50 protein-coding genes and 1 tRNA gene (2 of these 51 only partly in view) are annotated in these 57,671 nt (G+C 58.6%); 27 read left to right on the top strand and 24 right to left on the bottom strand.

Annotated elements, in window-relative coordinates:
• On the bottom strand, positions 1-1,375 hold the 5' portion of the coding sequence (locus ACTJKV_RS02165; protein ID WP_144621706.1) for a DUF1217 domain-containing protein. Its footprint begins 806 nt before the window's first position; the window shows 1,375 of its 2,181 coding nt (coding positions 1-1,375); it begins with the start codon at positions 1,373-1,375; its stop codon lies beyond the left edge, outside the window.
• A gap of 315 nt (positions 1,376-1,690) precedes the next feature.
• Here ACTJKV_RS02165 and flhA point away from each other — a divergent pair, with 315 nt between their 5' ends.
• From flhA to ACTJKV_RS02195, 6 genes are read left to right on the top strand one after another with little or no spacing between them, the layout of a single operon-like run.
• Positions 1,691-3,781 (top strand): flagellar biosynthesis protein FlhA, encoded by a 2,091-nt coding sequence (flhA, locus tag ACTJKV_RS02170; protein WP_062426061.1) that lies wholly within the window; start codon positions 1,691-1,693, stop codon positions 3,779-3,781.
• Positions 3,778-4,530: a flagellar biosynthetic protein FliR gene (gene fliR, locus ACTJKV_RS02175; RefSeq protein ID WP_062599331.1), complete on the top strand. Its 753-nt coding sequence runs from the start codon at positions 3,778-3,780 to the stop codon at positions 4,528-4,530. The genes flhA and fliR overlap by 4 nt, the downstream gene beginning before the upstream one ends.
• Before the next feature lie 5 nt (positions 4,531-4,535).
• Entirely contained in the window at positions 4,536-4,946 is a 411-nt protein-coding gene (locus ACTJKV_RS02180) for a hypothetical protein (protein WP_082447257.1), read from the top strand.
• A gap of 40 nt (positions 4,947-4,986) precedes the next feature.
• Positions 4,987-5,541 carry a rod-binding protein gene (locus ACTJKV_RS02185; RefSeq protein ID WP_274100881.1) on the top strand — a complete coding sequence of 185 codons (555 nt, stop codon included), beginning with the start codon at positions 4,987-4,989 and terminating at the stop codon, positions 5,539-5,541.
• Positions 5,542-5,564: 23 nt separating this feature from the next.
• Positions 5,565-5,930 (top strand): hypothetical protein, encoded by a 366-nt coding sequence (locus tag ACTJKV_RS02190; protein WP_062426057.1) that lies wholly within the window; start codon positions 5,565-5,567, stop codon positions 5,928-5,930.
• Positions 5,927-6,460, top strand: a complete 534-nt coding sequence (locus ACTJKV_RS02195; RefSeq protein ID WP_440598422.1) for a hypothetical protein — start codon at positions 5,927-5,929, stop codon at positions 6,458-6,460. Before ACTJKV_RS02190 ends, ACTJKV_RS02195 begins: the two co-directional genes overlap by 4 nt.
• A 281-nt stretch (positions 6,461-6,741) precedes the next feature.
• On the opposite strand, the gene fliP is transcribed toward ACTJKV_RS02195, so the two are convergent.
• The 10 genes from fliP to flgB form a co-directional block, all read right to left on the bottom strand.
• On the bottom strand, positions 6,742-7,479 hold the full coding sequence (fliP, locus tag ACTJKV_RS02200; RefSeq protein ID WP_062438746.1) for a flagellar type III secretion system pore protein FliP: 738 nt from the start codon (positions 7,477-7,479) through the stop codon (positions 6,742-6,744).
• A complete protein-coding gene (locus ACTJKV_RS02205) occupies positions 7,476-8,024 on the bottom strand; it encodes a flagellar basal body-associated FliL family protein (RefSeq protein ID WP_062599333.1) in 549 nt (182 codons plus the stop codon). Before ACTJKV_RS02205 ends, fliP begins: the two co-directional genes overlap by 4 nt.
• A gap of 114 nt (positions 8,025-8,138) precedes the next feature.
• Positions 8,139-8,864, bottom strand: coding sequence for a flagellar basal body L-ring protein FlgH (gene flgH, locus ACTJKV_RS02210; protein ID WP_062426053.1), 726 nt, complete (start codon positions 8,862-8,864; stop codon positions 8,139-8,141).
• Positions 8,861-9,391: a MotE family protein gene (locus ACTJKV_RS02215; protein ID WP_062426052.1), complete on the bottom strand. Its 531-nt coding sequence runs from the start codon at positions 9,389-9,391 to the stop codon at positions 8,861-8,863. The genes flgH and ACTJKV_RS02215 overlap by 4 nt, the downstream gene beginning before the upstream one ends.
• The gene (locus ACTJKV_RS02220; protein ID WP_062426051.1) at positions 9,388-10,512 is read right to left on the bottom strand and encodes a flagellar basal body P-ring protein FlgI; all 1,125 of its coding nucleotides are present in this window, start codon (positions 10,510-10,512) and stop codon (positions 9,388-9,390) included. Before ACTJKV_RS02220 ends, ACTJKV_RS02215 begins: the two co-directional genes overlap by 4 nt.
• A complete protein-coding gene (gene flgA / locus ACTJKV_RS02225; protein WP_274100879.1) occupies positions 10,509-10,997 on the bottom strand; it encodes a flagellar basal body P-ring formation chaperone FlgA in 489 nt (162 codons plus the stop codon). The genes ACTJKV_RS02220 and flgA overlap by 4 nt, the downstream gene beginning before the upstream one ends.
• A 17-nt stretch (positions 10,998-11,014) precedes the next feature.
• Positions 11,015-11,803: a flagellar basal-body rod protein FlgG gene (flgG, locus tag ACTJKV_RS02230; protein WP_062426049.1), complete on the bottom strand. Its 789-nt coding sequence runs from the start codon at positions 11,801-11,803 to the stop codon at positions 11,015-11,017.
• 18 nt (positions 11,804-11,821) lie between these two features.
• The gene (locus ACTJKV_RS02235; RefSeq protein WP_062426048.1) at positions 11,822-12,169 is read right to left on the bottom strand and encodes a flagellar hook-basal body complex protein FliE; all 348 of its coding nucleotides are present in this window, start codon (positions 12,167-12,169) and stop codon (positions 11,822-11,824) included.
• Positions 12,169-12,585, bottom strand: coding sequence for a flagellar basal body rod protein FlgC (flgC, locus tag ACTJKV_RS02240; RefSeq protein WP_062426047.1), 417 nt, complete (start codon positions 12,583-12,585; stop codon positions 12,169-12,171). The genes ACTJKV_RS02235 and flgC overlap by 1 nt, the downstream gene beginning before the upstream one ends.
• 1 nt (position 12,586) lies before the next feature.
• Positions 12,587-12,976 carry a flagellar basal body rod protein FlgB gene (flgB, locus tag ACTJKV_RS02245; protein ID WP_062426046.1) on the bottom strand — a complete coding sequence of 130 codons (390 nt, stop codon included), beginning with the start codon at positions 12,974-12,976 and terminating at the stop codon, positions 12,587-12,589.
• 196 nt (positions 12,977-13,172) lie between these two features.
• On the opposite strand from flgB, the gene ACTJKV_RS02250 reads away from it, so the two are divergent.
• Positions 13,173-14,945 carry a hypothetical protein gene (locus ACTJKV_RS02250; protein WP_274100878.1) on the top strand — a complete coding sequence of 591 codons (1,773 nt, stop codon included), beginning with the start codon at positions 13,173-13,175 and terminating at the stop codon, positions 14,943-14,945.
• A gap of 92 nt (positions 14,946-15,037) precedes the next feature.
• Complete coding sequence (folD, locus tag ACTJKV_RS02255) at positions 15,038-15,937, top strand: bifunctional methylenetetrahydrofolate dehydrogenase/methenyltetrahydrofolate cyclohydrolase FolD (protein WP_274100877.1); 900 nt, start codon at positions 15,038-15,040, stop codon at positions 15,935-15,937.
• A 5-nt stretch (positions 15,938-15,942) separates the two neighbouring features.
• Here folD and ACTJKV_RS02260 read toward each other — a convergent pair whose 3' ends face one another.
• Positions 15,943-17,091 carry a LacI family DNA-binding transcriptional regulator gene (locus ACTJKV_RS02260; RefSeq protein ID WP_440598479.1) on the bottom strand — a complete coding sequence of 383 codons (1,149 nt, stop codon included), beginning with the start codon at positions 17,089-17,091 and terminating at the stop codon, positions 15,943-15,945.
• A gap of 154 nt (positions 17,092-17,245) precedes the next feature.
• On the opposite strand from ACTJKV_RS02260, the gene ACTJKV_RS02265 reads away from it, so the two are divergent.
• The 5 genes from ACTJKV_RS02265 to ACTJKV_RS02285 all read left to right on the top strand — a co-directional run bounded on the left by ACTJKV_RS02265 (position 17,246) and on the right by ACTJKV_RS02285 (position 23,682).
• A complete protein-coding gene (locus tag ACTJKV_RS02265) occupies positions 17,246-18,607 on the top strand; it encodes an ABC transporter substrate-binding protein (protein WP_274100876.1) in 1,362 nt (453 codons plus the stop codon).
• A 96-nt stretch (positions 18,608-18,703) separates the two neighbouring features.
• The gene (locus ACTJKV_RS02270; RefSeq protein WP_274100875.1) at positions 18,704-19,717 is read left to right on the top strand and encodes a carbohydrate ABC transporter permease; all 1,014 of its coding nucleotides are present in this window, start codon (positions 18,704-18,706) and stop codon (positions 19,715-19,717) included.
• 1 nt (position 19,718) lies between these two features.
• On the top strand, positions 19,719-20,879 hold the full coding sequence (locus ACTJKV_RS02275) for a carbohydrate ABC transporter permease (protein ID WP_274100874.1): 1,161 nt from the start codon (positions 19,719-19,721) through the stop codon (positions 20,877-20,879).
• Between the two features lie 37 nt (positions 20,880-20,916).
• Positions 20,917-22,572, top strand: a complete 1,656-nt coding sequence (gene bglA / locus ACTJKV_RS02280; protein WP_274100873.1) for a beta-galactosidase BglA — start codon at positions 20,917-20,919, stop codon at positions 22,570-22,572.
• Positions 22,573-22,593: 21 nt separating this feature from the next.
• The gene (locus tag ACTJKV_RS02285) at positions 22,594-23,682 is read left to right on the top strand and encodes an ABC transporter ATP-binding protein (protein ID WP_144621702.1); all 1,089 of its coding nucleotides are present in this window, start codon (positions 22,594-22,596) and stop codon (positions 23,680-23,682) included.
• 215 nt (positions 23,683-23,897) lie between these two features.
• Here the strand turns inward: ACTJKV_RS02285 and ACTJKV_RS02290 are convergent, their stop codons facing one another.
• The 6 genes from ACTJKV_RS02290 to ACTJKV_RS02315 all read right to left on the bottom strand — a co-directional run bounded on the left by ACTJKV_RS02290 (position 23,898) and on the right by ACTJKV_RS02315 (position 32,557).
• Positions 23,898-25,259: a metallophosphoesterase gene (locus ACTJKV_RS02290; protein WP_144621701.1), complete on the bottom strand. Its 1,362-nt coding sequence runs from the start codon at positions 25,257-25,259 to the stop codon at positions 23,898-23,900.
• A gap of 294 nt (positions 25,260-25,553) precedes the next feature.
• A complete protein-coding gene (gene edd, locus ACTJKV_RS02295) occupies positions 25,554-27,371 on the bottom strand; it encodes a phosphogluconate dehydratase (RefSeq protein ID WP_274100872.1) in 1,818 nt (605 codons plus the stop codon).
• Between the two features lie 109 nt (positions 27,372-27,480).
• Positions 27,481-28,179 (bottom strand): 6-phosphogluconolactonase, encoded by a 699-nt coding sequence (pgl, locus tag ACTJKV_RS02300; RefSeq protein ID WP_274100871.1) that lies wholly within the window; start codon positions 28,177-28,179, stop codon positions 27,481-27,483.
• Positions 28,180-28,191: 12 nt separating this feature from the next.
• Positions 28,192-29,667 carry a glucose-6-phosphate dehydrogenase gene (gene zwf / locus ACTJKV_RS02305; RefSeq protein ID WP_062438714.1) on the bottom strand — a complete coding sequence of 492 codons (1,476 nt, stop codon included), beginning with the start codon at positions 29,665-29,667 and terminating at the stop codon, positions 28,192-28,194.
• Positions 29,668-29,823: 156 nt separating this feature from the next.
• A complete protein-coding gene (locus ACTJKV_RS02310) occupies positions 29,824-31,110 on the bottom strand; it encodes an NAD(P)/FAD-dependent oxidoreductase (protein WP_274100870.1) in 1,287 nt (428 codons plus the stop codon).
• A 10-nt stretch (positions 31,111-31,120) separates the two neighbouring features.
• Positions 31,121-32,557 (bottom strand): glutamine synthetase family protein, encoded by a 1,437-nt coding sequence (locus ACTJKV_RS02315; protein WP_062426035.1) that lies wholly within the window; start codon positions 32,555-32,557, stop codon positions 31,121-31,123.
• A gap of 127 nt (positions 32,558-32,684) precedes the next feature.
• Here ACTJKV_RS02315 and ACTJKV_RS02320 point away from each other — a divergent pair, with 127 nt between their 5' ends.
• Positions 32,685-33,869, top strand: a complete 1,185-nt coding sequence (locus tag ACTJKV_RS02320) for an NAD(P)/FAD-dependent oxidoreductase (RefSeq protein ID WP_274100869.1) — start codon at positions 32,685-32,687, stop codon at positions 33,867-33,869.
• 124 nt (positions 33,870-33,993) lie between these two features.
• Here the strand turns inward: ACTJKV_RS02320 and ACTJKV_RS02325 are convergent, their stop codons facing one another.
• Positions 33,994-34,494, bottom strand: coding sequence for a hypothetical protein (locus ACTJKV_RS02325; RefSeq protein ID WP_274100868.1), 501 nt, complete (start codon positions 34,492-34,494; stop codon positions 33,994-33,996).
• Here ACTJKV_RS02325 and ACTJKV_RS02330 point away from each other — a divergent pair.
• Complete coding sequence (locus ACTJKV_RS02330) at positions 34,484-35,353, top strand: LysR family transcriptional regulator (RefSeq protein WP_274100867.1); 870 nt, start codon at positions 34,484-34,486, stop codon at positions 35,351-35,353. The genes ACTJKV_RS02325 and ACTJKV_RS02330 overlap by 11 nt on opposite strands.
• On the opposite strand, the gene ACTJKV_RS02335 is transcribed toward ACTJKV_RS02330, so the two are convergent.
• Together ACTJKV_RS02335 and aceA are read right to left on the bottom strand one after the other, a co-directional pair.
• Entirely contained in the window at positions 35,350-35,595 is a 246-nt protein-coding gene (locus ACTJKV_RS02335; RefSeq protein ID WP_062426031.1) for an SMc00767 family acetate metabolism repressor, read from the bottom strand. The two genes, ACTJKV_RS02330 and ACTJKV_RS02335, sit on opposite strands and share 4 nt — an antisense overlap.
• 102 nt (positions 35,596-35,697) lie before the next feature.
• Positions 35,698-36,987 carry an isocitrate lyase gene (aceA, locus tag ACTJKV_RS02340; protein ID WP_274100866.1) on the bottom strand — a complete coding sequence of 430 codons (1,290 nt, stop codon included), beginning with the start codon at positions 36,985-36,987 and terminating at the stop codon, positions 35,698-35,700.
• 240 nt (positions 36,988-37,227) lie between these two features.
• On the opposite strand from aceA, the gene ACTJKV_RS02345 reads away from it, so the two are divergent.
• The 6 genes from ACTJKV_RS02345 (at position 37,228) to ACTJKV_RS02370 (ending at position 44,885) form a co-directional block, all read left to right on the top strand.
• Positions 37,228-38,646 carry a helix-turn-helix domain-containing protein gene (locus ACTJKV_RS02345; protein ID WP_062426189.1) on the top strand — a complete coding sequence of 473 codons (1,419 nt, stop codon included), beginning with the start codon at positions 37,228-37,230 and terminating at the stop codon, positions 38,644-38,646.
• A 186-nt stretch (positions 38,647-38,832) separates the two neighbouring features.
• The gene (locus tag ACTJKV_RS02350) at positions 38,833-39,930 is read left to right on the top strand and encodes a polyamine ABC transporter substrate-binding protein (protein WP_112358818.1); all 1,098 of its coding nucleotides are present in this window, start codon (positions 38,833-38,835) and stop codon (positions 39,928-39,930) included.
• Between the two features lie 80 nt (positions 39,931-40,010).
• A complete protein-coding gene (locus ACTJKV_RS02355; protein WP_274100864.1) occupies positions 40,011-41,168 on the top strand; it encodes an ABC transporter ATP-binding protein in 1,158 nt (385 codons plus the stop codon).
• Between the two features lie 11 nt (positions 41,169-41,179).
• Positions 41,180-42,088, top strand: coding sequence for an ABC transporter permease (locus ACTJKV_RS02360; protein WP_062426027.1), 909 nt, complete (start codon positions 41,180-41,182; stop codon positions 42,086-42,088).
• A 3-nt stretch (positions 42,089-42,091) separates the two neighbouring features.
• On the top strand, positions 42,092-42,904 hold the full coding sequence (locus ACTJKV_RS02365; RefSeq protein ID WP_274100863.1) for an ABC transporter permease: 813 nt from the start codon (positions 42,092-42,094) through the stop codon (positions 42,902-42,904).
• Between the two features lie 28 nt (positions 42,905-42,932).
• Entirely contained in the window at positions 42,933-44,885 is a 1,953-nt protein-coding gene (locus ACTJKV_RS02370; protein ID WP_274100862.1) for an acetoacetate--CoA ligase, read from the top strand.
• A 319-nt stretch (positions 44,886-45,204) separates the two neighbouring features.
• Here ACTJKV_RS02370 and ACTJKV_RS02375 read toward each other — a convergent pair whose 3' ends face one another.
• Both ACTJKV_RS02375 and ACTJKV_RS02380 read right to left on the bottom strand, forming a co-directional pair.
• Positions 45,205-46,845 (bottom strand): ABC transporter permease, encoded by a 1,641-nt coding sequence (locus ACTJKV_RS02375; RefSeq protein WP_274101074.1) that lies wholly within the window; start codon positions 46,843-46,845, stop codon positions 45,205-45,207.
• Positions 46,846-46,939: 94 nt separating this feature from the next.
• On the bottom strand, positions 46,940-50,791 hold the full coding sequence (locus ACTJKV_RS02380; protein WP_274100861.1) for an ATP-binding protein: 3,852 nt from the start codon (positions 50,789-50,791) through the stop codon (positions 46,940-46,942).
• A gap of 313 nt (positions 50,792-51,104) precedes the next feature.
• Between ACTJKV_RS02380 and ACTJKV_RS02385 the strand changes: the two genes are divergently transcribed.
• The 6 genes from ACTJKV_RS02385 (at position 51,105) to ACTJKV_RS02410 (ending at position 56,916) form a co-directional block, all read left to right on the top strand.
• Positions 51,105-51,181, top strand: a tRNA-His gene (locus tag ACTJKV_RS02385).
• Positions 51,182-51,413: 232 nt separating this feature from the next.
• Positions 51,414-52,574 (top strand): hypothetical protein, encoded by a 1,161-nt coding sequence (locus ACTJKV_RS02390; protein WP_274100860.1) that lies wholly within the window; start codon positions 51,414-51,416, stop codon positions 52,572-52,574.
• 3 nt (positions 52,575-52,577) lie between these two features.
• Positions 52,578-53,555, top strand: coding sequence for a hypothetical protein (locus ACTJKV_RS02395; RefSeq protein ID WP_274100859.1), 978 nt, complete (start codon positions 52,578-52,580; stop codon positions 53,553-53,555).
• Between the two features lie 493 nt (positions 53,556-54,048).
• A complete protein-coding gene (locus ACTJKV_RS02400; RefSeq protein WP_274100858.1) occupies positions 54,049-54,486 on the top strand; it encodes a hypothetical protein in 438 nt (145 codons plus the stop codon).
• A 158-nt stretch (positions 54,487-54,644) separates the two neighbouring features.
• Positions 54,645-56,192 (top strand): Ppx/GppA phosphatase family protein, encoded by a 1,548-nt coding sequence (locus ACTJKV_RS02405; RefSeq protein WP_337993127.1) that lies wholly within the window; start codon positions 54,645-54,647, stop codon positions 56,190-56,192.
• Between the two features lies 1 nt (position 56,193).
• Entirely contained in the window at positions 56,194-56,916 is a 723-nt protein-coding gene (locus ACTJKV_RS02410; RefSeq protein WP_062426022.1) for an RlmE family RNA methyltransferase, read from the top strand.
• A gap of 15 nt (positions 56,917-56,931) precedes the next feature.
• On the opposite strand, the gene ACTJKV_RS02415 is transcribed toward ACTJKV_RS02410, so the two are convergent.
• Positions 56,932-57,671: the 3' portion of an MDR family MFS transporter gene (locus ACTJKV_RS02415; RefSeq protein ID WP_274100856.1), read on the bottom strand. It continues 658 nt past the right edge of the window; 740 of the gene's 1,398 nt are visible here — the last part of the coding sequence; its start codon lies off the right edge, out of view — the gene reads right to left on this strand; the stop codon is at positions 56,932-56,934.

Consider the following 57,671-nt stretch of genomic DNA (forward strand, 5'->3'; position numbering starts at 1 on the left):
TCAATGGTGCTTCCGTTCCCCCATCGGCGGTGAAATTGAAGGCCTTGACGAGGTTGACATAGCGGTCGTCGTCCAGCCTGTTGACGTAGCTTTTCTTGTCGGTCACGTCGCTTGAGAGGATTTTCTTGAGTTCGGACTTGGAGACCTCATCCGGATTGATGCCGAAGGCGCGCAAAGCCACGTCCCAGACTTCGCTGACCTCGTCGTTCTTCTTGTCGTCGTCTTTCTTGTTGGAGACGAAGAAGTCGTCCAGCTTCGTCATCTTGGCGATACGGGTTTCGTAATTCGTGACCGCATCCGCGATCTTCTTGTCCGCGTCCTTCCTGAACTCAGTTGTGTACTGCTTTGCTACCGCTGACATCTGTTCGGGCGTCTGCGCGCTCGTGCCGGCAGGAAGAGTCCCGTCGCTGGAAAACTCGAAGGCGTCGAGCAGCTTGGTGTTGCCGTAGGTCTGAGCGAAGTTTTGGCTATACATCAGGCTCGCCACGCTGCTTGCAAGCATGGTGGGATTGAGGCCGAAAGCCGTTTTGACATAGGCGACGAGACGGCTATCCTTGACGAGATCCTGCGCACTCTGGACCTGGGGAACATGCTTGTCCCAGTAGCGCTGATTGGCATCCAGCAATGTGGCTGACGGATAGGTCGACATGCTGGCAACGTAATCGAGCTTCAGATCTTCCGTCTGGTCGGCGGTCTGTGCCTGACCGTTGACCGTGCCGTCCGCATTAAAATTGAAGAACCCGGTGAGCTTTTTCCAGGCAGGATTTTTCGCCTGGTTGGCAACGCTGTCGGGATCGGCGAGATCGCTTGTCAGAACCTGTTTCAGATAGGCCTTGGAGGTGAAGGTCGTATCGAGACCGGCCGAATCCAGGACATAGGTGCGAAGCCGCGTGTTGTTGACCAGATCGTCGACATTGGTGATCGCGCCGATCTTGGAGGCGAAATAGGCAGCCTCTGTCTTGATATTGGTCTCTTCGGTCTGGAAGGAGGCCTTGTAGGCATCGGTCGTGCTATCGGCCTGCGCCGTGCTCTGCGCCACCTTGGCATCGCCCTTGAAGTTGAAGGCCTGGGCCATTTGAAGGTAGCGCTTGTCGGTCAGCGTATTGGCAAAGCTCTTGCTGTCGCTGAGATCGCTGTCCAGCACCTTGCGCATGAAGGCTTTGCCATAGGTCATTTCCCCAAGGCCATAGGCCTGCATCGCATAGGAATAGAGACGGTAATCGCCGAGCAAGTCGTCGACGGTCTTCACCTTACCGATATTCGCTTCGTAATATTCGGTATCGCGCTTGACCGGAGCCTGGCTCTCGACCTTGGAGAGAGAGGCCTTCATATCTCGATTGACGGTGAGATAACTGCTGTATGTCGACAGAACCATGACGAGCCCTAGTTCGTTGAAGACCCTTCATGGTCGACGGATACGCGGTCATGGCGCAAATATTGAACTCGATCATATTACAAGATGACGGTTGACCAAAGCTAAAAATCCATTTCAGCCCATTGAAATGCGGAAATTGCGGGCCTTTTGCACCTTGTCGGGTCTCGCGCCCTCTGCTCGCCCTGTCTCCATTCTCGCGCAAGCTTGACCCATTAAGCCTCGGTCGTTGATCTGCGTCCAACGGGTCGGCAAGGCCTTTTCATGATGGAAAGGGTCCGGACGTCCTGCCGGTTCTCATGATGAGATGGAGTTAGAATGGCTACCCCGCCCAGCGTAATGCCACTTCCGAAAGTCGCCCCCAGAGGGCGCGACATTGGGTTTGCAGCGGGCATCGTTGCCATTTTGTGCATCCTGTTCCTGCCGATCCCGCCTTTTATCATCGATATGGGACTGGCATTCTCGATTGCCTTCTCCGTGCTGATCCTGATGGTGTCGCTCTGGATTCATCGTCCGCTCGACTTCTCCTCCTTCCCGACGATCCTGCTGATCTCTACCATGATCCGTCTCGCGCTCAACATTGCGACGACGCGCGTGATTCTGTCCCATGGTCACCAGGGCCACGATGCCGCCGGCGGCGTGATCGCCGGCTTCTCGAGCCTCGTCATGTCCGGCGACTTCGTCATCGGTCTGATCGTCTTCCTCATCCTCATCGTGGTGAACTTCATCGTCATCACCAAGGGTGCCACGCGTATCGCCGAAGTCGGCGCGCGCTTCACCCTGGACGCCATCCCCGGCAAGCAGATGTCGATCGATGCGGATTTGTCCGCCGGCATCATCAATGAGAAGGAAGCGCAGCTTCGCCGTCGCGAACTGGAAGAAGAAAGCTCCTTCTACGGTGCGATGGACGGTGCGTCGAAGTTCGTGCGTGGCGACGCCGTCGCCGGCCTGCTCATCACCATGATCAACATTTGCGGCGGCATCATCATCGGTGTCTTCCGTCACGGCATGCCGGTCAGCGAAGCGGCGGACGTTTTCGTCAAGCTCTCCGTCGGTGATGGTATCGTCTCGCAGGTTCCGGCGCTGATCGTTTCGCTCGCGGCCGGTCTTATCGTCACGCGCGGTGGCACGCTCGGCTCCACCGATACTGCCGTCATCAACCAGTTGAGCGGCTATCCCAAGGCGCTTTCCGTCGCTGCCGGCTTGATGTTCATTCTTGCCCTCGTTCCGGGTCTGCCCTTCATTCCCTTCATGTTCCTCAGCGGCCTCTTGGCACTGGGTGCCTGGTTCATTCCTCGCCAGCTGCAGCGCGAACAGGATGTTGCTCGTGCGGAAGAAGACCAGAAGGCAGCTGACGCCACGCAGGCCGAAAGCGAGACGGTGAAGAGCGTTCTGCGCACCACGGAAATCGAGCTCGCACTTGGCAAACAGGTCTCGCCACGCCTTCTTGGCGCGCACCAGGAGCTGGGCTTCCGGGTGGGCAAGATGCGCAAGAAGTTTGCCGCGCAATACGGTTTCGTCGTGCCTGAAATCAAAGTCACCGACGATATCGCCATTCCCGACAAATCCTACCAGATCCGCATCCACGGCACGACGGTCGCGGCCAACACGCTGCGCGTCGGGGAAGTGCTGGTCATCACCGGCAAGGGCAGACGTCCATCGGTTCCAGGTGACGATGTCAGAGAACCCGCTTTCGGCATGCCGGCAGTTTCGGTGCTGGAACATTTCGTCGAAGATCTGCGGCGCGAAGGCTTCCACCCGATCGACAACATTTCGGCACTTCTCACACATGTCAGCGAAGTCATCCGCAACAACCTGCCGATGCTTCTCTCCTACAAGGACGTCAAGGTTCTGATCGACCGGCTCGATCCGGAATACAAGAAGCTCGCCGACGAGATTTGCTCGTCGCACATGTCCTATTCCGGCCTTCAGGCAATCTTAAAGCTTCTCCTGGCAGAGCGCGTTTCCATCCGAAACCTGCACTTGATCCTCGAAGCCGTGGCGGAACTGGCCCCACATCTGCGCAAGACCGAACAGATCGTCGAGCATGTCCGTATCCGTATGGCGCAGCAGATTTGCGGCGACCTCTCCGACAACGGCGTTCTGCGCGTTCTGCGTCTCGGCACCAAGTGGGACGTCATCTTCCAGCAGGCACTGAAGCGCGATCCGAAGGGCGATGTCATCGAATTCGATATCGATCCGCGCCAGGTCGAAGAGTTCTCCAACGAGGCGACCCAAGTAATCCGTGAATACATGGATGTCGGCCTGCCATTCGTGCTTGTCACGCTGCCGGAAACGCGCGCATATGTAAGAATGATTACGGAACGACTCTTCAGCACCTTGCCGGTGCTGTCGCATGTCGAACTGGCAAAGGGTACGGAAATCAAGATCCTCGGCTCCATCTCATGATTTCTGACCCGCAAGGAACCATCATGGCGCTGTTCCTGGCTTTCTGCCGGATCGGTTCCTGCCTCATGGCGATGCCTGGCTTTTCCTCTGCCAGGCTTCCCGTCCAGATCAGGCTCTTCCTTGCGCTGACGCTTTCCATCGCTCTTTTGCCGCTGCTCTGGGATGTCATCTATCCCGTCACGCAGGGCAACACGGTAACCTTCTTCCGGGCCATGCTCTATGAGACTTTCATCGGCACGATGTTCGGCCTGATCGCCCATCTCTATCTCTTGGGAATGCAGTTTGCCGCAACCGTTATGGGTACGGCCATTTCCTTCACCGGCCCGCCCGCCCAGGACGTGCTGGAAGATACCTCCGAAAGCCAGCTTGCGGCCATGCTGACATTCGGCGTGTTGCTTGTGCTCTTCATTCTGGATTTTCACCACGTCATCTTCAAAGCGCTGGTGGAATCCTACTCGTCGATCCCGCTCGGCGGACCGATCTCGGCCCAGCGCATGCTGATCACGCTGACCGATACGCTGGTGGCCTCGATGAATGTGGCGATCCGGGTGGCAAGCCCCTTCATCCTCTTCGGCTTCCTGTTCAACGTGGCGATCGGTCTGATCAACAAGCTCGCACCGCAGATTCCGGTTTACTTCATCTCTACCCCCTATGCTCTGGCCGGCGGTCTGCTGCTGCTCTATTTCGGCATTGCCGCGGTGATTAACCAGTTCGTCAATGGCTTCTTCCTCGTTTTCTCGAACATGTGAGTGAGATGGCGGATCTTTCCAAATCCAAGAAACTCGACAGGCTGGTGAAGGTGCAGGGGCATCTGACGAAGATGGTCGAAAACGAACTTGCCATCACCACGCGTGAGCGCGCAGAGCTTGCCGAGAAGATCGAGACACTGTCCGGCTATCTGACCTCCTATGATCCGCTGCACCAGGACATGCTGAAACATTACGTCATGCGACATAGCCGTCTGATGGCCCGTGATGTCCGTCTTGAATCCATCCAGGAAGCGCAGGAAACGCAGCTTCTGAAGGAAACCAAGAAGGGCGAGAAGCTGGAAGACAAGCGCGACAGCGCCCGCGAGGACGAGGCGAGGGTGCGTGACGACAACAGCATCTATGAACTGATCGATCTGCAGATCAGCATGAAGGCCTCCAGCCTCCAGCAAGGTTAGGCGCCTATCGTCATCCGATCAAAACGGAAAGGATGACGACGTGGCGATTTCTCCTCCAAGCGATCTTGTGCTTGATGTGGTCAATGCGGCCGACCCGATGCAGGTCTCCGCGGCCCGTGAAAAGCTGCGCGCGGTGAGCGCGACGCGGGAAGCTTCGGTCCTGACTGCCAGCAATGCCGGCTTTGAGTCCGCGATCAACAGTATCGAGACACCAGCGAGCAAGGCGGGCCTCGGAAACATCCACAGGCCGGAGCATCACGAAAAGATCCCTGAAACCTACCGCAAGTTCGAGGCGAGCGTTCTCAACACGTTTATCCAGAACATGATGCCATCCGATACCGAAGAGGTTTACGGCAAGGGCTCCGCAGGCGAGTTCTGGAAAGGCATGATGTCCGAGCAGATGGCCGACGAGATGTCCAAGAAGGGCGGCATCGGCATCGCCGAGCAGGTCTATTCGCAGGCGCTGCAGCGCCAGCGCAATGCCGCACCCGTCTCTGCCGTGAGTGAAGACGACAAGAAGATTGCCATGAGCATGGTCACTGACTTCCAGCGACGCATCTTCTCCGACACCGAAACCAAAAAAACCAATAGCTGAGTCAGGCGGAGCGCTGAAGTAACATGGAAATTGTCAACAACGACTACAGAATTCAGGCTGTGCTTGGTCGTCTCGAAGCGGTCATCGACAACGAGAACGCTAGGATCGGCAAAGAACCTGACTTCGACTTCAAACTGTCGAACGCCCATAAGAGCCGTTGCCTCTACGAACTCACCATGCTGATCCGCGACGTCGAAAGCCCCAAGATCGCCGAGGTGCATCGTCAGCAGATCCTCGACATCAAGGAAAAGCTCGCCATCAATACCCGCCGCGTCGAAGCGAGCATGAAGGCCGTCAAGGCGGTCGTTGAGCTGCTGAAGGACGCGCAGAAGAATGCCGAGGACGATGGCACCTATTCGCTGCAACAGTTCGCTCGTGAGGCGCAATGATAAAGCTGATTGCCACAGGGGTCCTGGTGCTTGTCATGACCCTTGGCGGCGTCTTCGCCGCCGTCAAGTTTGGCCAGCCCCCCGCGGATGATCACAAGGTCGACGCGCCGCCGCCGCCGCAATATGTGCAGGGCGATCTCATGACGCTGCCTGTCCTTTCCAATGGCGCGGTGGCCGGCTACTTCCTGATACGCTCTACGCTTCTGGTCGACTCCGTCATCATGAAGGACGTCAAGGCACCGATGACGGCTTATATGACGGACGAGCTTTTCGGCCTGCTGGTCGGCGACAAGATCCTCGACGTCAAGGAGGTCGGCAAGTTCGATGTCGCAGGCTTCAAGACCAAGATCAAAGACGGCATCAACGCCCGTATGGAAAAGCCGCTTGTCCGCGACGTGATGATCCAGCAGATGGATTACATTACCAAGGAGATCCTGGACGCCAGGGACTCCACCCGCAAGCCGCAGAAGATCGTGATCAACACCGATCCCGAGCCGCCAAAGGCGGTAGCAGCCAGCCCATCCCATTGACGGCCATGGAGCGGTCGGGCGTGTCGCGGTTTCCCCCGCAAACGCTCCTCGTCTTCTCAACTCCGCCCGGTAACGGAAGCTCCGTTCCCGGACGAAGCTTATGGAGACCGCCTGTCCGAAAGAGCGGAATCCATCTTCCCGGGCGCGTTGGCAGAGGCCGCAATCGCGCATCAATGGTAGGGGCTGTCTGACTCTAGCTCAGCCAGCCGGGGCAGATGAAAAAGTGGGAGTGGCGGGCGTCGGCCAAGCTGCTGCGGCTGCTCGACCTCGCGCGACGTGCGTCAATAAAAGGACCGCACCAGCGAGCCGACCAGCAGGTTCCAGCCATCGATCAGCACGAAGAACAATATCTTGAATGGCAGTGAGATCGAGGTCGGGGGCAGCATCATCATACCCATGGCCATCGTGATCGTTGCCACCACCATGTCGATGACAAGGAAGGGCAGGATGACGAGAAAGCCGATTTCGAAGCCGCGGCGGATTTCAGACAGCATGAAGGCCGGCACGAGGATGCGATATTGCGGCTGCGTGCCATTCATCGTTTCCTGGCCGCGCTCGCTTGCAAGATCGACAAAGAGTGCAAGATCTTTTGGGCGCGTATTGGCAAGCATGAAGGTGCGGAAGGGTTCTGCCGCCCTCTCGATTGCCTGCGCCTCGGTAATCTGGTTCTGCATCATCGGCTGGATGCCATCGTTCCACGAGCGCTCGAAGGTTGGCGCCATCACGTAGAACGTCATGAACATCGCCATGCTCGTCAGGATCATGTTGGATGGCGTTGTGCCAAGCCCCATACCGGATCGAAGAATGGAAAAGGCGATGATGAAGCGGGGAAAGCTCGTGACCATGATCAGGATGCCAGGCGCGATCGAAAGGATCGTCAGCAATCCGAAGGTACGAATGATCCATGCCGCGGCGGAGCCGTCGACAGGCAGATTTAACAAATCTGCCGGTGACTGCTGCGCAAAAGCAAACCCTGGGATCAGGGCGAAAGCAATCAGGCAGATAAGGGTGCGAATCATTCTATCACGAAGGTTTTGAATAAAACCTTGGATACGCGCCCTTTCGTCCTGAGGTCAACGATCTCTCTCAGGTCATCCCTAAGATATTGAAAGCCACGCGGGCCTTGAATTTGCTGGAGAGGCACGGTTCTGATGTAGGCCATGAGCTCCTGATGGAGCTCCTGAACCACGGCCGGGTCCGAAGGACCATTAAATTGCAGTGCAAGTTCAAGCCTTACCCAATTTTCGGCAGGATAACCGAGATTGGTGATGATCGGATCGAGCGATACCAGGCTCGGACCTACGGGCGCGCCATGGCCATCCTTGGCCGGCTCGCCATGAGCCTCTGCTTTTGGTGCTTCGCCATGCTCTCCGGCCGCTGCAACTTCCGCTGGAGCCTCATGGGCCGGTGCGGCCGCAGCCGGCGGGGCGGGCACAAAGAGCATCTTGCCGACGAACCAGCCGCCGCCAAGACCCAGAAGACACAGCACCGCGATCGCGCCGATGGCCGGGATAGGCGAGCTCTTCTTCGGTGCCGGTCCTTCAAGTGCCAACTGGTCGGTCATAGGTCTGTTGCCTGTTTCTCAATTTGTACCCGGCTGGACGAGAAAACCTCATCCGCCATGTCGAACGCCTCGCAAGATCGTGCCGCGATTTATCAGCATCGCATTTCGAGCGTCTTAGATCGGCGAGAAGAGGTCGACGACCTGCTGCCCCACCGGTGGCTGCTGCACTTCCATGATGCGTCCGCGACCGCCGTAGGAAATGCGGGCCTCCGCGATCTTCTCGTAGGACACGGTATTCTCGGAATTGACGTCCTGCGGCCTGACGATACCTGCGACATTGAGAATGCGGATCTCGTGGTTGACGCGCACTTCCTGCGAACCGCTGATCAGCAGGTTGCCGTTTTCCAGAATGCCGGTCACAACCGCTGCGACGAGGAGCGTGAGCTTTTCCGCGCGGTTGATGGAGCCCTTGCCATTGGCTTCGCTGTCATTGTCGAAGCTTAAAGACGAGTCCGCCTTCGGCTTCCAGCCAAGGATTTCCGCATCTGCCTTCCAGCCGGTCTTTCGGTTGTTCTTGCGGCTGCGGTCAGTCTGGTTGTCGAACGACGCCTTGTCGTTAATCTGGATGTTCACCGTCAGAATGTCGCCGATATTGAGGGCGCGCGAATCCTTGAAGAGCGCCGCCTTGCTGTCGCTCCAGAGCGAATAGCCGCTTGCCGTGTGAAGCGGCTGCTTCGGATAGGATGCCAGCTGCGGTGCCTGGTTGAATTGCAGGCCGCTGCCGATCGGGCTCATTGCGGGCGCGTTGCCGATTTCCTTGAGGGTCTGGTTTTCCGTGACGCTCTGGCACCCCGTGAGGATGCTCGCGGCTGAAAGGGCGAGAATGAGCGCTTTGTTCATGACGGATCTCTTGATGTGGTTTTATCGGTCGCGCTGGCCATGATCGAAGCGACGGTCGCCGCTTTCTTCGCGTTCATTTCGCTGAGGATCAGCCCGGATTGGCGCGGTGGCAGTTTCATTATGATGGCCGCAGCCATTCCCGGGTCGAGTTCCTGAAGCTGGGGAGCAGCCGCATCCGCCTTCATCGTCTTGTAGACTTCGACGAGGTTGGTTTCTGCCTGCTTGAGGAAGTCGTTACGGCGTTGCAGCCAGTCTTCATACTCGGCCTTGCGGGCTTCCAGAATGGCAACACGTTCGTTGATGTCTTCCTGAAGCTTCTCGAGATCCTGCTTCTGCATCAGATAGCGCTGGTCGCGCGCCTGATCGACGATGTTGGTGCAGTATTGCTGGATTTCCTGTCCGCTGGTCTCGCCGGTGGTGACGCGCACCTGCTCCTGCGCACGCGCCGAAGGAAGCGAACCAGCGACCACGAAGAGTGCCAGAAGAACGCGTTGAGGCGTAAAGATCTTGGAGATGGCGATCGTCATTGTAGTACCAATTCTGCCTGGAGCGCACCTGCGGACTTGATGCCTTGGAGGATGGCGATGATGCCGTCCGGTTTGACGCCGATATTGTTGAGACCCGCCACCAGCGACCGGAGGCTTGGACCTTCGAGGATAGCAACCGGGCCACCGCTCTTCATGGCCTGGATGTCGGTCTGCTCCTGCACCGCGGTTTGTCCGCGTGAGAAGGGCGCTGGCTGCACGACCTGCGGCATTTCGGTGACCTGTACCGTCAGCGTGCCGTAACTGACGGCAACCCTCGATACTCGGACATCTGCACCGATGATGATCGTGCCGGTCCGTTCGTTGATGACGACCTTCGCCGGCGTATCGGTTTCCACCGCAAGGTTCTCGATGCTCGCCATCAGGCGGGTAAGATCGGCTGTGCGGGGCTTCTGGATGTAGACGACCTGAGAATCGCGCGCCTCGGCGATCGGCTCGTTGTAGGAGGTGCGGGCGTAGTTGTTGATCGTATCGGCAATGCGAATGGCGGTGGAGAAGTCCGGGTTTCTCAGTTGCAGGACGAGATTGACGGAATCCTTGAACTGCGAGGGAAGCTCGCGCTCGATGATCGCGCCGCCTGGGACGCGGCCGGCCGTCGTTACACCTTCCGTCACCTGTGCCGCCTGACCGCCAGCGTTGAAGCCGGAGACGATGACGGAGCCTTGAGCAACAGCGTAGATCTGGCCGTCTGCGCCGGACATCGAGGTCATGATCAGCGTTCCGCCGCGAAGCGAAGAGGCGTCGCCAAGCGAGCTGATATTGACGTCCAGCCTGCTGCCGGGGCTTGCGAAAGGCGGCAGGTTGGCAGTCACCATGACGGCCGCGACATTCTTGGAGGAGGTCTGGTTGCCCTGCATCGAGATGCCGAGGTTTTGCAGCATCGCCCGCATCGACTGCTCGGTAAAGGGCGAGGCACGCATATTGTCGCCGGACCCCTGCAGGCCGACGACAAGACCATAGCCGATCAACTGGTTTTCACGCCCTGACTGGAGTGACGCAATATCTTTCACGCGCGCCATCGTCTGGGCGAAGCCTTCCGGGGCGGCTGCGAAAAAAGCCATTGCCGCAACAGCCGCGGCGAAAAAACGCTGACGAAAACTCATTTTTGGAAAACCTCCACGGTCCCGTCGAGCTTCGCCGTTCCGCTCACCGTCACGCCGGTGTCCTTGTTGCGCACGCGAACGATATCGCCGGCCATGCCGTCTTCAATGGCAACGCCGGAGGCCGAAAGGTTCATGCCGTTATTGTTGTAGGTGATGCGCACTGCAGCGCCGCGTTCCACCGCATAAGGGTCGCGCAGGTCGCCGCTCGGAATGGTCCGCCCGGCAACCAGTGTCCTTTTGGAGACCTTGCCCACCACTTCCTCGATCGACTGCGAGTAGCCGGGAGCGATGTTGGGGTTGGTGACGGGAACTTCCGTCACCCGGCCTTGGGTGATGATCTCGCCCGAAAGAATCGTGACCGTGGGGACGACAGCGAACTTCTGCTGCGACATGGCACCGTGCGGAGCGCACATCGCAAAAGCGAGTGCCAACGCGAACGTCACCTTGTAACCTTGAACAGGCATGATTTTCGGGCGGAACTTCATGTTACCCTACCTTCCACTTATTTTAGGTTCTGACTGACGATCTGAGCCATCTGGTCGGCGGTGGTGATGACCTTGGAGTTCATCTCATACGCACGCTGGGCGGAAATCATGTCGGTGATTTCCTTGACCGAATCGACGTTGGACCCTTCCAGATAGCTCTGCTTCAGATAGCCGAAGCCAACCGACTGAGGCGTTCCGTCGACAGCCGCACCCGAGGCATCCGTCTGGGCGAAGAGGTTATCACCGAGCGGACGCAGACCGGCTTCGTTGGCGAAGTTGCTCATCGTCAGCTGACCGACTTCGGTCATCTGGTTCGACTGGCCGATACGCACCGAAACGATGCCGTCGTCGGTGATCTTGGTTTCGGTCGAGTCGGTCGGGATGGTGATGGCCGGCAGAACCGGGTAACCATCCGTCGTCACCAGACGGCCGGTCGAATCCATGTTGAACGCGCCTGCGCGGGTGTAGAGCGGCGCGCCGTCCGGACCTTGCACGCGGAACCAGCCCTTGCCGACGATGGCAAGATCGAGCGTGTTGCCCGTCTGGGACACAGGTCCCTGGATGTGCAGCTTGCGCACGGCAGACGTCTGCACGCCGAGACCGATATTGGCGCCTTCCGGCACCATGGCCTGGTTGGCGCGGTTCATCACGCCCTGTGCACGCTCGGTCTGGTAGAGCAAGTCAGTAAATTCGGCACGGCCACGCTTGAAGCCGGTGGTGTTGATGTTCGCGATGTTGTTCGCGATGACCTCAAGGTTTGTCTGCTGGGCATCCATGCCCGTTGCTGCGATTGCTAGAGCTCTCATTTCTTAGGTCCTCACGGGTCAAATCTGCATTTTAACGACATCGAGATAGGCCGAAACGAGCCTGTCTCTGAGCGCAACAGCGGTCCTCAGGGTCTGGTCGGCCTGCATGACGGCATCGACCACTTCGCGGGTATTGGCCTTGCCCTGCATGCCGGCAAAGGACATGGCTTCGCTGTTCTTGAGCGAATCGACGGCATCCTGCGCAACGCCGCCAAGAACGCTGGCAAATGTCGGGCCAACCGTCGCGGTTGTGGCCGTGGTGACGGCGGCACCCGCAAGCGAGGTCAGGCCACTGGCAATGCCCTTGATGCTGTCTGTCGCGGAGTTGTTGGTCAGCGATTTGATGTTGCTGATAGATTCGATCATCACTGAGCCTTCAATAGGTCGATGGTTGAGGAAATCAGATCACGCGTCTGCTTGATGACCTGGAGATTGGCTTCGTAACTGCGGTTGGCTTCGCGAAGGTCGGCCATCTCGATCAGCATGTTGACGTTTGGCAGCTTCACCACGCCTTTTTCATCGGCCGCCGGGCTGTCCGGGTCGTATTCCTCGATGAAGTTGGAGCGGTCGTAGCCAAGCTTCTTCACCTCGACGAGGTTGGTCCCCGACGCGCGATCCAGCTCATTGGCAAATGTAATCGTCTTGCGGCGATAGGGGTCGGCCCCTGGTCCGTCGCCTGTCGTGCGGGAGTTGGCGATGTTTTCCGAAACGATGCGCAGGCGCGTTGCCTGTGCTTCCATTCCGCTGCCGGCGATCTTCAGCGAGGTTGATAATGAGTCCATCTTACTTGCCCACCGCGGTCATCATCATGGAGTGGAAGGTGCGAACGAGCTGCGTGTTCAGCTCGAACTGACGCTTGATTTCGCCCGTCTTCGCCATTTCCGTTGAAAGCGAAACGGTGTTGCCGGATGCCTGAACACCGATTTCATTGTTCAGTGGAGCGTCCCTCAGGCCGATCTTGCCAGCGCCGGTCACGCTCATTTCCATATGCGCCGGGTTCGTGCGCGCCATCTGCATGCCAGCCGTCTTCAGTTCGGTTTCGAACGGAACGACTTCCTTGGCGCGATACTGCGGCGTGCTCGCATTGGCGATGTTCGTGGCGACAACTTCCTGACGGATTGAAAGCCACTCGGCCTGCCGGGAGGCCAGCGCAAACAGCTGAATGGGCTGCATGACAATTCTCCGTGTTTAATCTGCCTCCGGTCTAGACCCACAATCTTGCGCGGGACTTACCCGTGGGTCGGGCACTCATTTGGTGGGCGTCACTTCCACAATTCGCCGTGGCATTAACCATTTGTTTGCCATGGCGCTTTAGATTTCATTGATATTTCCGCCAGACGGACGGCTCTTACATCCCTGCGGGTTCGCAATGGCTCTTCATACGCAAACACATGTCGGTTCGGTTACGGAGCAGGCTGCGACAGGCAGATGGCGGCGTGTCGTCGTGCCCGCGGCTCTCGTTCTGATGTTCGCGACAGCGGGTGCTATCCTGCCGTCCGCATTCCTTCCATCGCCGTCTGCAGGATATGTCTCGCACGCCGTCGTCAGAGTTTCAGCCCCAGGCGGGAGCCCAGTCGATACCGGCCGGGTGGCTGCGTCCATGCAGCAGAGCCTGCTGTCCCCGGTGGCCCTCACGCTTGCCATTTCAGAGCTGAAGCTCAAGCCTGGCGATGTTACGGGCATTGTTGAAGAGGGACGCCTCGCCATGCTGGCGAACCTGCTTTCAGGCGACGTGCAGCCAGCAACCCCCGTCAACGCCATCGAAGACGCGCTTCGTCAGTCCGTCAAGATCACCTCGGCATCGAAGACGGACATCGATGTCGGTGTTACCGCCGCAACGCCTAAGGCCGCAGAGCGGATCGTCGATTATCTCGCTCGCCAGGTCGTCAAAGGCGTGGGCGGCGATCATGCCGAACCCGCCTTGCAAGCGGTGGAAAAAGCACGCACCGCGCTCGACGCGGCGGAGGGCGCCCTGACCGGATTTCAGATGCGCCACGGCAACGATATTGTCTCGCGTATCCAGGGCCTGCAGCAATCGCTTCACGAGGCGGACGCAACGATTGCGGCTTTGGGTGAGAAGGAGCACGACCTCGCCCAGGCTGTGACCAAAGTCTCGGCGATGAAGACGGACGATGTGCTCACGAAGGCACTGCCGCCGCTTCCCGTCTTCGAAACTCTCGCGCCCGTCAGAGACAACTACACCACTGCAAAGCTTGCGCTTGACGACGTCAATGTCGATCACGGACCGAAACACCCGCGCACCATTGCGGCCCAAGGCGCTGTCGATGCCGCAAGATCTGCCGCCATGCCGGCTCTGCGCCGTGCGCTGGACGGTGCCAAGGCGGAGTTGAAGGACGTTGCCGCCACGCTTGACGCTGAGACCCGCGCGAAAGCCGTCGTTGAAGAACAATTGCGCGCTATGGGTAATGCACCGGAAGAGCTTGCCAAGCTGGAAACGGCTCTCGAAAAAGCCCGGCGCGATTATCTTGCAGCAAGCGAAAAGGCCGGTCCCTTCGCAGCACCGACCGTGACGGCCGCGATCGCGAAGCCCGCATCACCCGCGGTGCTGCAGGAAGAGGGTATTCTGCCGCAGATGATACCTGGCGCGATGGCAGCCGCCGGCGCTCTGGTGGGAGTACTGCTCGCGCTCTTCCTCATCAGCTTCCGCCGCACGGAGACGCAGGACCGGGTCGGGGCCGCCATTCAAATGGCAATAGAGGCGGAGACGGCTTTCGAGGCAACCCCTGCAAAGGTTGAAGCGCATGATGAGCGGTTCGAGATCGAGCCGGACATCTTCCATGATCTGGTCGAGGACGATGTCGAGCCCGTCTACGCCAGCGAGCGCTACGATGTGACCGAAAACGATACGTGGGAATACGATCTCCACGATGAGCCTGCCAATGATATCCCGCTCGATGAACGTGTCCGCCAAGTCCTACTCGCCAACCGCGTCCGGTATGCGGAGACGGCGCAAAAGGAGGATGGCTTCCGTCTGCCGCCTTTGCTGGCCGCCGCTTTGGAAGGCAAGGCAGACCATGCACAGGCCGAAACGGACGAGCTACGAACGCTTCGACAGGAACTCGCTTTGCTCAAGCAAAGATTGAACGGCTTTGTCGAAGACGACATGCGGCGTCGCGGCTGATCCACTGATTTTCCCTTGCAATCTGTAGCTTCGCGCAGCATTAGGGGTTTTACCCCTCAAGGCTGGTTTGCGGGTTCTCAGGAGGCAGGCATATGGTGGTTGTGATCGACGGCAAGGCCAAGGCGGCATCCGTGACGGATGCTGTGCGAGACGCGGCTGAGCGTCTGGAGAATGAGACCGGCAAGAAGCCTGGTCTCGCTGTCGTCATCGTCGGCGATGATCCTGCAAGCCATGCCTATGTGAACTCCAAGAGCAAGATGGCCAAGCAATGCGGTTTCAACTCGGTCCAGCATACGCTGCCGGAAGAAACGACACAGCAGGAGCTCGCAGTCCTGGTCGCAACGCTGAATGCGGACGCATCGATCCACGGCATTCTCGTTCAGTTACCGCTTCCAAAACACCTCGATTCCGACCCGATTATCCAGTCGATTCTGCCGGAAAAGGATGTCGATGGTCTGAGCGTCTTGAATGCCGGAAAGCTCGCTGTCGGCGATCTGAAGACAGGCCTGCTCTCCTGCACCCCGGCCGGTGCCATGCTTCTGGTTCGCAGCATCCATGGGGATGATCTGTCCGGCCTGAACGCCGTGGTAATCGGTCGTTCCAACCTGTTCGGCAAGCCGATGGGTCAATTGCTGCTCAACGCCAACGCAACGGTGACGATGGCGCATTCGCGCACCAAGGATCTGGCCTCCGTCTGCAAGTCCGCCGACATTCTGGTTGCCGCCGTCGGGCGCGCGCAAATGGTGAAGGCCGATTGGGTCAAGCCCGGCGCTACCGTCATCGATGTCGGCATCAACCGCATTCCGGCACCCGAGAAGGGCGAGGGCAAGTCCAGGCTCGTCGGCGATGTGGCGTTCGAAGAGGCAAGTGCGGTCGCTGCGGCCATCACGCCTGTCCCGGGCGGCGTTGGCCCGATGACGATTGCCATGCTGATGGCCAACACGGTGATCGCTGCGCACCGCGCGCTCGGCAAAGACGCGCCGACGTTCTAATCCAGTTACCGAGGGGCGGGCCCGGTGGAGGCGCGCACCACCAGTTCCGCTTTCCAAAGCTCGTGAAACGGCTCATTTTGCCCGGTCTTGATCTGGGCAATCAGCCGTTCGGCAACGCGCATGCCTGCTGCCCGAAGCGAAGACCGTGTCGTGGTCAGCGGCACGGAAAAGTTCACCGGTTTCAAGAGTGGCAGCACGTCGTCATGGGCGATGAGGGAAATATCCCGCCCGGGACGCAGGCCCCGCTGGTTGAGCGATCGGATGGCGCCGAGCGCAAGTGCGGTGGAGGCACAGAGAACGGCGGTCGGCTGTTGCTGCTGGTCGAGCAGCCGTTCCATCATCAAGAACCCGGCCTCGTCGGTCATCACGCTGTGGCTGACCTTGTCAGGATCGAGTGAATGGCCCTGAGCGGCCAATGCCGCTTCCACACCGCGGTAGCGACGGAAGGTAAAGTCATAACCCTCCGGCCCATTGATCAGCGCGATGTTTTCATGGCCGAGTTGGAGCAGCAGCGATGCGGCGTCATGAAAGGCGCCCTCATTGTCGACATCGAGAAAGGGGTAATCCGGCTCGATCCCCCAGGAGCGGCCATGCACCATGAAGGGGATCGACAGGCTCTTCATCATCGCGATGCGACGATCGTTCTTTTTCATATAGGCGAGATAGATGCCGTCCACCGTGCCATTGGCGGCGAGATCCTGCAACGCTTCGTCCTCGTCACGCGGATCGGTCGGCATGATAACCAAGTGAAATCCGTTTCTCGCCGAGACCTCCCCAAGCCCGTTGAGGAACTCCCCGAAGTGAACGTCGGATTGATGTTCTGCACCCGTGGGCATCACGAGACCGATGGAGCCGACCTTGCCGGTCGCCAGCCGCTGCGCTGCCGCGTTGGGTCGATAACCGTTCTGGCGCGCCGCCTCGATGATCTTGCGGCGCGTCTCGGCATTGACTTCGGGATAGCCGTTCAAGGCGCGGCTGATCGTCGTCTGAGAGATGCCAAGCAACTGCGATAGTTGTTTCAGATTCATGCCCAGCCTCCCTCTGCTGCTCAAGCCTGCGGACTCTGGAAAGGGACGGCTCCTCCACCGTCTCCAAACCGCTTTGAAGGCTAGCAAGTGTTGGAGCGCTAGACAATTCAAAAAACTCTGCTGCAGCGCAAATACAGTCTCCCGCACAGCAAAAGAGGACCAAATTTGGGATGATCATCAACCCTCTTGACTCCGAGCAATTCTCAATGAGATGAATAGGCAGCCAAAGCGCTTTGAAAAGACGCGCCGAAGCCGATTAATGTGATGGGAGGTAGATCACATGAAAAAAATATTTTTAACGACCGTTGCCGTAGCCACGCTTCTGTCGGGCGCATCCTTTGCCGCCGAACTCAAATTCAAGCCGGGTGAAGACAGCAAGTTCAACTGGAAGAGCTACGAAGCCTTCAAGGCCGCCAATTCCAGCCTAAAGGGCGAAACGCTGACGATCTTCGGACCGTGGCGCGGCGAAGACGAAGCGCTGTTCCAGTCCGTGCTGGCCTATTTCGCCGATGCGACCGGCGTCAATGTCCGTTACTCGTCTTCGGAGAATTACGAACAGCAGATCGTTATCGATACGCAGGCTGGCTCGCCGCCAAACGTCGCGATCCTGCCGCAGCCTGGCCTTCTCGCTGACCTCGCCGCCAAGGGACTTCTCACTCCGCTCGGTGACGAGACGGCAAATTGGGTGAAGGAAAATTACGGCGCAGGCCAGTCCTGGGTCGATCTTGGCATGTACAAGAACAAGGACGGCAACAAGGCCTATTTCGCCTTCCCGTTCAAGGCCGACGTCAAGTCGCTGGTCTGGTACGTTCCTGAGAACTTCGAGGAAGCCGGTTACAAGGTGCCGGAAACCATGGAAGATCTCGTCAAGCTCAGCGACCAGATCGTTGCCGATGGCGGCACGCCATGGTGCATCGGTCTCGGCTCTGGTGGCGCGACCGGCTGGCCGGCAACCGATTGGGTGGAAGACTTCATGCTGCGCACGCAGCCGCTCGATGTCTACCAGAAGTGGACGACGAACGAGGTGAAGTTCAACGATCCGCGCGTCGTCGCCGCCATCGAGGAATTCGGCAAGTTTGCCAAGAACGACAAGTATGTTTCGGGCGGTGTTGCCGCTGTTGCCTCTACCGACTTCCGTGACAGCCCGAAGGGTCTCTTCGACATTCCACCGAAGTGCTACCTGCACCGTCAGGCTTCCTTCATTCCATCCTTCTTCCCCGAGGGAACGAAGGTCGGAACGGATGTCGACTTCTTCTACATGCCGACCTTCGCTTCCAAGGCAGATCTTGGCAAGCCGGTTCTGGGTGCTGGAACGCTCTTCACCATCACCAAGGATTCCAAGGCTGCGCGCGCGCTCGTCGAATTCCTGAAGACGCCGATCGCCCACGAAGTGTGGATGGCGCAGTCCGGCTTCCTGACACCGTTCAAGGGCGTCAACAAGGACGCCTATGCCAATGATCAGGTGAAGCGTCAGGGCGAGATTCTGACGACGGCCACCACCTTCGGCTTCGACGGTTCCGACCTCATGCCCGGCAAGATCGGCGCTGGCGCGTTCTGGACCGGCATGGTCGATTATGTCGGCGGCCAATCTGCCGAGCAGGTCGCCAACGATATCCAGAAGGCCTGGGACGGCTTGAAGTAATCCTCAGATCCAGCCCGGCAGTCATCGCTGCCGGGCTGTCATCGATAGAACGGCGCGGGAAACGCGCCGAATATAAGTAAGATCGGGGAGGGAATGATGATCACGCAAATCGTATCCGCGCTGGGTGTCGTTATTGTCGGCGTCTTTGCCTGCGCCGCCTATTACTGGCTGTCGGACAAGGCGTTGCAGCTTATTTTTCCGGTGCGGGACGGCGATGTCATTCATGCGTCGCGAAATCTCAACCGGCGCGCCGCCATTCGTCCCTGGCTCTTCGTCGGACCGGCCCTGCTGCTGCTTGCCGTCTATCTTGTCTACCCGGTCGTTGCGACCTTTATCCTGTCTTTCTACGATCGGACAGGAGCCAATTATGTCGGTTTCTCCAATTACGTCTGGGCCTTCTACGACGCCGGTTTCCGCCAGTCGATCTTCAACAACATTCTCTGGCTTGCCGTCGTCCCCGCCGCTTGCACCTTTCTGGGCCTCGTCATCGCGGTCATGACCGACCGCATCTGGTGGGGCAATATCGCCAAGTCCATCGTCTTCATGCCGATGGCGATCTCCTTCGTCGGCGCCTCCGTCATCTGGAAATTCATCTATGAGTATCGCGGTGAGGGCCAGACGCAGATCGGCCTTCTCAATGCGCTGGTGGAGTTCTTCGGCGGCAATCCGCAGGTGTGGATTTCCATGCCCTTCTGGAACAACTTCTTCCTGATGGTCATCCTGATCTGGATCCAGACCGGCTTTGCCATGGTCATTCTGTCGGCAGCGCTTCGCGGCATTCCGGAAGAAACCATCGAGGCGGCGGTCATCGATGGCGCCAATGGCTGGCAGATTTTCTGGAAGATCATGGTGCCACAGATCTGGGGAACCATCGCGGTCGTCTGGACCACCATCACCATTCTCGTCCTCAAGGTCTTCGATATCGTCCTGACCATGACCAATGGCCAGTGGAACACCATGGTTCTCGCCAACCTCATGTTCGACTGGATGTTCCGTGGCGGTGGCGATAGCGGGCGAAGTGCGGTCATTGCGCTCGTCATCATGGCGGCCGTCACACCGATCATGATCTGGAACATCCGCCAGGCGAACCGCGAGATGGAGGGCCGTTGATATGAACATCGCAACCCGTCTGCGCCGTATCGGCCTGCCCCGCCTCATCGTTCACGCCAGCGTCCTCTTCATCGTTCTGCTCTGGCTTCTGCCGACGCTCGGCATTCTCGTCAGCTCGCTGCGAGACAAGGACCAGATCGTCGTTTCCGGCTGGTGGACGGCCTTCTCCAGCTCCAACCAGACGCAGGCGCTGCGCCTTGGCGATCCATCGACCCAGACCCAGCAGGGCGATCGCTTCGTCATTGCCGGCAACGTCTTCGGTGAAGGCAAAAGCGGCCATGTTTCGGCCTACGGCGTGCGCGTTCAGGAACCGGCCGCCTTCAAGGCCGGGACGCCCGCCGATCTCGGTGATGGCGAAACGCTTCAGCTCAACGAGGACGGTAGCTATCAATATAGCAAGAATGCCAGCTTCGAAGGATCGCGCGCAAAACGCGTCTATGTCGTGGTTTCCACGCCACCGATCTTTACGCTCGACAATTACCGCACCGTTCTCCTCTCCGAAGGCATCGGCCAGTCCTTCGTCAATTCGCTGACGGTCGCCATTCCTGCAACGATCATCCCGATCCTGATTGCCGCTTTTGCTGCCTACGCGCTTTCATGGATGCGCTTCAGCGGTCGATCCTTGATGATTGCACTGGTCGTCGGTTTGATCGTCGTTCCGTTGCAGATGTCTCTCATTCCGTTGCTGCAACTCTACAATTCCATCGGCAACATATTCGGCATACCGTCCAAGACCTATGCCGGGATCTGGCTGGCGCACACCGCTTTCGGTCTGCCGCTCGCCATCTATCTGTTGCGCAACTATATCTCCGGTCTGCCGAAGGAAATCATTGAGAGCGCCCGTGTGGATGGCGCCAGCGATTTCGAGATTTTCGTCAAGATCGTGCTGCCGCTCTCCTTCCCGGCGCTTGCCTCCTTCGCCATCTTCCAGTTCCTCTGGACGTGGAACGACCTTCTCGTCGCCATGGTCTTCCTCGGCACGCAGAAGGATGAGCTGGTGCTGACCGGCGCATTGAACGCGCTGCTCGGTTCGCGCGGCGGCAACTGGGAAATTCTCACCGCGTCGGCCTTCGTCACCATTATCGTGCCGCTCTGCGTCTTCTTCGCGCTCCAACGCTACCTTGTGCGCGGCCTCTTGGCCGGCTCCGTCAAGGGAGGCTGATCGAACCATGAATGCTTTCAATCAACAGGACACTACCATGACCGCGACCGTTTCTTCTGCCCTTACTCCGGACAAGGATTGGTGGCGCGGTGCTGTGATCTATCAGATCTATCCGCGCTCCTATCAGGACTCCAACGGCGATGGCATCGGCGATCTGAAGGGCATCACCTCCAGGCTTGAGCACATCGCCAATCTCGGCGCGGATGCGATCTGGATTTCGCCGTTCTTCACCTCGCCCATGAGGGACTTCGGCTATGACGTGTCGAACTATGTCGATGTCGATCCGATGTTCGGAACGCTCGCCGATTTCGACGGTCTGATTACAGAGGCCCATCGCCTGGGCATCCGGGTGATGATCGATCTGGTTCTGTCGCACACCTCCGACCAGCATCCCTGGTTCGTTGAAAGCCGCTCCAGTCGCAGCAACCCGCGCGCCGACTGGTATGTGTGGAGCGATGGCAAGCCGGATGGCACGCCGCCCAACAACTGGCTCTCGATCTTCGGCGGCTCCGGTTGGCAGTGGGACCCGACCCGCATGCAATATTACATGCACAACTTCCTGACTTCCCAGCCGGATCTCAACCTGCATAATCCGGAAGTGCAGGAAGAGCTGCTGAACATCACCCGCTTCTGGCTGAAGCGCGGCGTCGATGGCTTCCGTCTCGATACGATCAACTTCTACTTCCACGACAAGGAATTGCGCGACAACCCGGCACTTGCGCCGGAACGCCGCAACGCCTCCACCGCGCCTGCGGTGAACCCCTACAACTTCCAGGAACATATCTACGACAAGAACCGTCCGGAAAACCTGGAATTCCTCAAGCGCTTCCGCGCCGTACTGGATGAGTTTCCGGACATTGCCGCCGTCGGCGAAGTCGGTGACAGCCAGCGCGGTCTGGAGATCGTCGGCGAATATACATCCGGCGATGACAAGATGCAGATGTGCTATGCGTTTGAATTCCTGGCACCGGATGCGCTGACCCCCGCCCGCGTTGCAGAAGTTCAGGCAGCCTTCGCTCAAGCAGCACCTGAAGGCTGGGCCTGCTGGGCTTTCTCCAACCACGACGTCGTGCGCCATGTGACCCGCTGGGGTGAGACGGTCGAGGACAAGGACGCCTTTGCCAAGGTGCTTTCGGCTCTGTTGATGACGCAGCGTGGCTCTGTCTGCATCTATGAAGGCGAGGAGCTTGGCCTGACGGAAGCCGATATCGCCTTTGAAGATCTCCAAGACCCCTACGGCATTCAGTTCTGGCCGGAATTCAAGGGTCGCGACGGCTGCCGCACGCCGATGGCTTGGGATGCCGGCCACGCGCAGGCGGGCTTTTCCACCTCGGATAAGACCTGGCTTCCCATTCCTGCCGAACATAAGAAGCGCGCGGTCAGTGCGCAGCAGGGCAATGAGGCGTCCGTTCTCGAGCACTATCGTCGCTTCCTCGCCTTCCGCAAGCAGCACCCGGCGTTCGCCAAGGGCAAGATCGAGTTCCAGGACGCGGATGCGACCGTCTTGAGCTACACCCGCACACTTGGCAACGAAACCGTGCTTTGCCTCTTCAACCTTTCGGCCGTGCCAGCAACGGCAAAGGTGCCGGATGGCGAGTGGAACGAGCTGGAAGGCCATGGCTTTTCGGCCGAACGGAATGGCACAACCGTAGAACTTCCGGCATGGGGCGCGTTTTTCGCCCGCCACGCGTAACACCATAGGGAGGAGCACCGCATGACTGGCCTTATTCTCAAGGGCATCCGTAAATCCTACGGTGAGGTGAAGGTCCTGCACGGGATCGACCTCGATATCAAGCAGGGCGAGTTCATCGTCTTCGTCGGCCCGTCCGGCTGCGGCAAGTCGACGCTGTTGCGTATGATCGCCGGTCTGGAAGAGATCACCGGCGGTGAAATGTATATCGACGGCCAGTTGGTCAACGAAATCCCGCCATCACGGCGCGGCATCGCCATGGTCTTCCAGTCCTATGCGCTCTACCCGCATATGACGGTCTACGACAACATGGCCTTCGGCATGAAGATCGCCAAGGAAAGCAAGCAGGAGATCGACCGCCGCGTTCGCGCTGCTGCCGAAATCCTGCAGCTCACGCAATATCTGGAGCGCCTGCCGAAGGCGCTCTCCGGCGGTCAGCGCCAGCGCGTCGCGATTGGCCGCGCCATCTGCCGCAACCCCAAGGTCTTCCTCTTCGACGAGCCGCTCTCAAACCTCGACGCGGCCTTGCGTGTCGCGACCCGCATCGAGATCGCCAAGCTCAGCGAGAAGATGGCCGATACCACCATGATCTACGTGACGCACGATCAGGTGGAAGCCATGACGCTAGCAGACCGGATCGTGGTATTGAATGGCGGCCGCGTCGAGCAGGTGGGAGAACCGCTGGAGCTTTACGAGAACCCCGCCAACCTTTTCGTCGCCCGCTTCATCGGCTCCCCGGCCATGAACATCATTGCCGGCACAGTGAAGGCGACCGGCGAAACTACCACGCTCGATCTCGCGGCCGGCAAGACACTCGTCGTGCATATTCCGACGCCATCGGGCGAAGAAGGCAAGGCAGCATCCTTTGGCGTGCGTCCGGAAGACTTGTTCATCGCCGACGGCGACGATTATCTGTTCGAGGGCAAGGTGTCGATCGTTGAAGCGCTGGGTGAAGTGACGCTGCTCTATCTTGAGGCACCCGCGGGTGAGGAGCCGGTCATCGTCAAGATCCCAGGCATTGCACCGGTGAAGAAGGGTCAGACGCTGCGCTTCTCCGCGCCACCGGAAAAGCTTCATCTTTTCGATGCGCTGGGAAAAACCTACCGCCGCTAACTCAGCTGGCGTGGTTGCAGCTCACGCCGTCAGGACATAAAAAAAGTGAGAGCAAATCAGTTGCCGCGAGGCCGCTTGAATTGCGCTCACTCTCTACGTGTGTCTTAGAGCGTTCTTTGGACGCACAAAAAACGCTCTGTCTTCTTTGATAGACGCATCGTGCTTTCCGAAAATCGATCCGACTTTCGGGCCGATGCTGTAAAGCTCGCCGGCGATCAGCTGAGCCCCGTAAGAACGGTCTGTTTCAACTTCACATCGGGCACTTCGCTGAAGGTCAGATCGTCACGGCCGAAATAGGATTTCTGATTGGTGGCCGACCAGTCGTTACAGACGAGCTTGTAACGGTCTTTCGCCGCAGGATTGTCCGGCATCGCATAGAGATAGTCGCCGGTGCGTTTGGCCAGTGGAATATCGCCATCCTGATTGCAGCGGCTCAAAATCTGCTTCAGCACCTCACCATCGACCTCGGTGACCATCAACTTGCCCTCGAAGCGCAGGCATGCGTTGAAATCGTAGCGGCGGATTTCCCCCTTCGGCAACCCAGCACCAAAAGAGGTATGGCCGATAAAGCCGACATCCGCACCGGCCTTTGCGGCAATAAGCTCGGCCACCTGACGACCCGCCTCATCGACCGTCATGGCACTCGTCGTTTTGGCGACGGTTTCCCGTTCCTCCGGTGTCAGATGCTGAGCGAGCGTCTTTTCGATCAGCGCGCCGAGAGCAAGGGAGGGTTTCGCACTGCGATCGATCGCCACCGTTTCTATGGTTGCGGCCTGGCCGGGGCCTGGAATGCTAGCAACCGCCATCGACGTGCCCCAAGAGCCGGTATGGACATAGCGTGTGGCGCCAGCTTCATGCACGAAGTTCAGGTGGTCGTGACCACCCACCACAAGCGTTCCGTCCGGCAGCAGAGGAAGGATGTCGCGGTCCGCCACCACACCGGCATGGCTCATCACGATGTTGATCGCATCCGGCTTGACGATCTCGGGAAGATTGACCTTTGCCCAGTCCACGGGCTGGGGAATGGTCAGCGCCTCGCGCGTCGCCTTCGGATAGGTGTTGATGGCGTTGGTGGCGAGCCCGGCCACAACGACCTTTTGTCCGCCAATCTCGAATGTCTTGCTCGCCGGCGCGTAAGGAGCACCGCTCCGCTTGTCGATGATGTTGGAAAGGACGGTGACTCCCAGCCCTTCAGCGCGGCTGACGAAATGGGCAAGGTCGCTATCAATATCCGGCTCGTGGTTGCCGATATTCACGACGGTAGGTGAGAGTTTCGCGAGGTCTGCGAGGAAGCTCCACTCGATCTCGCCTTGAGACCGCATCGCGACCGTATTACCGCTTTCGAACAGATCGCCATTCAGGAGAATGATGTGTGGGCTTTTCTCTGCGGAAATGCGCGTCTCGATCGCTGCCAGAAGCTGGCCCATGCGCTCATAGGCGGAGTGCAGGTCGGAGATGATGATGGCGCGCAGGGGAGCCTGCTGGTCGGCGGCTGCCGGTAAACGCAGTAGCGGCAGCATGGCAGTTCCGGCCATGAGCTTCAGCGAATTACGGCGTGTGCGTGAGAAAATCGTCATACTTGGCCCCGTCATGTCAGACTGCGCCACCGCCCCCACGGCTGGCTGCACAGGCCCTATAGGGCGATCATCACAGCCACATGACAGCAGAGGCGCTAGCCTTCACGTCAATAGGGGAGAAATGGAGAGGGGATGTCAAGGCATGATGCTGGAGCGCCCTTCGTCCTTTTGGACGCGCGAAGGACGCTTCTTCTTTCAAGCCACGCAGGGTGCTTTTGCGAAACTCGGTCTCGAGTTTCGCGCCGCTTTTGTCGCGGCATCGCGGATGCCCCAAACGGACCGCCATTGGTCAGATCAATGGAAGACGCTGGCGCCCTGGTCTGCGGTTCCGGCATTGCGACGGAACGGCGCGAAAAGCTCGCGGCCCATGCCCCACTCATTGCCGGAGAGATCGGCCCGCGCAGGTTCGCGCTTGGACAACTCCGCTGCCGACACCAGAACCTCGAGCGTGCCTGAGACCGCATCGAGACGGATGATGTCGCCATCGCGAATGAGCGAGATCGGCCCGCAATCGGAGGCTTCCGGCGTGACGTGAATGGCGGCGGGCACCTTGCCCGAAGCGCCAGACATACGGCCATCGGTAACGAGCGCCACCTTGAAACCGCGGTCCTGCAGCACGCCGAGCGGCGGGGTGAGCCGGTGCAGTTCCGGCATGCCATTGGCCTTCGGTCCCTGGAAGCGGACGACGGCGATGAAGTCGCGGTTCAGCTTGCCATCCTTGAAGGCATCCTGCAGTTCCTGCTGGTCGTGGAAGACGATGGCAGGGGCTTCGATAATGTGACGCTCTGGCTTCACTGCGGAAATCTTGATGACCGACTTGCCGAGATTGCCGGTCAGCATCTTCAATCCGCCGGTTGGCTGGAACGGTGTTTCGATGCGGGAGAGAACCTTCGGATCGTGGCTCTCTTCGGGTGCTGCTTGACGCTGGATGGCGCCGTTTTCACCAAGCTTGGCATCGATCGTATAGGCCTCAAGTCCGTGACCGAAGACGGTGCGCACATCATCATGCACGAAGCCCTGTTTCAGGAGCTGCTTGATGAGGAAGCCCATGCCGCCGGCCGCATGGAAATGGTTCACATCCGCAAGCCCGTTCGGGTAGACGCGGGCGAGAAGCGGCACGATGTCGGAAAGGTCGGAGATATCCTGCCAGGTCAGAATGATCCCGGCGGCCCGTGCCATGGCAATCAGGTGCATGGTGTGGTTGGTGGAACCGCCTGTCGCATGCAGGCCGACCACGCCGTTGACGACGGAGCGCTCGTCGATCATCTCGCCGGCAGGGGTAAATTCGTTGCCCTGTGCTGTGATCGCCAGCGCCCGCCTCACGGCTTCCTTGGTCAGCGCATCACGCAGTGGCGTGTTCGGATTGATGAAGGAGGAGCCGGGCATATGGAAGCCCATGATCTCCATCAGCATCTGGTTGGAATTGGCGGTGCCGTAGAAAGTGCAGGTACCAGGACCGTGATAGGACTTGGACTCGGCCTCCAGCAGTTCCGCACGGCCCACCTTGCCTTCCGCATAAAGCTGGCGAATGCGCGACTTCTCGTCATTCGGAAGGCCGGTCGTCATCGGTCCCGCGGGAATGAAGACGGCTGGCAGATGGCCGAAGGTGAGTGCTGCGATCACCAGACCGGGTACGATCTTGTCGCAGACGCCGAGATAGACGGCAGCATCGAACATGTTGTGTGACAAGCCGATGCCGGCCGCCATGGCGATGGCATCGCGGGAAAACAGCGAGAGCTCCATCCCGGGCTGGCCCTGCGTGACGCCGTCGCACATGGCAGGCACTGCACCTGCCACCTGCGCAATTCCGCCTGCCTCTTTCGCCGCATCGCGAATGATCTGCGGAAAGATCTCGTAAGGCTGGTGGGCGGAAAGCATGTCGTTATAGGCAGTGATGATGCCGAGATTGGGAATTCGATCGCCGGCAAGGATGTCCTTGTCGGCGGGGGAACAGACGGCAAAGCCGTGGGCGAGGTTGCCGCAGGACAGAGTGGAGCGATGAACGCCCTTGGAGATCTGCAGCCGCAGCCGCTCGAGATAGATTTCGCGATAGGGTTTCGAACGTTCAACGATGCGGGCGGTAATGTCCTGAACGCGTGAGTCGGCAGCCATGGGCTTCATCCTGTCCTTCTGTTGAGCGTCGGCCACAGGCTTGGGAGACCGGACCGACGATCATGTTTCATTCAAATGCCGGGCACCGCCGCCGCATGAATACGGGACGTTATGGCGCCCAGTAGATATTCACCGTCGAATCCGCACGGTTCAGCACGGAGCGGATCGGCATTTCGTCCTCATCGAGATCGGACTGTGCCTTCGCGAGCGTTTCCTTCTTCGCCGCACCTTCGATGTGCAGCACCAGGAAACGGGCGTCGTGAAGCGCTGCAAGGTTGAAGGTCAGCCGTTCCTCACCGGCATTTTCCGCAGCCATGGTCAGCACGGTGCGCGGCTCATCGAGATCGAGCGCTTCCTCGAGGTTGTCGCCGCCGGGGAAGAAGGAGGCGGTATGTCCGTCGGTCCCCATGCCCAGAATGACGATGTCGAACGGGTCACAGATATCGGCGGTTCTTGCGGTTGCCAGCGTTGCCGCATCTTCAGGTGAGGCGGCAGACTGATAAAGCGGCACGAAATAGGCCGTCTTTGCTTCGTTCTGCAAAAGGTTCTCGGCGACCAGCTTGTGGTTGGAGCGGTCGTTATCCGGCGGCACGAAGCGTTCATCGACCAGCGTGATGCTGACGCGCGGCCATTCCAGCTGATGCTTGGAAAGCGTCTGGAAGAACAGTTTTGGCGTAGAGCCACCGGAGACGGCCATGCTGGCCGCCCCGCGTTCTTCGATGGCCGCTTTCAGGTGCGCAGCAACATCGCCTGCGAGCTTTTCGGCCAGTTCCGGACCGTCCTTGAAGATGTGCATGTTGGGTTCCATCCGCATCTTCCTTTAGTCGGCTTCATGCCAGGTACGACCGTCGCGCTCGATCAGCGCGATCGCGCCGCTCGGTCCCCAGGTGCCGGAGGTGTAACCCTGCACGCCCTGGCCGACGGCTTCCCAGCTTTTCAGGATCGGATCGACCCAGTTCCATGCCGCTTCCACTTCGTCGCGACGCATGAAGAGCGTCTGGTTCGAGCGGATCGTGTCCATCAACAGACGCTCATAGGCATCTGGATTGCGCACGTTGAAGGCTTGGGCAAAGCTCATATCAAGCGACACCTGACGCAGGCGCATGCCGCCTGGACCCGGATCCTTGATGAGCAGTGACTGCTTGACGCCTTCGTCCGGCTGCAGACGGATCACTAGCTTGTTGGCTTCGATCTTGCCGGCCGTATCGTCGAAGATCGAATGCGGGATCTGCTTGAAGGTGACGACGATTTCCGAAACGCGGGTTGCAAGTCGCTTGCCGGTACGGATGTAGAAAGGCACGCCTGCCCAGCGCCAGTTGCCGATTTCAGCCTTGAGGGCGACGAAGGTTTCGGTGTTGGAAACGCCGCCTTCCAGCTCTTCCAGATAACCCTTGACCGCTCCGCCTGCCGAGGCGCCAGCGCGGTATTGTCCACGCACGGTGTTCTTCTCGACATTGGCTTGCGTGATGGGTTTCAGCGAGCGCAGAACCTTCAGCTTCTCGTCACGCACCGCTTCGGCGTTCATCGAGGAGGGGGGCTCCATTGCAACAAGGCAAAGCAGCTGAAGAATATGGTTCTGCACCATATCGCGAAGCGCGCCAGCCTTGTCGTAGTAACCTGCACGACCTTCGAGCCCGACGGATTCCGCCACGGTGATCTGCACGTGGTCGATATGGGTGGAATTCCACAGCGGTTCAAAGAGCGCGTTGGCAAAGCGCAGAACCATGAGGTTCTGAACGGTTTCCTTGCCGAGATAATGGTCGATACGGAAGATCTGCTCTTCCTTGAAGACGTTACCAAGCGTGTCGTTCAGCTCCAACGCGGAGGCGAGGTCACGTCCGATCGGCTTTTCCACCACGATGCGGGTGGATTTGGTGATCAGCTTGTGATCGCGGATCTTGGAGGCGATGTCGCCGAAAATTCCAGGTGCGACGGCAAGATAGAAAGCGCGGATGCGATCCTTGCCTTCATCGAGAAGCTTCTTCAGCTTGTCCCAGCCATCGTCGGACTTGGCATCGACGGGAATGTAGAAGAGGCGCGCGCAAAACTTTGCGACTTGCTCCTCGTCATATTCGCCGGACTTCAAATGCTCCTTCAGGGCATCCTGCGCAAACTTCCGGTATTCCTCATGCGTCATGACAGAGCGGGAAGCGCCGATGATGCGGGTCGGTTCGGTCAGTTGGCCTTCCACTTGGCGGTGGTAAAGGGCGGGCAGAAGCTTGCGTTCTGCCAGATCGCCGGTGCCGCCAAAGACGACGCAATCAAAGGGGTCAACGGGAATAATTTGACTGCTCATGTCGATTCTCTCGATCTCTACACGTTAGGGGCATCCATAATCTAATCGATTTAAAAATGCCAGAGTTGATGTACGAAAATAATGAATTTTGCTGCTGGCCCGTCATGCCGGCAGGTGTCCAATCGTTGCTTTTGCACAATGCGAAGGCAGACGCGTTCAAAACCTGTCCCGTAATGCATACCACGTCAGCGCCAGAAACAGGAGTGGCGCCCGCAGCGATGTACCACCTGGAAAGGATGGAACATCGAGCGCCGCGAACTGGTCGAGTGCCTTGTCCTTATTGATCACCATGTCGGCGTAAAGCTTGCCGCAATAGTTGGACAGCATCACCCCGTGTCCGGAATAGCCGCCGATGGAAAGGACACCCGGCATGACCTCGCGCACGAAGGGCTGGCGTGTCAGCGTAATGCCAACGGACCCACCCCAGGCATGTGTCATCTCGATATTCGCAAGCGCGGGGTAGATTTCCGAAATCTGCTTGCGGATATGCTTGGAAATGTCGCGCGGCGAGTCGGCCGTATAGGCTTCCCGCCCGCCGAACAACAGGCGGTTGTCCGGCGTCTTGCGGAAGTAGCGCACCACGAAGCGTGAATCCGCCACCGCTTCCTTCTCTGGAATGATTGACGGAAACTGATCGAGCGGTGCTGTCGCCCCGATGAAGGAGCGGATCGGCATCACATGCGCTGCAGTGACGGGCTCCAGATTGCCGATATAGGCATTGGTCGCAATCAGCACTCGGGTTGCGGTGATCGTACCAGACGGCGTTTCGATCAGCGTCTTGCCGCCGGACTGGCGGATAGACTTGGCCGGTGTCATTTCGAAGATATCGGCACCCGCCGCTTTCGTAGCCTTCGCCAGTCCCACGAGAAGTTTCAGGGGGTGAATATGACCGGTGCCGGTGTCGCGCACGCCGCAATGATAATGCGACGATCCCAGCCGATCTGCGGTTTCTGCCTTCTCCATGAAGGCGATTTCCTCATAGCCGTAGCGGCCCACCATGGCCTCGACGCTATCACGATAGCTCTTTTCATAGGCACGCTTATGCGAGACGTTCAACTGCCCCGGCTGGAACTCCATGTCGATCTGGTTGTCGCGGGCAAAGTCGAGCACATAGTGCTTGGCGTTTTCCGCGAGATCGAACAGCGCCTTGGAGCGTTCGAAACCGATCTTTTCTTCAAGCTCGTCCGGCCAGGCGCGCTGGCCTGTGCCGAACTGTCCGCCATTGCGCCCCGACGCGCCATCACCGAAGCGATGGGCCTCGATCAGGGTAACGGCAATGCCGACGCGCGCCAGATTATAGGCCGCCTGAAGGCCGGTGAAGCCGCCGCCGATAATGGCGACATCGACCGTGCACGAGCCATCCATCGTCGGATACTCCGGACGCTCCGCAACAGTCTCCTGATACCATGAAACGCCCGGCGCTATCGGGCTCTGCCATGCCATATCGTTCACCTCACACGTTCAGCAGCAGGAACTCGCGCTCCCATGGGCTGATCACCTGCATGAAGGTTTCGAACTCGCCGCGTTTCAGGCCGGCATAAAGACCGACGAACTCGTTGCCGAAGATGCGTTCGAACTGCTGCTCCTGTTCCAGAAGTGCGACGGCTTCGAGCAGACCGCGTGGAAGCTCGATGGAGCCTTCATTGGCAGTCTCGTAGGTTGGCTCCGTCGGTTCGATATTGTTCATGATGCCAAGCCAGCCGCAGCCGAGCGATGCGGCAAGCGCGAGATACGGATTGGCATCCGAACTCGGCAGGCGGTTCTCCACGCGCCGTGCCTGCGGTCCGGAAATCGGTACGCGAAACGCCGTGGTGCGGTTGTCGTAACCCCAGGCATTGTTCACCGGGCAGGCCATATCCGGCGTCAGGCGACGATAGGAGTTCACGTAAGGCGCCAGCATCACCAACGCGTTCGGCACGTAGCGCTGCATGCCGCCAACGAAGGAGAAGAATTCCTTCGACGGGGTGCCATCCTTGTTGGAAAACACGTTCTGGCCGGTCTCGATATCGATGACGGACTGGTGGATGTGCATGGCCGAACCGGGCTGAGCCTGCATGGGTTTAGCCATGAAGGTGGCGTAGATGCCATGTTTCAGCGCGGCTTCGCGAATGGTCCGCTTGAAGAGAAACACCTGATCGGCAAGTTCGACCGGATCGCCATGGCGCAGGTTGATTTCCAGCTGCGCCGGACCCTCTTCATGAATGAGGGTGTCGATTTCCAGACCCTGCTTTTCCGAGAAATGATAGATATCGTCGATCAATTCGTCGAATTCGTTGATGCCGGCAATCGAATAGCTCTGACCGCCGACGATGGAGCGACCGGAACGACCCTTTGGCGGATGCAGCGGATAATCCGGGTCGTCATTCATCGCCACGAGATAGAACTCGATTTCCGGCGCCACGACCGGCTTCCAGCCCTTGTCCTGATAAAGAGACAGCACATTCTTCAAGACGTTGCGCGGCGTGTAGGAAACGGGTTTGCCTTCCTGATCCACAACATCACAGATGACCTGTGCGGTCGGATCGCTTTCCCACGGGACGACGGAGAGGGTGGAGAGATCGGGCACCAGCTTCAGGTCGCTGTCGCGCGGCTCATAGCGGAAGTTCGCAGTCTCATCCGGATAATCGCCGGAAATGGTATGACGATAAAGCGCGGAGGGCAGCGCCAGCGAGGTGTCGCCGGTGAACTTTGCCGTCGGCATCATCTTGCCGCGCGCAACGCCTGCCAGATCGGGGGTGATGCATTCAATGTCTTCGATCCCGCGTACCTTCAGCCATTGCGCCGCTTCGCGCCATGTGGAGACGCCGCGGGTAGAGGAGAGTTCAACGGGTGGTTTCTTCGCCATGGTTGCCGGTTTCTTCGGGCGGAGCATGGTTTTCTTGGGGGGCATAAATCACCGGTGTCTGTTTCGACTGGGGGCATAATAGTCAGACTTTGACAATTGGCGAGAGGGGAATGCGCATTGACAAGAAGCATGACTTCGAAAAGAGGGAGTGCAACAAGGATAAGGAAAATCCATGACGGAAAAATGTGATGTGCTGATTTTGGGCGCAGGCGCCGCAGGCATGATGTGTGCCATCCGTGCCGGTCAGCGCGGCCGCTCCGTCATCATCCTCGACCATGCCAAGGCGCCGGGAGAGAAAATCCGCATCTCCGGCGGCGGGCGCTGCAACTTTACCAACATCCACGCCGGGCCGAAGAACTATCTATCGCAAAACCCGCATTTCGCCAAATCGGCGCTCGCCCGCTACACACCGCGCGACTTTCTCGATCTGGTGGAGAAGCACAAGATCGCCTGGCACGAGAAGACACTCGGCCAGCTCTTCTGCGACGACAGCGCCAAAGACATCATTCGCATGCTGCTGACGGAGATGCAGGCTGTTGGTGCCAAGCTGCGACTACAGACTGAGATCACATCGGTCGAGGGCATGGCAACAGGTGGCTTTCGCGTAACGACCTCGCGAGGTACGATCGAGGCAAAGAGCCTCGTCGTTGCCACCGGCGGTAAGTCGATCCCCAAGATGGGCTCCACTGGCTTTGCTTACAAGCTTGCCGAGCAATTCGGGCTCCCTCTGGTCGAGCCGCGTCCCGGTCTGGTGCCGCTAACACTCGATCCGTCGCAGTTAGAGCGGCTGTCGCCTCTCTCCGGCGTCGCGGTCCCAGCCGATATCTCGCATGGGAAAACGACGTTTCGCGAAGCGCTGCTCTTCACCCACCGCGGCTTGAGTGGTCCTTCCATTTTGCAGATCTCATCCTATTGGCGGGAAGGCGATGCCATTCGCCTGAAGCTCGAGCCTGATATCGATATCACCGAGAAACTGAAGGCCGCCAAGAAAGCCAATGGTCGTCAATCCGCCCAGACGGCGCTTGGCGAGATTTTGCCGAAGCGGCTTGCGCAATATCTGGTGGAGCAATCGGGCCTCACCAGCCATCTCGCCGATCTTTCCGACAAGGCGCTGATGGCTCTGGCGGCCAGCGCGCAGGACTGGCAGATCAGGCCCTCCGGCTCGGAAGGATACCGGACCGCCGAAGTCACGCTTGGCGGCGTCGATACCGCCCACCTCGATTCCAGAACCATGCAGACAAAAGCTGTTCCTGGCCTCTATTTCATCGGCGAAGGTGTGGATGTGACGGGGTGGCTTGGCGGCTATAATTTCCAGTGGGCCTGGGCATCCGGTTACGCCGCAGGCGAGTCCGTTTAGGGCAAATCCCGTCAGCCTGTGTCCGCCGAATTTGCTTGAACGGCTTCCCCTGACGCATTCTGAGTGCAAAGCGGAAACCACTCTCGCCAGAAATGCTGCAACGCGGCGATGCTTTAACATCTTGTTAAGAGGCGCGAGTCATGCTGACCTCTATGCCAGCACAACGCGAGTTGGAACATGAGGTCTCGCTGGACGCCGGAACCCGGCATTGATCGGTCAAGTTTTTCGTTGGAAGCCGCTCATGATGATGTCCAGAAATCGCGCCCGCGCCGTCGCTATTGCCCGCACGCGTAATGACAACCTCCTCGTTACCTTTCGCCTCAGCCTGATCGCGGCTGGCGCTCTGGCCGCCCTGATCGCAATCGCGTTCTGAGCTGCGCCTGACGTCTTTAAAGGCTGAAACCATGCGGGTTAAGATGCTCGGTCCGCGAAATTCAGCGTAGAATTTTTCCTCCGCTTCGCGGCGCGCCTTTGGACCTTGAGGTTCGGGTGTCTTGATCATGCCATAGGCGAGATAGAGTCCGTGCATGGTGATCTCCGTTGATCGGTCGATCTGACTCTGCACCCAAATTTCTGCTTTATCTGCCGCCAGCATTGGCTTATGTTTTTCATTCATGAAAAACATCGGATGGGATTCCTACCAGCTTTTCCTCGACGTTGCGCGCGGCGGCGGCCTGACAGGTGCGGCGGCCACGTCTGGCCTCAGCCCGGCAACGATCGGTCGCAGAATGCTGGAACTCGAACAGCGGATCGGCAAGGTTCTCTTCGTCAGAAGCCAGACGGGCTACGCCCTGACGGCAGATGGGCGCATGCTTCTCGACAATCTTCATCTTATGGAAAACGCTGCGGGTTCGATCGAAGGCTGGCGAAAATCCAGCGCGACCTCTTCGCTGGTGCGCGTTGCGCTCGGCACATGGAATGCTCAACTGATCATGAGCAATTTCTCCGCCATTTGCAGCGAGCGAGACAGCTTTCGCATCGATCTTTTTATCGCCGAACAGAGAGCAGCGCTGACCCATCGCGAGAACGATATCGGTATCCGCGCTTTCGAGCCGGAGGAGCGCAATCTCGCTGCGATCAAGACTGGCAATGTCGCCTACGCCGCCTACAGACTGCGCAATGCGCCGCAATCTTTGGCGGATCGCTGGATTGTCGTGGACAAAGAAAATGCGATTTCCGCCTATTTGCGCTGGCCATATGAGGCGAGGGCGGAGCACATCGTCGTCACCGTGAACAGGCCTTCAGGTCTGCGCGAACTGGTTCTGTCCGGTGCCGGCACGGCAGTGCTACCATGCTTCATCGGCGATGCAGATGCGCGGCTGGTGCGAGAGGGCGCAGAGATCGATGAACTGCGTCATCCACAGTGGCTGGTCATGAACAATGAAGACCGCCACCGCCGCGATATACGGACGGTGGCGGACCGAATGGTGAGGCTCATCAAGCAGCATTCCGACCTTTATGCCGGACGCGGCGTACCGGACTAGGCCGCAGCCTTGCTCTGCGCGACGATGACCGGAATCAGCAGATCGCCCCAGTTTCCGTCGCCGCCATGGTGGCGGGCGGAGCGGACGAGTTCTACGGAGATTCCCGCCTCGACCGCATTCATGACCGCCTGGTTGAGGCGGTGCAGGTCGTTTGCCAGCATACGAATGGCAGCCTGTTGGTCCTGCGTCATGGCAGAGGACTGTTCTTCTGCCCGTTCTCTAACTCTCGAAATCGAAGCCATTGTCTTTCCTCCTCAAAGAGCATGCCGCGCAAAGCTGTTGAGCGGTTTGCGGATAACGACATGCGTTAACAAAAGTACCTGAAGCGTTTCACACTTCCGATGTTATTCTGCGGCCGGGCGGAACTGGTCGTGCTCGGTCGATTCCTTCATGGCGGTGGTGGATGAGGTGCCGCCGGAAATCGCGACGGAGACCGCGTCGAAATAGCCGGTGCCGACTTCGCGCTGGTGCTTGGTTGCGGTGTAGCCGTTGATTTCGGCTGCAAATTCCGCCTCCTGAAGCTCCGAATAGGCTGCCATCTGGCGATCCTTGTAGCCGCGTGCCAGTTCGAACATGCCGTAATTCAACTGGTGGAAACCGGCAAGTGTGATGAACTGGAACTTGTAGCCCATCGCTCCCAACTCGCGCTGGAACTTCGCAATCGTCGCGTCGTCCAGGTGCTTCTTCCAGTTGAAGGACGGCGAGCAGTTGTAGGCAAGCTTCTTGCCCGGATGAACCTTGTGAACACCTTCGGCAAACTTGCGGGCCTGCTCCAGATCCGGCTTGGATGTTTCACACCAGATCAGATCGCAGTAGGGCGCGTAGGCATTGGCGCGGGCGATGCAGGGCTCAAGCCCGTTCTTCACCTGATAGAAACCTTCGACCGTGCGGCCGGCATCGTAATCGACAAAGGGGCGGTCCCGCTCGTCGATATCGGATGTCAGAAGCTTTGCCGCTTCCGCGTCGGTTCTGGCAATGACCAGCGTCGGAACGCCCATGACGTCTGCTGCAAGGCGCGCTGCCGTGAGGTTACGGATATGCGCCGCCGTCGGGATCAGAACCTTGCCGCCGAGATGGCCGCACTTCTTTTCCGATGCCAGCTGATCCTCATAGTGAACGCCCGCCGCGCCCGCCTCGATGAAGGCCTTCATGATTTCGAAGGCGTTGAGCGGACCGCCGAAGCCGGCTTCGGCATCGGCAACGATCGGCGCGAACCATGTGTCGACCGAAAGCCCTTTGCCTTCGGCAGTTTCGATCTGGTCGGCGCGCTGAAGCGTGCGGTTGATGCGCTTGGCAAGTTCGGGTGCGGCATTCGCCGGATATAGCGACTGATCAGGATACATCGCGGATGCGGTGTTTGCGTCTGCCGCAACCTGCCAACCCGAAAGATAGATGGCCTTCAGACCGGCGCGAACCATCTGCATGGCCTGGTTGCCGGAAAGCGCACCGAGTGCATTGACGAAGCTTTCTTCGTTGATCAACTTCCAAAGGCGGTCGGCGCCCATTTCGGCCAGCGAATAGCGGATATCGACCGAGCCGCGCAGCTTCAAAACATCGTCCGCCGTGTAGGTGCGCTCGATGCCGTCGAAGCGTCCATTCGGAGCATTTGGAACAAGCTTGTAAAAATCAGTCACATCTCTCTCCCATATCTGTGTGCTGTCACTTCCCGCTGCTTTTACTTTGGATCGATAGCAGCGATCTGATGTGACTGAATTTACATTTATCGGTTTTCTATAGCTAGATGAAAAGGAAAAACAGTGACTTGAAACGGGTTATGGTGTATCGTCTTTGACAGAATGTCTTTGTAAAAATGTAAATTTTGTAAAAGAGAAGAGCGCTCATCTTTTGTGAGCTTTTGTCAAAGGGAAGGGATGATGGCGGAAACCAAGATCTTTGCAGGGCCGCGCGTGCGCCGGGTGCGAAACGGCTTGGGCCTGACGCAGACCGCCATGGCGGAAGCGCTGTCAATCTCACCTTCCTATCTCAATCTGATCGAGCGCAACCAGCGTCCCTTGACGGTGCAACTGCTGCTTAAACTTGCCTCCGTCTACAAGGTCGATCTCGACGATCTGCAAGGCGAAAGCGGCGGCACGGCCAGCCAGTTGCGGGAGATCTTCGCCGATCCGCTGCTGGCAGGTGAAATTCCCTCGCCACAGGAGCTTGTCGAAGTGGCCGAAGCCGCACCCAACGCCGCCATGGGCGTGGTCAAGCTCTACCGGGCCTATAGCGAACAGGCCAAGCGCCTTAGCGATCTTTCCGACCTTCTGGCGCGCGAGGGCCATCAGACGACCTTGTCGGCCACACGCCTGCCGATCGACGAGGTCCGGCAGATATTCGAGAGCAGACCCGCCCATTTCGCTCTTCTGGATGGCGCGGCGGAGAGTTTCCATGCGGCACTCGGAGCGAGCGACGATCTGGCATCGGCTTTGAAATCCTGGTTGCAGAAGAACCACGGCATCATCGTGCGCAGCCTGCCGGTCCATGTCATGCCGAATCTGCGCCGCCGATATGACCGGCATTCCATGCGTCTGTTTCTGTCCGAACGGCTGTCGATGCATGACCAGCTTCGGGAACTGGCGATGGAAGTGTCTTTGCTCGCGCTGACGGATGAAATCTCGCAGGAGCTGGAGGCGCTTGCGCTTTCAAATGAAGAAGCAAAGCGCATCGCTCGTTTTGAACTCGCGCGCTATGCCGCCCACGCTTTGATGATGCCCTATGCTGCCTACCTGGCTGCGGCCCAGCGGGCGCGCTACGATATCGACGTGCTGCGCGCGCGCTTCAACGTCTCTTTCGAACAGGCAGCCAATCGTCTTGTCTCATTGGCAAAGCCGGGATCGTCGGCAGTCCCCTTCTTCATGATGGAGACCGACAGTGCCGGAAACCGCTTTCGCAAGGCAGGCGCGCAGGGCTTTCCGCAAGCGAAATTCGGCGGTCTCTGTCCTAGGCTCAATATTCATGCGGCCTTTGCCCAGCCAGGGCAGATACTGGTTGAGAGTACGGAAATGCCGGACGGCGCTTCCTACATCACCATCTCACGCACGCTCGAAGGACCTCAGGCCGGTTTCGGGGAACGGGTGCGCCGTACGGCTCTGATGATCGTGACAGAAACGGCGCACGCGAAGGATATCGTCTATGGTGAAGCGCTCTCTGCTTCGGCCAGTGCAGTCGCCATCGGACCGTCTTGCCGATTGTGTGAAAGACAGGGCTGCCTGTCGCGAGCGGAGGCACCGCTGACACGTCCGCTCGGTCTCGATGAAATGGTGACGGGCCTCAGCGTCTTCGATTTTCAATAACTTGGCTCAAAGAGTCCAGCGTTGCCGGGCTTTTGTACAGGTCTTCAGCCACCTCGCCGAAATGTCATCTGCCTGAAATTTTCGCACTGCACATTTCTGCTTGCGGAGGCTGATTTTCCTTCTTAGTCTCTGCCAAAACAAAGGGGTTTGCGCAGTTTCTCGTCATGCGCCACATCAGGAGAAATCATGAGTTATCGATCGCTTCGTTTCACCCTGGCTTTTGCCACGGCCGTTCTCTCTGCCGGCGCTGCCTTTGCCCAGGAAAAGGTCGTCCACGTCTATAACTGGTCCGACTATATCGACCCTTCGATCCTTGAAGACTTTACCAAGGAGACGGGCATCAAGGTCGTCTACGACGTTTATGACGGCAACGAAGTTCTGGAAACGAAGCTCTTGGCGGGGAATTCCGGCTATGATGTCGTGGCCCCCACATCGCCCTTCCTCGCACGCCAGATCAAGGCGGGTGTTTATCAGAAGCTCGACAAGTCCAAGCTTCCGAACCTGAAGAACATGTGGCCGGAAATTACCACGCGTCTGGCGCAGTACGACCCCGGCAACGAATACGCCGTCAACTACATGTGGGGCACGACCGGCATCGGCTACAATGTCGCCAAGGTCAAGGCGGCTCTCGGTGACGTAAAGGTGGATAGCTGGGACATTCTGTTCAAACCGGAAAACGCAAAGAAGCTGCAGTCCTGCGGCATCAATATTCTCGACGCATCGGACGAGACCTTTGCAATTGCCATGAACTATTTGGGCAAGAACCCGGATAGCAAGGAGACAGCCGATCTGGAAGCTGGCGGCGATGTCTACAAGGCGATCCGTCCCTATGTGAAGACGTTCAATTCCTCCGCCTATATCGATGAGCTTGCCAATGGCGATAGCTGCATCACCATCGGCTGGTCCGGCGACGTGCTGCAGGCCAAAACCCGCGCCGAGGAAGCCAAGAACGGCGTCGAGGTCAACTACGTCATCCCGAAGGAAGGAACCTATATCTGGATGGACTCCTTCGCCATTCCAGCCGATGCCAAGAATGTCGAAGAGGCGCATGCCTTCATCAACTATATGATGAAGCCGGAAGTGGCTGCGAAGGCTTCGGACTTTGTTCAATACGCCAACGGTAATCTTGCGTCCCAGGCGCTGATGAACCCGGCGGTTGCGAAGAATCCTTCGGTTTATCCAGACGAGGCGACGATGAAGAAGCTCTTCACCATCTCGCCATACGGGCCGCGTGAACAGCGCGTTCTGAACCGTATCTGGACCCAGATAAAAACCGGCACCTGATCGGATTTGGACAAAAGGGGCAGGCGGTGACAGCCTGCCCCTTTCACGTTTGGCACTCTCGCAATCAAACAGAGCAGGTCATGGCGAAATCACTCGGCCCGGTAAAACGCAAATTCTCTCCCTGGACAGATCCATCCTCGGTCCCTTTCATCCGGTTCGAAAACGTGACCAAGCGATTTGGTGATTTCACTGCCGTCGACAATCTGACGCTGGATATTTACGAGCGCGAGTTCTTCTCCCTGCTCGGGCCATCCGGTTGCGGCAAGACCACGCTGATGCGCATGCTGGCAGGCTTTGAGGAGCCGACCTCGGGGCGTATTCTCCTACAGGGAAAAGACATTTCCGGCGTGCCTCCCTACAAGCGCCCGACCAATATGATGTTTCAGTCTTACGCGCTGTTCCCCCACATGTCGGTGGAAAAGAACATCGCCTTCGGTCTGGAGCAGGACGGCCTGCCGAAAGCCGATATTGCAAACCGCGTCGCGGAGATGCTGCGCCTCGTCAAGCTCACCGAGTTTGCCAAGCGCAAACCAAGCCAGCTTTCGGGTGGTCAGCGTCAGCGTGTGGCGCTTGCCCGTTCGCTCGCCAAGCGCCCCAAAGTACTGCTCCTCGATGAGCCGCTCGGTGCTCTCGACAAGAAGCTGCGCGAAGAAACCCAGTTCGAAATCATGGATCTGCAGCAGACGCTGGGCCTCACCTTCCTGATCGTCACCCACGACCAGGAGGAGGCGATGACCGTCTCGGACCGTATTGCGGTCATGGACAAGGGTATCGTCGTGCAGGTCGCAACGCCTGCCGAAATCTACGAGGCGCCGAACAGTCGCTACGTGGCCGACTTCATCGGCGATATCAATATTTTCGAGGCGAAGGTCGAGAGCAAGGCGCCCGCAGAAGGCAAGCCCGCTCAGGTCGTGCTGGATTGCGAGGGGCTGAAGGTGACGGTGGAGCAGGAATGTCAGGCCGCTGTCGGCAGCCAGGTGGCCTTTGCCGTTCGACCGGAGAAGGTCCGCATCTCGCTCGACGCGCCGGCCGATGAAACGGTAAATGTCGCGCATGGCGAGGTTTGGGATATCGGCTATTTGGGAGATTTCTCCATCTTCATCGTCAAGCTCGATGATGGGCGCATCATGCGTGCCGCCCAGGCCAATGTCTCGCGCCTGGTCGATCGCCCCATCACCTTCGATGACAAGGTATGGCTCACCTGGAAATCCGATTCCGGCCTGGTTCTGACGCGATAGGAGAGCGACAAATGGCGATCCCTTCTCCTGAAAGCCGCCGAAACCCACTGCAATGGCTTGTGGTGGCCGTTCCTTATTTTTGGCTGTTCCTGTTCTTCGCAGCGCCCTTCTTCATCATTGTGAAGATCTCGCTCTCCGATACCGCGATCGCCATGCCGCCCTACGTGCCGGTCTTCGAAGGCTTCAGCCGGATCGGTGAGTTCTTCTCTCAGCTCGATTTCGACAACTATATCTTCCTGACTGAAGACCCCCTTTACATCGAAGCCTATCTCTCCTCGCTGCGGATCGCCGTCATTTCAACGGTGCTGCTCCTTCTTGTCGGATATCCGATGGCGCTTGCTATGGCGCGCGCCCCGAGCCACGTCCGCCCGACGCTGGTGATGCTCGTCATCCTTCCGTTCTGGACGTCATTTCTCATCCGCGTTTACGCCTGGATCGGTATTCTGAAGCCGGAAGGGCTGTTGACCGTGCTGTTCCAGTCGCTCGGCCTTCTTGGGCCTGACGAGCAGGTGAACATTTTCCGCACCGAGACTTCGGTCTTCATAGGTATCGTCTATTCCTATCTTCCCTTCATGGTGCTGCCGCTCTATTCGGCGCTGGAAAAGCTCGACAACACATTGTTGGAAGCCGCCGCCGATCTTGGCTGCCCGCCCTGGAAAGCCTTCTGGAAAATCACCTTCCCCCTGTCGCTGCCGGGTGTCGTGGCAGGTTCGATGATCTGCTTTATTCCCATCACCGGCGAGTTCGTCATTCCCGATCTTCTCGGCGGCGCTCAGACGCTGATGATCGGCAAGACGCTGTGGACGGAGTTCTTCGGCAACCGCGACTGGCCGCTCGCCTCGGCGGTGGCCGTCATCCTGCTCCTCCTGCTGGTGGTGCCGATCGCCATCTTCCAGAACCAGCAGAAAAAGGTGGGTTGAGCCATGAAACGCGGCAAGTTCGATACCACGATCCTGACCATCTGCTTTGCCTTCCTCTATATTCCGATCCTCATTCTGGTGATCTATTCCTTCAATGCCTCCAAACTGGTGACGGTCTGGGGCGGATTTTCGCTGCACTGGTATCAGTCCATGTGGTCGAATGAGGGCCTGATGGACGCGGCATGGATTACGCTGCGCGTCGGCATGCTGAGCGCTACCATCGGCACGATTCTTGGAACGTTGGCGGCACTTTCGCTGACACGCTTTGCCCGCTTCCCGGGACGGGTCCTCTTCTCCGGCATGATCTATGCGCCGCTCGTCATGCCGGAGGTCATTACCGGCCTGTCCCTGCTGCTGCTCTTCGTTTCCATCGGGGTGGATCGCGGCTTCTGGACGGTCGTCATCGCCCACACGACCTTCACCATGTGCTATGTGGCGATCGTCGTGCAGTCCAGGCTTCTGACCTTCGATCGCAGCCTGGAGGAAGCGGCGCTCGATCTCGGCTGCCCCCCGGTCAAAACCTTCTTCCGCATCACTCTGCCCTTGATCATGCCGGCTGTCGTCGCCGGCTGGATGCTGGCTTTTACCCTGTCGCTCGACGATCTGGTCATCGCAAGTTTCACCACGGGACCGGGCGCCACCACATTGCCGATCAAGATTTACTCGCAGGTCCGTCTTGGCGTGACGCCGGAGATCAACGCCGTCTGCACGATCCTGATTGGTCTCGTCACGATCGGGGTGATCTGCGCGTCCATCACCTCCAAGCGGAGCGAACTCCAGCGCATGAGGGATGAGCACGCCGCTGCAAAAGGCTGAGTAGATTTGGGGGCAGGAGGAGGCCACCGTGACTGACACCAACCCACTTTGGACACCGTCGGCTGAGCGCATCGCGCACTCGCCCATGACGCACTTCATCGACTGGTGCGCCAACCGCTATAGCGTGAACTTTGTCGACTATGATGCCTTCCACCGCTGGTCTGTGGAGACAAGCGAAGACTTCTGGAGTGCGGTGTGGACTTATTGCGGCGTGATCGGAAAGGCAGGCGAACGCGTTCTCATCGAACGTGATGACATGCTCCACGCGCGGTTCTTCCCGGATGCGGAGCTGAACTTTGCTGAAAATCTGCTGAGCCGCAGCGGATCGGAGGATGCGATTATCTTCCATGGTGAAGACAAGGCCGAGGCGCGCTGGTCCTGGGATCGACTTCGCGAAGAGGTCTCACGCTTGCAGCAGGCCTTCGCCGAGAGGGGCATAGAAGCTGGCGACCGCATTGCCGCGATGATGCCGAACATGCCGCAGACCGTGGCGTTGATGCTGGCCGCCACATCTCTCGGTGCCGTCTGGTCCTCCTGCTCGCCTGATTTTGGCGAACAGGGCGTCTTGGATCGTTTTGGGCAGATCGGACCGAAACTCTTCATCGCCTGCGATGGCTATTGGTATAATGGCAAGCGGCAGGCGGTGGCGGACAAGGCCAAGGCGGCTGCCGAAAAACTCGGCGTTCCGCTACTGCTGGTGCCCTATGCGGGAACCACGCAGACCGACCAGGAGAATGAAGCCGGCACTCTCCACTATGATGATGTCATTCGGCCGTTCCAGGCCAAGTCGCTGACTTACGTCCGCCAGCCATTCAGCCATCCGCTCTATATACTCTTCTCCTCCGGCACCACCGGTGTTCCCAAATGCATCGTCCATTCGGCTGGCGGAACGCTGCTCCAGCACCTGAAAGAGCATCGCTTTCACTGTGAGCTGATAGAAGGCGAACGCTTCTTCTATTTCACCACCTGCGGCTGGATGATGTGGAACTGGCTGGTGACGGGCCTCGCTTCCGGCGCAACGCTCTGCCTTTACGACGGTTCGCCATTCGCGCCGGATGGCACTGTGCTCTTCGACTATGCAGAACAGGAGGGCTTTGCGGTCTTCGGCACATCGGCCAAATACATCGATGCGGTGCGCAAAGCCGGTCTGGAACCGGGCAAGACCCATGATCTTTCGGCGCTGAGGCTCGTGACCTCCACCGGATCGCCGCTATCGCCGGAAGGCTTCTCTTTTGTCTATGACGGCATCAAGAGCGACGTCCAGCTTGCGTCAATTTCGGGTGGAACCGATATTGTCTCCTGCTTTGTGCTCGGCAATCCGGTAAAGCCGGTCTGGAAAGGCGAGATCCAGGGTCCGGGCCTCGGTCTTGCGGTGGATGTCTGGGATGATGAGGGCAAGCCGGTTCGCGGCGAGAAGGGCGAGCTCGTCTGCACCGCACCCTTTCCCTGCCAGCCAATCATGTTCTGGAACGACCCAGATGGTGAAAAGTATCGTGCCGCCTATTTCGGCCGCTTCGACAATATCTGGTGCCACGGCGATTTCGCTGAATGGACGATGCATGGCGGGCTGATCATTCACGGGCGCTCGGATGCCACCCTGAACCCCGGCGGCGTGCGCATCGGCACGGCCGAGATCTACAACCAGGTGGAGACGATCGACGAGGTGCTGGAAGCGCTCTGCATCGGGCAGGACTGGGACGGCGATGTACGCGTCGTGCTGTTCGTTCGCCTGAAGGAGGGTGCAAGCCTGGATGATGCGCTGATCTCACGCATCAAGAACCGCATCAGAACAGGTGCATCGCCCCGTCACGTTCCGGCGAAGATCATTGCGGTGGCCGATATCCCCCGAACGAAGTCCGGCAAGATCGTTGAACTGGCGGTTCGCGATGTGGTCCATGGACGGCCAGTCAAGAACAAGGAAGCGCTTGCCAATCCAGAGGCGCTTTCCCTTTTCGAAGGTATCGCAGCGCTTCAGAGCTGAGTGTTGGGGTGGATAATGCGGGAAATCGCGCCCCGGATTTAACCATCGCGTGACAACCGATAGGAATTGTCGCCCGTCAAAGGTGGGATGCGGTTTTAACCTTCTCTTAAAGTGAATTGTCCAAAAATGAATCTAACGCGGGTCCATTCGATGACGGGATGGAGAGCCGGTGGCTCCAAAAAGACATGATGTATTTTCGATCCTACTCTCGTTGAAAGCACAAATTTAGTGGCAGCGTCAGCTGCCTCTTTTTTTGAGCATTAGCCCGGAAATCAAACGCGATTTTTTGGAAAGCACGATGCGGGAAATCAAGAACACTTCAAGCGTCAGCGTCCAGCGAATGTGAGACGAGGATGACTGGCACCAGCCCGGCCGCAATGATGACGAGCGCGGGGAGCGCTGCATCCTGCACACGGGAGCGCGACGCACTTTCATATACCATCGTCGACAGCGTGTTGAAATTGAATGGCCGCAGCATGATCGTGGCCGGAAGTTCCTTCAGCGACTCGATGAACACCAGCAGCGATGCTGTAATCGCGGCGGGTCGGATATTGGGCAGCAACACGCCAAGCAGCGTCTGAAGCCGGGTTCGGCCTAGTGTGCGTGATGCCATGTCGAGATGGGGCGACAGCTTTTGGAACCCGGCGTCGACCGTGCCTTCGGCAAGCGTCATGAAGCGCACGCTATGCGCATAGATGATCGCAAAGGCGGTGCCGGACAAAAGAAGCCCGGTGGAGATGCCAAGATGGCTCCGCATTATCCCATCCACCGCATTGTCGAGACCGGCAAGCGGAAGCAAAACCCCGATGGCAAGCACGGTGCCCGGTATGCCGTAACCGAGCGAGCCCACGCGAACGGCAAAGCGCGTCGGCCATGAGGGACGTTCCCGCTGCGCATAGGCCAGCAGAAAACCGCCGAATAACGTGATAACCGCCACTGGTAGCGAGACTTCCAGACTGTGAAGCAGCGCCTTGAGGAGTTTCGGATCGGCCAGCCCGTTCAGCCGTTTGAGAGCATAGCTGCCGAGTACGAGAACGGGGATCGCAAAGCCGGACAAGAAGGGCAGGGCGCAGACGAGCGTCGCGAGCCACCCACGGGCTGGCGACAGTTCTACTCTTGCGGAGCGCTGATGCATCGCCGTCGCTTTACCGGCTGCAAAACGCTGTCGCCTGCGCGCTCTCCGCTCGATGACGATAAGCGCTCCCACGATGAGGACGAGGCAAGCGGCGATCTGTGTCGCGCCAGCGAGATTGCCGCGATTGAGCCACGTCTCGTAAATGGTGAAGGTCAGCGTATGGACGCCGAGATACTCCACCGCGCCGATATCGTTCAGCGTCTCCATCATTACCAATGCGAGGCCGATGATGATTGCAGGACGCGCCATCGGCAGTTGGACGGAGAGAAAAAGGCGCAAAGGGCCGACACCGAGCGTCCTTGCCGCATCGGCCGCAAACCGCCCCTGCAAACCGAAGGCCGCGCGGGTGGAGAGATAGATGTAAGGATAAAGAACCGAACTCAGAACCAGTACGGCACCGCCAAGCGAGCGAATATCGGGAAACCAGTAATCGCGAATGGTCTGGTAGCCGAAGAGCGCGCGCAACGCACTTTGCACCGGGCCGGCAAAATCCAGAAACTCACCAAATGCATAGGCTGCGAGATAGGATGGGATCGCCAGCGGCAGAACCAGAGCAAAGGAGAGGAGCCGACGGAATGGGAAGTCGAACATCGTCACGAGCCAAGCCGTCGTGACACCGGTGATAGTGGTGAAGGCGCCTGTCATGAGGAGCAGAAGCAACGTCTGCGCGCCGGACCGCGGCAGCACGTTGACCAGAAGATGCTGCCAGCCGTTGGTGCCACCCGTCAGAGCGATGACGAAAATGGCAATCAGCGGCATCGCGACCAGCGGGGAAAGCAGCATCGCCGCGATTGTCAGCGGACTGACGCGCGATCCTGCCCGCATCGACGCGGCGGTTGGATGTTCGGCTGGATGCAAGGCGTTTATCCTTCCGTGACCGTAATGTGCCAGCCACGGATGTTGCTAACAGCTGTGCCGATCAGTTCGCAAGAACCCGCTGCGAGGGAAAGCTGATTTCCACCAGCGTTCCTTCATTCGGCGTGGAGGTGATGGAGAAGTTGGCGCGGTTGGCATCCACCATCGCCTTCGTCAATGGCAGGCCGAGACCCGTTCCATCGCCACGAACCCGGCTGCTGGAAGCCGAGACCTGGCGGAACGGCTTCATTGCCTGCTCCAGTTCCGAGCGCGTCATGCCGATGCCGGTGTCGCGCACCCTCAGCACGACGCTGCCATTCGCCTCATAGGCCGTCGACACGACGATCTGGCCCCCAGACGGCGTGAACTTGATGGCGTTCGACAGGATGTTGAGCAGGATCTGCTTGATCGAGCGCAGATCCGCAACGACCGGCGGGACCGATTGCGACAAGGCAGTCCGGATGATGACGCGCTGGTTGTTCGCCTGTGGCTGCACCAGCGAGACCGCTTCCGCGATGGTTTCGTTCAGCGCCACCGCCTTGAAATCCACATCCATCTGGCCGGCCTCGATCTTGGAGATATCCAAAAGATCGTTGACGATATCGAGGACATGGCGACCGGAGCGGACGATGTCGTTGGAGTATTCGATGTAACGCGGATGACCGATCGGCCCGAAACGCTCCGTCGCCATCATGTCGGCAAAGCCGATGATCGCGTTGAGCGGTGTGCGGATTTCATGGCTGACACGCGCCAAGAAGTCGGTCTTGTGTGCATTCGCGGTCTCTGCCGCGCGCTTGGCGTTGCGCAAATCTTCCTCGGTCCGCTTCCACTGGGTGATGTCGCGGATCACTGCGCAATAACCATTGGTGGATTTCAGCCGGCCGATCGTCATGAAGAGTGGCAGGAAACCGCCGGAGGCTTCACGACCGATCACTTCGCGACCGTCGTTCAGCACGCTTGCCACGCCATTATTGGCGAGACCCGAAAGATAATCGAGCACGGCCCGCTGGCTCTCATGCGCAAACAGCGTGACGAAGGGCTTGTTGGAGATTTCGGCACTGTCGTAATTGAAGAGCGCGCTGGCCGAGCGGTTGAGCGAGCGGATACTGCCATCCTCGTCCAACAGGACCACGCCATCGGTCGCCGTCTCCAGAATGGAGTGCAACTCCTCGATCTCGCCCTTCATCCGGTCGGAGTCTTCTACGTTGTCAGTTGTCGGCTCTTCGCCCGTCACATCAGCCGCGTGAACAGGCGCAGCATCCCGTACCGTTTCGGTCGGGATAAGCGACAGCATCAAGGCGCTTGCGTCTTCCCAACGAACCGACTGCAGCTTTGCCCGCACAGGAATGAGTTCGTTTTCGGCGCTCACCGCGACCATGCCGCCGCTGCGCTCGGACACATTGTCCAATTCTTCCCGCTGCAGCAGCGCATCCAGACCGCCGAGCGCTGTCAACTCGTCGAGATCCGTGTAGCCGGTCAGGCGCAGGAACTCGGGGTTGGCATGGATCAGACGATCGCCGCTGTGGATGAGAAGCGCCACCGGCATCTGGTCGACAGTCTCCGGCGTCAATCCCGTTGAAAGACGGGTGGAAGGTGCGAGCGCGACCTCCTCCTCATCAATGGCGGGATCGACGTCCTCATCCTGCGTGGCCGGTTCCTCGGCAGCAGCGGCCTCATCCTCATCATGGCCGCCTTCCATGCGGGTGCCGATGGGCGGATGGGTAAAGGCCACAGGCTCGTCACCACGCGTATAGGCGTGAAATGCATCGTCCTCGGTCGGCGCGGCTGGCTGATCGGCGTCGACGGCATCGGTGGCGACAACTGTGTCTTCGGCTTTAGCCTTGGCGTCGTCTGTCTCAATAGCAGCCGCAACAGCGTCTTCTGCTTCCGCCTCGACAGAAATCTCTTCGGCTCTATCGTCCGACGGTGAGTCTTCAGAAACAACCGGCGTCGCTTCTTCGTCTTCGACGGGCTTCAGGGTGCGGCCGATCTCACGAAATGCCGCCTGTTCGCTGGCCGTCAGGCCGTCGCGACGATTGCGGTGTTCATCGATATGCACGACCTTGTCGGAATAGGATTGAACCGGCTTCTCGGCAATCTTCAACACCGGAACCTCATGTTCCGGCGGCTGGTGGAAGCGCTGCGGCTGCGTCTCTTCCGGCACGGAATCCGTTTCGAGCACTTCCGTCTCGACCGCATCTGCCTCTGCCTCTGCCTCATCCTCATTCTCATCCACGAAGGAGAAAGGAACGGGTTCTTCGACGTGGGTTGGGGTGGCGTCAGCGGAGACATCGGGCTCTACCGCCGCCGCGTCATCCTGCTGCTCCTCGGCAATCGTTGGCACGTCGTCGGGATGGCTCTCTCCAGCCAACACAAGACCAGCCGCATGCGGGTCTTCTACCGCATCGGCGATCCGCACGATGCCGAAACCGCGAAAGCCGTCGAACTCACGTGCACGAGTATAGGTCGGAAGGGCGGCAAGATCGATCGGCACGGCGAGGGACGTGCCCTCGACAGGCCAGTAGATCGTCTTGCCCGACCAGGTGTCGCGACGCTTCAAGAGTTCGGCGATCTTGCCTTCCGGATCGAGGTTGAAGAGGGCGGCAAGGTCGGAAAAGCTCATGCCTTCGACAGCCGCAGCCTTCGGCCCCACGGCTTCGGCAAACTCATGCGAAATGGAGCTGAAGCAACCCGCAGCGTCGATCTTCCAGACGAATCGGCTTGCCCGGCCATTCGGATTGAATACGAAAGGCGAGAGGGGTGCTGGCTCGTCGGTCGGCTCTTGCGTGTCAATCGTCAGCGCCTGGGGCTCGGCGGCCTCCGGGAAGTGCGCTTCCTGTGCCTCGGGTGTATCGTCTTCCAGGCTCTGTGCGTCGTCGGTGTTATCGTGCGTGGCGCTATAGCTGGGCTCTTCTTTTGGTGTCGAAACCGCTGCCGGCTTTTTCTCGTCTGCCAAAAGAAAATCGTCTGCAGGCGAAACCGCCTCAACTGTTTCGAGCTCCTCGTCCGTATCCTGCTTATAGGCTAGGAAAACAGACTGGTCCTCGTTCGAGATAGCCTCTGCAACGCCGTGCTCGTCCGCCTCTTGCTGCTCATCATCCGTCTCTTCGATCTGTGCGACCGCGTCGAGAACGCTTTCGAACGCCAGCTGCTGCGAAGGCTTGGACGCCAACTCAGCCTGTTCTTCGACGGGGATAGCTTCTGGTTCAGGCCGCTCCTCGATGAACTCGGAGGAGGGATCGAGTCTGCCGAGCGCGGTCTCGACCACGAAAACGAGATTGAGAACGGGCTCCTGCGTCAGTTGCGCGGTCGCGGCAGGGAGGTAGCCCTTGCCCGTTGGCACGGGGCGCTTCACCAGCTTGCTGGTATGGCGCGCCGCCATCGATATCAAAGTCCTGGCGGTTTGCGGTGCAATTTCAAGATTAGCGAATTTGCCAGAGGCAGCAATAATCGCGCCGCTCTCATCCATCACGGCCATATGAATATCGGGATCATCGAATCCTTCGATCATCCTCCAGGCCCGTTCTTCCAGTGACAGGCCGGATTGATCCAACATAGCGGAGAAGAGAAGCACCGGCTGCTGCCGCTCGACTTCGATCACTTCGAGGGCGGCAGAGACGGCAACGCTGCGAAAGCCCGACGGAACGCGGATCATGAATTGTTGGCGATCGCCAATCTTCTGCAGCCGGCTCGCAGCACCAGCCACCTGACGGAAGGTCACATCCTGCGCTTTCGGCCCATGCTCGATGAAATCATAGATCATCGGCGTGCCGAAAAGAGCGGCACCGCGTCCGTTCGCCCACAGCGCGCTTTTGAGGTCCATCGAGAACAGCGCAAGCGCTTCGCCCTTGGCGAATTTCTCCCGAACGCGCTCATGCACGGCTATGTCGATAAACGGGTATTGAACGGCGGGCATGTCGGAACCTACTTTGGCACTACGTGACCTTCGCTGCCGCACGGCCTCCTCATGAGGCACCACACAGCCTGCATCGGCGTGACGTTAACAGAATCTTAAATAACTTCACAGGGCCGCCGGGTCCATAATCGCCTGAGGGAATTGGGAAATAGAGTTAATATCACGTGGACCGGGACGCCGCCGATCCGGGTGCTGGATGGACGCGGGAAAACGCGCTTGCTTTCTATATGTTTTTTCGCAAAAATTAGAGAAGGACTTGCAAAAGAGAAAAACTCCCCGTATGTGAGCCCCGTGACGCGCAAGCGTCTCTTGTGCGGTTGTAGCTCAGTTGGTTAGAGCGCAGGTTTGTGGCACCTGAGGTCGGAGGTTCGAGACCCCCCAACCGTACCATTCTCTTCTCTTGATAGGTCTGTAGAAACAGTGACTTACGAAGAGATGAGGTTTTTACCGCCCAGCCGCCAGGCGGTTTGTTGGAGCTTTTTACTCCTTATAGAGCCTCTCCGGAACATGCGCGCTGTATCCCCCCAGCCAAACTGTGTTCTCGCGCGATATTGACGCCATACGCACTTTGTTACAGACATCGTTCTCAAGGAATCATCAAAGGTTTAACAGAGGCCGCTATATGCAGTTTGAAGTTGTCGGCATTGATTACGATAATCGCATCAACAACTTTATGGTCAGTGCGCGTGCGGACTATGAATGGTATCTCGAAAAAACTCAGGGCTCCGAAGATAACCTCGAGATACAGCGGGATATTATTAAAGGTTCAAAGCCTTACAAAAATCTCCGGGCTGACCTGAGGATGGGCTGCATCCTACCGACAATTGTGCTTGCCGTTAGAGAAATTGACGCTTCGGTGACGGAAAAGTACAATCCAGCCACCGGATTTATCAAGGCTTCGAGGGAAGACCTTGATGCCCTAGAGTTTGCAATAGCTAACACGGTGCCAGCGAATGTGGACATCGTGGATGGTCTTCAACGTACGAACGCTCTGCGCCAAACGCTCGCTGAACTCTCCGAAGAGGAAGTAGATACATATCTTCGTCGGTCGTTGCGCCTCGAGATATGGATCAACATTCCGTTCTTCCCACTTGCGTATCGTATGCTGCTACTCAACGCTGGGCAACGACCCATGTCTATGAAGCACCAGATCGATATTCTATCGGGAGGGCTTGCTAAGGACTTGGAGGACTTGAACGGGCTTGAGATCATTAAGGTGCGCGACCACAAGCGACGGGTGAAGCCTGGGCAATTCCACCTTTCTACCCTAGCTCAAGCATTTCAGGCTTGGATGCAGCGAAGCCCGAATGTTGATAGGACCAACCTCGTTGTGGAAACGATGGTCGTTGATGAGGCGCTGGACTCTCTTGGGATTGATCTATCCGAAGATGACGCCAACCAGCGAGACGGTTTTCGTCAGTTTGTAGACTGGATGCTTCGACTCGATCGGGCGCTTGGTGATGAGAGAAACCGATTTTTTGGGAACGACACAGTGGTGCTGGGTTTTGCTGCCGCGGTCGGATTTGCCCATAAAAACGACTTGCTCCAGGACCGGCTATCCAAGTCCATGGAAAAGCTCGTTAAAGATACAGAATCCGGTTCTGATTTCGATCCGCTAGGGGTTGAGACGTTCGATCAAATTCGTCGCGCGGTAGACACCAAGCGGACAAACGTGGGCGAAGCTACTCGAGGATTAGTTTTTAGGGCTGTCCGCGAGTACATCATGCAGGATGGCACGAGTCCTATGACCGAGTGCTGGACGCAATCTGCAAGTATGATGTGACATATGACACTCGCAACTCTTCTGGGAGTACAATCTGCTGATGACCTTGATCCAAGCCGCCCGATAAGTTTGGGTCGTTTCGAGCTAGGTGTTGAGGCCACAGGTGAAGCGACTAAGATTCTCAGAGGAGAAGTAGAGCCACCCGTAGTGAATCTATTTCCTCGAAACTTTACGCGTCAGGCTTACTGGTCAATCTCACACAAGACAGCGGGTGAGGCCGAGCTCTTCGGTGTTCCAGGAGATGAAACAGGCGCGCTTGCCACCGCCCTCGAGGTAGCACTAGTCCGCGCCGCTGCTGGTGCTGATGCCCAAGATCATTCAGCTTTGCTACAAGGAAACGTGGAAGTAAGGCTCGGTCCAAGACTTGCTTGGGAGAAGTTCAGCGAGATCATTGGGGTTGTTGAGAAACCACTTGTTGGTGAAAGTTTACTTTTTGGTGGGGCGACCCAAGCAGTAATTTCTGATCAAGTGAAACGCCTCAACCAGACGTGCATCAGCTGCCTAGCAAACTCGTTTCGGACGTCTCCACTAAAGTTCAGGTTCCTAGAACTCTATCGAATGATAGAAGCTCTGTTTCTCGCTCAGGTGAAGGAGAAACTTTTTGCGTCGTTCGACGCGGAGCCGAGTGGCTCTATTCAAGAGGCTGCTGACGCATTGAAGTCAGAGATGGCTCAAATCAGGGCCCTGGCGGAACAACAGCAAGACGCCTTCGTAGCCTGCCGGACAGCACTTTATCCACTCCGGCAAACCAATCGCTTTGCCGCTGCGCTTTTTAAAAAGGTCAAGGGTAAAGGGCTAGAGAATGGATCGCAGTGGGAAGTAGGCGCAGCCCTCGTTTACCAAGTCCGTTGCGCGGTCGTGCATGCGGGTCAAAAAGACATAATATTTGAAAGCTATCCGGACGGGGACGAGGTCATCGCAGCACTGATTCCGGGAGTCGAGCGCGCAGCTCTGGAACTTGTTGGAGTGCAATTAGTGTGACGGGCCCACCTAGGCACCCGATGTCATGAGCGCAGCGAATGACTGTAGTCGGTCACTACACTCAAACTTTCTATTCCGCCGGTGAGATCTAGGTCCATGCTAAGTCATTCATTAGAGTGCTTAGGATGCCACGGCCTCCAATTTATTTCATGCTTGTCCGCCTTAATGATGGCGCTCCCGCGTCGTTGACGATCAAACGCGAGCCGACGCAGTTCTTTGCTCAATTGCGCTCATATGGCTTCATGGAACACTCGTGCGCGTCATCTCCCGCACTGGCAGATATGTCAACGGGCGCGTTTCTGGACATCGTGGCGGGCGTTTTAAGCGTCTCCCGCGACCGGTCATTCAGCTATATCGTCCCGACGGGATGAGTCGCGCCGACTGGCTGGCCGCGATGGAAGAGAAGGCTCGCGACCCGCGCTTCGGGCTCATGGAGCGCGACGCCGAAATCTCTCACTATATGATCGTGCCTCTGAAACGATGAGGCACGATCATGGCCTACCATATCCTTCTAGAATCTTGGTCACGTAAGCGTGACGCCAAAGGCAGGTCTACGGAGTTTATCTTCGACGAGGCGTCCCGCAAACCCGCCGCGTCTGTCCACATCGCCGATCCCAAGCCCCCGACGGTAGTCTACGGCGTAGGCATAGATGAAGTCCGCCGGATGCACGATGCGGCTGCAGCGTCGGCAATGACCCCTGGTGCGCATGGCAAGCTTCGGAAACTCGATTCCAAACAAAAGACCCTGCACACGGTCGTCGCCTCGCATCCATTTACGGTCGAGGAGGTCCGCGCCGATCCAAAAAAGGCGGCGGAAGTAAGGGATTGGGAGCGGAGGACGGTTGCATGGCTGCGGAAGCAATATGGTGCCGAACTGAGATCAGTCCTCCTGCACACCGACGAAAAACAATGGCATGTCCGTGTCTATTGACCTTGCACCTGCGAACTGTTTATTCGTAACGCGAAACGAAGGGCGCGATCTCTCGCGCGGCCAAAAATCGGTTGGCTAGAATGTCACATACTGGTAAGGTCACGCCAACGTAACCTTATGGACGCCAGCGGCATGCCTTTAGGCCTTTGCGCGGCGGAATGGAAAAAACAGTGATTGACCCCGGCAACGGCGTAAAGCCGTCGGAACCAGGGGCGTCGGTGGCAGAAAAAGGGAAGGCGAAGCGTTCCCGTCGTGGTAAGGGCAAGCGAGGCGGCAAGAACCGTTCCGCTCCTGCTTTGCCGCAACTGCTTGTTGCCGACTCCCGTCAGGAGCCTCCACCCCCAGGCGGTATCGAGCCTGGAGCAGAGCCGCGTAAGCGCAAACGCCGCAGGCGTTCCGGCGGGCAGGGCGCTCAGAAAACACCTCCAGGCATTGCGGCAGAAGCTCAGAAGCCGGACCTATCGGCGCGACCTGAGCAGCAACCATCCAGCAAAAGAAAAGCGCGCAATCGCAAGCGCCCGCACCGCGACCCGCAGGGCAGGCCACTGGTGCCAAGCCATGCGCCACGACCCGCCGCCAAGCAAAATGGCCAGGGAGCCAATGGTGCAACGGTTGTCGTGGAGCCCGCAGGCTTTGCTCATTCGCGGCATGGCGCCGGTCGGGAGGCTTTCGAGCCCAGTTCCGATATGTATGCGGCGCTCGACCTTGGTACAAACAATTGCCGCCTTCTGATAGCGCAGCCGACGCGACCGGGCCAATTCCGCGTGGTGGATGCCTTCTCGCGGATCGTGCGCCTTGGCGAGGGACTGGTGTCGACCGGACGACTATCCGATGATGCGATGGATCGTGCTGTCGAAGCGCTGAAGGTCTGCGCGGCAAAGCTTGCGGGACGGCCCATTCGCCGCATGCGGCTGATCGCGACCGAGGCCTGCCGCGCGGCTGCCAACGGCGAAGAATTTCTTGCCCGCGTGACGCGTGAGACCGGTCTTGATCTCGAAATCATTAGCCGTGAGACGGAAGCGCGCCTTGCCGTCTCCGGTTGTTCGTCGCTTGTCGGACGAGAAGCTCGCTCCGTCGTCCTCTTCGATATCGGCGGCGGCTCATCGGAAATCGCGGTCATTCGGCTGAATGAAAACCGCTCAAACCGGCTTGCCAACCACATCACCCATTGGACCTCGCTTCCTGTCGGTGTGGTGACGCTCTCGGAGCGCCACGGCGGTCGCGATGTGACGCCAGCGATTTTCGAGGCCATGGTGACGGAAGTCGAAGGCCTGCTCGATGCATTCCACTGCCCGCCACTGTCTGACCAGTCCACACTCGATGATTTTCATCTGATCGGCACCTCCGGCACGGTGACGACGCTTGCCGGTGTCCACCTCGATCTGCCGCGCTACGATCGCCGCAAGGTGGATGGGCTATGGCTGTCGGATGCCGAGGTCACGGCCATGCAGACCAAGTTGCTCGCCTGGGATTTTGCCGGACGCGCCGCCAATGCCTGCATTGGGCCGGATCGTGCGGACCTCGTTCTTGCTGGTTGCGCCATTCTGGAAGCGATCCGCAGGCGCTGGCCTGCACGGCGCATGCGGGTGGCAGATCGTGGGCTGCGTGAAGGCCTGTTGACCGATATGATGGCAGATGATGGCGCATGGCGCCGCAACAAGATACGCCGTGCCCAGACGCAGGGCAAAACAGAGCGGAAGGGTTGATATGAGCAAGGCGCCCACGAGCACCAACCGTACCGGACGCAAGATCGGTCAGAAGGTGAAGAAGACGAAGCTGAAGGCATCGTCCCGCCGGTGGCTGGAGCGGCATATCAACGACCCATACGTGCAGCGCGCTAAGCTGGAAGGCTACCGCGCCCGTGCGGCCTTCAAGCTTCTGGAAATCAACGACAAGCACCAGATCCTCAAAGATGCACGCCGCATCATCGACCTGGGTGCTGCTCCCGGCAGCTGGTCGCAGATTGCCGCGAAGGTGACGGATTCGACCGAAGACGATATTCGCGTCGCAGCGATCGACTTCCTCGAGCTCGATCCGATCCCCGGTGTAAAAATCCTGCAGCTCGACTTCCTCGATCCAAACGCGCCTGATCTTCTGATGGAAGCTGTTGGCGGTACGCCCGATCTCGTTCTGTCCGATATGGCGGCACCCACAACCGGCCACCAGAAGACCGACCACATTCGCACGATGCATCTGTGCGAAGTCGCGGCGGATTTCGCCGTTCAGGTTCTGGCGGAAGGCGGGCATTTCCTTGCCAAGACCTTCCAGGGCGGCACGGAGAAGCAGTTGCTCGACATGCTGAAGCAGAACTTCAAGCAGGTCCTTCACATCAAGCCCGCCTCGTCGCGCTCTGAATCAGTGGAAATGTTCCTGCTTGCGAAGCACTTCAAGGGCCGCAAGGCAGCCCCGGCTGAAGCGCCCGACGAATAGAACCCACGGAAAGGATCATTCAGCCGGCTGTGTGGCCTTGCTCCTGTGGCCGGAAACCTCGGCGCCGGCACCCCTGTCCATCGCAATCAGCGGCAGGGTGGCAAACAGCGAGACCAGCGCCACCACCACGAAGGCGAGATGGAAATCGGCAAGCTGGAGATGGCCGCCGGAAAAGTAGCTGCTGACTTCCAGAATTGTCGCTGCGAAGGCGACGCCGAGCGCCAGGCTGATCTGCTGCAGCACGGAGGCCATGGATGTGGCCTGGCTCGCCTGATGGTCATCGATATCGGAGTAGCTGAGGGCATTCGTGCCGGTGAAGAAGAACGAGCGGGCAAAGCCGGCGACCACCAGGCAGATCATGATCAGCGAATAGGGCGTCTGCGGCGTAAAGAAACTATTCACGACCGTCGTGCAGGCACCGACCACGCCAGCACTGATCAAAGTCGCTTTGAAGCCGGTCGCGGCAAAGACACGGCGCGCCATGAACTTGGTCGTGATGGCGCCGATGGCCCCGGCAAAGGTAATCATGCCCGACTGGAACGGGTTGAGGCCAAAGCCGATCTGCAACATCAATGGCATCAGGAAGGGAATAGCACCCGTCGAGATGCGAAAGACGGTTCCGCTGATGGAGGCAGTGCGGAATGTGGCGTTCCGGAAAATCTTGAAATCCAGGATCGGCGCCGGGTGGATTTTGGCGTGGCGGACGTAAAGCGCGCCGCAGATGAAGCCGATGATAATCGCTGCAATGCCGACAT

Source organism: Agrobacterium sp. 22117, assembly GCF_052045735.1.
In the GTDB taxonomy this organism is placed as follows: domain Bacteria; phylum Pseudomonadota; class Alphaproteobacteria; order Rhizobiales; family Rhizobiaceae; genus Agrobacterium; species Agrobacterium cavarae.

Excerpts from the sequence above, each read along its gene's own strand:
- folD (WP_274100877.1), top strand. The coding sequence starts at position 15,038 with ATGGTGGTTGTGATCGACGGCAAGGCCAAGGCGGCATCCGTGACGGAT.
- ACTJKV_RS02220 (WP_062426051.1), bottom strand. The coding sequence starts at position 10,512 with ATGAGTTTTCGTCAGCGTTTTTTCGCCGCGGCTGTTGCGGCAATGGCT.
- ACTJKV_RS02400 (WP_274100858.1), top strand. The coding sequence starts at position 54,049 with ATGGCCTACCATATCCTTCTAGAATCTTGGTCACGTAAGCGTGACGCC.
- flgH (WP_062426053.1), bottom strand. The coding sequence starts at position 8,864 with ATGAACAAAGCGCTCATTCTCGCCCTTTCAGCCGCGAGCATCCTCACG.
- ACTJKV_RS02315 (WP_062426035.1), bottom strand. The coding sequence starts at position 32,557 with ATGCCCCCCAAGAAAACCATGCTCCGCCCGAAGAAACCGGCAACCATG.
- ACTJKV_RS02310 (WP_274100870.1), bottom strand. The coding sequence starts at position 31,110 with ATGGCATGGCAGAGCCCGATAGCGCCGGGCGTTTCATGGTATCAGGAG.
- ACTJKV_RS02380 (WP_274100861.1), bottom strand. The coding sequence starts at position 50,791 with ATGCCCGCCGTTCAATACCCGTTTATCGACATAGCCGTGCATGAGCGC.
- ACTJKV_RS02180 (WP_082447257.1), top strand. The coding sequence starts at position 4,536 with ATGGCGGATCTTTCCAAATCCAAGAAACTCGACAGGCTGGTGAAGGTG.
- ACTJKV_RS02355 (WP_274100864.1), top strand. The coding sequence starts at position 40,011 with ATGGCGAAATCACTCGGCCCGGTAAAACGCAAATTCTCTCCCTGGACA.
- flgA (WP_274100879.1), bottom strand. The coding sequence starts at position 10,997 with ATGAAGTTCCGCCCGAAAATCATGCCTGTTCAAGGTTACAAGGTGACG.
- ACTJKV_RS02325 (WP_274100868.1), bottom strand. The coding sequence starts at position 34,494 with ATGTTTTTCATGAATGAAAAACATAAGCCAATGCTGGCGGCAGATAAA.
- ACTJKV_RS02190 (WP_062426057.1), top strand. The coding sequence starts at position 5,565 with ATGGAAATTGTCAACAACGACTACAGAATTCAGGCTGTGCTTGGTCGT.
- ACTJKV_RS02365 (WP_274100863.1), top strand. The coding sequence starts at position 42,092 with ATGAAACGCGGCAAGTTCGATACCACGATCCTGACCATCTGCTTTGCC.
- flgC (WP_062426047.1), bottom strand. The coding sequence starts at position 12,585 with ATGGACTCATTATCAACCTCGCTGAAGATCGCCGGCAGCGGAATGGAA.
- ACTJKV_RS02235 (WP_062426048.1), bottom strand. The coding sequence starts at position 12,169 with ATGATCGAATCTATCAGCAACATCAAATCGCTGACCAACAACTCCGCG.
- ACTJKV_RS02350 (WP_112358818.1), top strand. The coding sequence starts at position 38,833 with ATGAGTTATCGATCGCTTCGTTTCACCCTGGCTTTTGCCACGGCCGTT.
- fliP (WP_062438746.1), bottom strand. The coding sequence starts at position 7,479 with ATGATTCGCACCCTTATCTGCCTGATTGCTTTCGCCCTGATCCCAGGG.
- ACTJKV_RS02345 (WP_062426189.1), top strand. The coding sequence starts at position 37,228 with ATGGCGGAAACCAAGATCTTTGCAGGGCCGCGCGTGCGCCGGGTGCGA.
- ACTJKV_RS02335 (WP_062426031.1), bottom strand. The coding sequence starts at position 35,595 with ATGGCTTCGATTTCGAGAGTTAGAGAACGGGCAGAAGAACAGTCCTCT.
- ACTJKV_RS02375 (WP_274101074.1), bottom strand. The coding sequence starts at position 46,845 with ATGCGGGCAGGATCGCGCGTCAGTCCGCTGACAATCGCGGCGATGCTG.
- flgG (WP_062426049.1), bottom strand. The coding sequence starts at position 11,803 with ATGAGAGCTCTAGCAATCGCAGCAACGGGCATGGATGCCCAGCAGACA.
- flhA (WP_062426061.1), top strand. The coding sequence starts at position 1,691 with ATGGCTACCCCGCCCAGCGTAATGCCACTTCCGAAAGTCGCCCCCAGA.
- ACTJKV_RS02320 (WP_274100869.1), top strand. The coding sequence starts at position 32,685 with ATGACGGAAAAATGTGATGTGCTGATTTTGGGCGCAGGCGCCGCAGGC.
- ACTJKV_RS02390 (WP_274100860.1), top strand. The coding sequence starts at position 51,414 with ATGCAGTTTGAAGTTGTCGGCATTGATTACGATAATCGCATCAACAAC.
- edd (WP_274100872.1), bottom strand. The coding sequence starts at position 27,371 with ATGGCTGCCGACTCACGCGTTCAGGACATTACCGCCCGCATCGTTGAA.
- ACTJKV_RS02330 (WP_274100867.1), top strand. The coding sequence starts at position 34,484 with ATGAAAAACATCGGATGGGATTCCTACCAGCTTTTCCTCGACGTTGCG.
- ACTJKV_RS02285 (WP_144621702.1), top strand. The coding sequence starts at position 22,594 with ATGACTGGCCTTATTCTCAAGGGCATCCGTAAATCCTACGGTGAGGTG.
- ACTJKV_RS02290 (WP_144621701.1), bottom strand. The coding sequence starts at position 25,259 with ATGACGATTTTCTCACGCACACGCCGTAATTCGCTGAAGCTCATGGCC.
- ACTJKV_RS02195 (WP_440598422.1), top strand. The coding sequence starts at position 5,927 with ATGATAAAGCTGATTGCCACAGGGGTCCTGGTGCTTGTCATGACCCTT.
- pgl (WP_274100871.1), bottom strand. The coding sequence starts at position 28,179 with ATGGAACCCAACATGCACATCTTCAAGGACGGTCCGGAACTGGCCGAA.
- fliR (WP_062599331.1), top strand. The coding sequence starts at position 3,778 with ATGATTTCTGACCCGCAAGGAACCATCATGGCGCTGTTCCTGGCTTTC.
- ACTJKV_RS02395 (WP_274100859.1), top strand. The coding sequence starts at position 52,578 with ATGACACTCGCAACTCTTCTGGGAGTACAATCTGCTGATGACCTTGAT.
- bglA (WP_274100873.1), top strand. The coding sequence starts at position 20,917 with ATGACCGCGACCGTTTCTTCTGCCCTTACTCCGGACAAGGATTGGTGG.
- zwf (WP_062438714.1), bottom strand. The coding sequence starts at position 29,667 with ATGAGCAGTCAAATTATTCCCGTTGACCCCTTTGATTGCGTCGTCTTT.
- ACTJKV_RS02360 (WP_062426027.1), top strand. The coding sequence starts at position 41,180 with ATGGCGATCCCTTCTCCTGAAAGCCGCCGAAACCCACTGCAATGGCTT.
- ACTJKV_RS02275 (WP_274100874.1), top strand. The coding sequence starts at position 19,719 with ATGAACATCGCAACCCGTCTGCGCCGTATCGGCCTGCCCCGCCTCATC.
- ACTJKV_RS02265 (WP_274100876.1), top strand. The coding sequence starts at position 17,246 with ATGAAAAAAATATTTTTAACGACCGTTGCCGTAGCCACGCTTCTGTCG.
- ACTJKV_RS02410 (WP_062426022.1), top strand. The coding sequence starts at position 56,194 with ATGAGCAAGGCGCCCACGAGCACCAACCGTACCGGACGCAAGATCGGT.
- ACTJKV_RS02250 (WP_274100878.1), top strand. The coding sequence starts at position 13,173 with ATGGCTCTTCATACGCAAACACATGTCGGTTCGGTTACGGAGCAGGCT.
- flgB (WP_062426046.1), bottom strand. The coding sequence starts at position 12,976 with ATGCAGCCCATTCAGCTGTTTGCGCTGGCCTCCCGGCAGGCCGAGTGG.
- ACTJKV_RS02215 (WP_062426052.1), bottom strand. The coding sequence starts at position 9,391 with ATGACGATCGCCATCTCCAAGATCTTTACGCCTCAACGCGTTCTTCTG.
- ACTJKV_RS02405 (WP_337993127.1), top strand. The coding sequence starts at position 54,645 with ATGGAAAAAACAGTGATTGACCCCGGCAACGGCGTAAAGCCGTCGGAA.
- ACTJKV_RS02270 (WP_274100875.1), top strand. The coding sequence starts at position 18,704 with ATGATCACGCAAATCGTATCCGCGCTGGGTGTCGTTATTGTCGGCGTC.
- ACTJKV_RS02205 (WP_062599333.1), bottom strand. The coding sequence starts at position 8,024 with ATGACCGACCAGTTGGCACTTGAAGGACCGGCACCGAAGAAGAGCTCG.